This window comes from Leucobacter sp., assembly GCF_053528595.1.
The window spans coordinates 1-56,294 of record NZ_JAIVPF010000064.1 but is presented as its reverse complement, the minus strand read 5'-3'; the positions used below and the strand labels follow the sequence as shown (position 1 = coordinate 56,294).

Here is a 56,294-nt window from a genome sequence, read left to right as displayed (position 1 = left end):
CGTACACGTGCAGGTCGTTCACCTCCACCAGCGCCTCCGGTGCGGCCGCAACCGGCTCGCGCTCGGTGCGGTCGAGCCGGTCGGCGAGCTTGGGCGCGCGCAACCCCGGATCGAGCGTCTGGGCGAGGCCGTCGCCGATGAGCATCACGGTGATCCCCGCGTAGACCAGCATCGTCGCGGGGGCGATCGCCTGCCACGGCTGGGAGTAGATGCCGGTGAGCCCGTCGCTGAGCAGCTGACCGAAGTCGAACGCCGGACTCTGCACGCCGAGGCCGACGAAGGAGAGGCTGGCGATCTCGAGCAGCGCGAGGGCGAAGCTCGAGGTGATCAGCACGAGCAGCGGCCCTGAGATGTTCGGCAGCAGGTGCCGCGAGAACAGCCGGAACCCGGGCACTCCGAGCAGGCGCGCCGTGGTGACGAAGTCGCGCTGCGCGACGCCGGCGACCATGTTCGACGTGAGACGGGCGAAGCTCGGGATCCCGGCGACGCCGATCGCGATGACGGCCGAGAGGCTGCCCGGGCCGAGGATCGCCGCGACCACGAGCGCGAGCACGAGCGCGGGGAACGCCACGGAGGCGTCGATGATGCGCAGCACGAACTCGCGCAGCAGCCGCGGGGCGAGCCAGATGAGGCCGCCGATCAGCACGCCCACGATCACCGAGAGCGCGGTCGCGCCGGCGGCCATCAGCAGGGTGAGCCGGGTCGCGACCAGGGAGCGGGCGAGCACGTCGCGGCCGAGCGCGTCGGTGCCGAGCAGGTGCTCGGGGCTCGGCCCCTGCCGCGAACCGCCGCCGAGCGCCTCGGCCTCGGAGCCGAGCACGATCGGGGCGACGATCGCGACGAGCACCAGCGCGGCGCCCATGACGAGGCCGGCCGTGAGCGAGGGCGCGAAGCGCCGCCGGGTCGTGCCGGGTTCAGCCATGATGTCCTCCTCCGAGCGTGCGCGGATCGATGATGCCGAGCACGATGTCGACGAGCAGGTTGATGAGGATCGCGAGCGAGCCGATCACCAGGATGATCCCCTGGATCGTCGGGTAGTCCTTGTAGATGATCGACTGCACGACCTCGAGCCCGAGCCCCGGGTAGGAGAACACCGTCTCGATGACGACGGTGCCGCCGATGAGGCTGGCGAGGATGAGGCCGGTGAGGGTCAGGGTGCTCGCCATCAGATTCGGCAGCGCGTGCACGATGTAGAGGCGCAGGGCCCGCAGCCGGTGCCCCCTGGCGGTCCGCATGAAGTCCTGCTGCAGCACCGTGTAGGTCTCCTGCCGCACGACTCGCGCGACGGCGAAGGTGGGGCCGAGCGCGAGCGCCGCGACGGGGAGGATCGCGTAGCCCGGGCGGTCGACGCCGCCGGCCGGCAGCACGCCGAGCCAGATCGCGAAGACGATCACGAGCACGGTGCCGGCGACGTACGCGGGGAACGATGCGAGGAAGCCGGCGATCGTGCCGAACACGGTCGACAGGGTGCCCCGCTTGCCGCCGCGGGTGAGCACTCCTACGAGCATGCCGAGCGGGATCGCCACGAGCAGCACGACCACGATCGAGCCGACCGCCAGCGTCGCGGTGTACGGCAGCTTGGTGGAGATGATCTCGGACACCGGCACGCCGTAGCGGAAGGAGCGGCCGAACTCGCCCTGGAAGATCCCGCCGACGAAGCTCGCGAACTGGGCGAGCAGCGGCTGATCGAGCCCCATCCGCGCCCGCAGCGCGGCGACCGCCTCCGGGGTGGCCTGCGAGCCGAGCATCGCCACCGCGGGGTCGCCGGGGATGAGCGGGACGATGAGGAAGGTCACGACCACGAGCAGCGCGGCCGAGAGCGCGAGCCCTCCGAGGCGCCGGTAGGCGAAGAGGGCCCAGTCGGAGCGCAGCCAGGATCGCGAGCCGCCGCGCGCGGCGCGAACCGTGGCGATGTGCCCGGTGGAATCGCCGGGCAGGAGGGTCGGGGCCGCCATCACGGCGCTCCCACGGACGGGGCGATCCGCTTCGCCCAGTCGAAGACCGGCTCGAGCTGGGAAGCGACGCGGATCAGCTGCGCCTCGCCGAACGGAGCCCCGACGAGCTGGGCGCCGACGGGGAGACCGCGCTCGTCGGTGTGCACCGGGAGCGAGACGGCGGGGAGCCCGGCGATGTTGACCCAGGCGGTGAAGCTCACCTGGCGCGCCTCGGTGAGCCGGGGACCGTCGGGGGTGAGGTTCGCCTCGTCGTAGACCTCGCCGACGAGCGGGGTCGCGACCGCCATGGTCGGGGTGAGCAGCAGATCGAAGTCGCGGCCGAACTGGGCGTTGACCCGGCGCGTCTCCCACTGCAGCCGCCCGGCGAGCTCCGCGTACTCGCCCGAGTGGAAGCGCTTCGCCTGCTCGATGCGGTAGCGGATGTAGGGATCGACGAGCTCGACGTCCTCGTAGGGCGAGGCGAACACGCTCGCGCTGATCACGAGATCGACGAAGCCCTTGCCCGCCTCGGGCGAGAACAGGAAGGGGGCGACCGGTTCGACGATGTGCCCGAGCGCCTCGAGCGCGGAGGCCGCGGCGTGGGCCGCGTCGAGGTTGGCGCGGTCGACGGGGAGGCCGGTGGGCGGCTCGATCACGAGCCCGATGCGCAGCCGGCCGGGACCCGCGCCCACCTCCGCGGAGAACGGGCGCTCGGGCTGCGGCGCCGAGTACCAGGCCAGCGGATCGAACGGCGAGAGCACGTCGAGCGCCGCGGCCGAGTCGGCGACGGTGCGGGTGATCACCCCGGAGGTGGTGGAGTGCTCCCAGCCGCGCACCTCCGCCGGCACGCGCCCGCGGCTCGGCTTGAGACCGACGAGTCCGGTCACGCTCGAGGGGACCCGGATCGAGCCGCCGCCGTCGGAGGCGTGCGCGATGGGGGCGAATCCGCCGGCCACGGCGGCACTCGCGCCCCCGCTGGATCCGCCCGAGGTGTAATCGAGGTTCCAGGGGTTGCGGGTCTTGCCGTGGCGCGGATTCTCGGAGGCCGTGAGCGGCCCGAACTCGGGGCTGTTCGAACGGCCGAGCAGCACGAACCCGGCCTCCTCGAGCAGCCGCACGTCGATGTCGGTCTCCTCACGGGGAGCGTCCGAGACCGACAGCGACGACATCGTGTTCGGCTGGCCCGCGACGCTGCTGAGATCCTTGACGGGGATGGGCACGCCCTCGAAGGGGCGGCTCGTGTCGCCGGCGCGCACCCGCGCCTCGGACGCGCGCGCCCGGCGCAGCACGTCCTCGCGATCGAGCCACACGATCGCGTTGACCGCGTCGCCGCGGCTCTCGACCTGCTCGAGGTACATCTCTGCCACCTCGACGGGGCTCGCCTCGCCGGCCCGGATGGCCGCCGCGATGTCGAGCGCTGAGCTGGTTGGGGTGATCATGGAACCTGACTTTCGACGCTGGGAGGAGAACGGGGGTGCCGCCGGGACGGGCCCGGCGGCACCGGTGTCAGCCGACGATGCGGAAGATGTGATCGTCGAGCGAACCGCCCAGCATGTGGGCCTCGAAGCCCGGGCGCTGCGCGTAGAGGTAGTTCTCGGTGAGCAGCGGCGCGGTGTGCGCCTCCGAGATCAGGGCGTTCGCGGCCTCGTTCAGGGTGGCGCAGCGCGCGTCCTCATCGGCCTCGCCGCGGGCCTCCTCGAACAGCTCCTCGACGCCGTCGGCCTGGGTGGCTCCGATGTTGGCGCCGCCCTCGAGGATCTCCGGGCCGACGAAGGCCCCGATCGGGCTGGCGAGCGTGCCGAGGAAGTTGAGGTCGGCGAAGATCGTGAGATCCCAGTCGCCCGGCTGCGTGTACACCGTCGAGATCCACGTGCCCACGTCGACGTTCTGCAGTTCGACGGTGGCTCCCGCGGCCCGCAGCGCCTCCTGCACGTAGACGTTGCCCGCGCCGTTGGTACCGACGACCTGCGGTCCCACGAGCCGGATCGTCACGCCCTGCAGCGCGGAAGACGCCGCCTCGGGGTCGAAGTCGATGAGCGCCGGATTGGGCTCGCCCGTCACGCACGAGGCCGCGGAGGAGGCGAGCGTGGTCGACAGCTCTCCGCCGCCCAGCTGCACGACGTTGTTGAACTCCTCGCGGTCGATCGCCTGCACGACCGCCTTGCGCACCGCGGCGTCGGTGAAGGGGCTGCCCTCGCGCTCGTTGAAGATGAAGTAGAAGTCGCTGAACAGGAAGGGGGTGACGGTGTAGCCGTCGCGATCGGCGAAGCGATCGGTCGACTCCGGCTGGATCTTCGCGATGTCGAGCTGCCCGTCGAGCACGAGGTTCGTGGTCGCCGAGGTGTCGGGCGAGACGACGTACTCGAGGTGCTTCGCCGGTTCGCCGGCGATGTCCGTCGTCCACTCCGGCCACTGGTCGTAGTCGTCGCGGAGCTCGTAGCTGTAGCGCACGCCCGACTCGGCGCTGCTCAGGATGTAGGGGCCGGACTCCGCGCCCTCCACGTGCCCTGCGGCGAGCCCCTCGGGGTCGGCGAGCCCCGCGGGGCACACGATGCCGGTGGGCGATGCCGCGAGTGCCTGCACGAGGTAGGCCCAGGGACGCTCGAGATCGATCGTCACCGCACCGGCGGCGTCGTCGGCCGAGATGCTCGGCATCTGGCTGCCGAAGGTCTGCGGCACGATGGTGCCGGGCGAGTTGGCGTAGGCCTCGAGCGAGTCCTTCACGACGGTGGCGGTGATCGGCGTTCCGTCGGAGCAGGTGATCCCGTCTCGCAGCGTGAACGTCGTCGACTGCGGCGTCGACTCCCAGGAGGCCGCGAGACCGGGCACGGGGCCGCCCTCGTCCATGCGCACGAGGGTGTCGAAGCTGGCGCGGGCCAGCATGAAGTCGGGCAGGGACATGCCGACCGCGGGGTCGAAGGTCGCGGGGATGTCGATGGTGGCGCGGATCGTGTCGGTGTCGACGGGGGTCTCGCCTCCCCCTCCGCCGCCTCCGCCGCTGCAGGCGGTCAGCAGAAGCGCCGCTCCGATGGCGAGCGCCGCTGCGGGGCGCGCGATGCCGTGTGTCATGGTGTGTCCTTTCGACGTTGAAGGGGACTCGTTGGGTGGTGGTGCGTGGGGGGGTGATGCGTCGGATCGGAGCGCGGCCGGTCCGCATCGCTGCGAGCGGATGCGCAATTCAATTGAGATTAGAAATGATTGAACTATTCAATGATCTAAGAGCACGATGCCGGATCGGTCAAGCCCTCGCGATTCCCGAAACGAGATCGTTACCGCGCGGCATCATTCCCGGGCGAAGACCTGCCGGCCTCCGACGTACGTGCGCAGCACGCGGGCCTCGGCGATCCCGAGCGGATCGATCTCGAAGAGATCGCGATCGATCACGGCGAGGTCGGCGAGGAAGCCGGCCCGGAGGCGTCCCGTCTCGTGGGCGTGCCCGCTCACCCGGGCGGTGCCCGCGGTGTAGGCGGTCAGCGCGGTCGCGAGGCCGAGCTTCTGCCGGTCCCCGCCGAAGGGCAGCGATCCGTCGGCTCCCTCGACGCGGTTGACGCCGACGTGGATGGCCGCCAGCGGATCCGGGGTGCTCACGGGCCAGTCGCTGCCCGCCGCGAGCGCCGCGCCCGCCGCGTGGAGTTCGCCGAAGGGATAGAGCCGGTCCGCGTGCGCGGGCGAGACGAAGGGGATCGTGAGCTCGTCGTTCGCGGGCGCGTGCGCCGCCCACAGCATCTGCAGGTTGGCCACGGCGCCGAGCTGCGCGAAGCGGGGGACGTCCTCGGGCGCCACCAGCTGCAGGTGCGCGAGGTGATGCGGGCGGGCGGGATCGCCTCCCGCCGCGCGCGCCGCCGCCACCGCGTCGAGCGCCTCCGTCACGGCGCGGTCGCCCAGCGCGTGGAAGTGCACGGTGAATCCCTCCGCGTCGAGGGCGACGACGTGGCGCCGCAGCTCCTCCGGATCGAAGAACGAGATGCCGCGATTCTCGAGCACGTGTCCGCAGGCGTCGCGGTAGGGCTCGTGCACCGCGGCGGTGAAGGTCTCGGTGACCCCGTCGACCATGATCTTGATCGCCGTGCCGCGCCAGCGCTCGGGAGACATGTCGGCGGCCATGCGCGCTCGCGCCGCGAGCTTCTCGGGGATCTGCTCGACACCTCGACCGCGCTCCCACCACAGGCAGCCGGTCACGCGCATCGTGAGGTCGCCGTCGCGATCGGCGGCGAGGTAGGCGCCCATCGCGATCTCGGGCGCGAGATCGTAGCCGAGGATCGCGTCCTGCCAGGAGGTGACGCCGAGGCTGTGCAGGTACCGCTGCGAGGCCAGCAGTCCGCGGCGGGCGAGATCGAGCGTGAGCTCGGGCTGCAGAGCGCGCACCAGCAGCATCGCGCCCTCGTAGAGGTTGCCGTCGGGCTCGCCATCGGCGTCGCGGCCGATGCGGCCGTCGGCCGGATCGGGGGTGTCCCGGGTGATGCCGGCCAGTCGCAGCGCGGCGGTGTTGACCCAGCATCCGTGGTGGTCCCGATTGCCGAGCACGGCCGGCCGGTCGGGCACCACCGCGTCGAGCGCCGCCAGCGATGGCCGACCGGCCGGGAAGTGCTCCGACGACCAGCCCGAACCGATGACCCACTCCTCCTCCGGGTGCGCGGCGGCGTAGTCCGCGACCGCCGTCAGGCACTCCTCGGCGCTCCCCACCCCGGTGAGATCGCACTGCAGCATCTCGATGCCGCCCTGCACGGGGTGGATGTGCGCATCCTGGAATCCGGGGATCACGAGACGGCCCGAGACGTCGACGACCTCGGTGCCGGGTCCGCGCAGCGGCAGCAGCTCGGCGTCGCTCCCCACGGCGAGGATGCGCCCCTCCGAGATCGCCACGCCGCCGGGCACGGAGCGCTCGGCTCCGGGGTCGTAGGTGCTCCCGCCCAGCAGCAGCGTGTCGGCGAACCGTGTCATCGATGACCTCCAGAGCCCGTGCGGACCTCGTCGCCCACATCGTTGTCAACAATGATGACATCGGTGATGCGCATGGTCAACCCCTCGCCCGGAGAAGGGTGCGCGCGAGCGCGCCGGGTCGGTGAGCGCCGGGATCAATCCTCGGGGAGGAAGGCGAGCCGCTGCAGCAGCTCGGCGAGCGCGCCGCGCTCCGCGGCCGTCAACGACGCGTACAGCTCCGCCTCGGCGGCGAGCACCGCGGCGCGCGCCTCGCGCTCGAGCACGCGCCCCTCCGCGGTCGGCACGATCACCCGCGAGCGGCGATCCCGCGGGTCGGTCTCCCGGCGCACGAGAGCCCGCTCCTCCAGCCCGTCGACGATGGCGACGACCTGGCTGGGGTCGAGCCGCAGGAAGTCGGCGAGCTCCCGCTGCGACGGGCGCAGATCGTCGCACGCGAGCGACAGCACCGAGTAGGACCGCGACTTGAGCCCGAAGGCGCGCAACGCCCGGTGCCCGACGACGAGCGAGTTGGCGTTGGCCCTCGCGAGCAGGAAGCTGAGGTCCTCGGTCAGCGTGCTGCCGCGCCACCGCTCATCGAACTCGGGTACCCGCTCGCGCTTCTCGGCCATGCGACCACTGTAGCAATAACCTGATTTTCGCAATCATTGAATTTTTCAACTATCTATGGAAGCATGTGCTCAGATCCGATCGAAGGAGTTCGCATGTCGCTCGCAGGTACCGTCGCCATCGTCACCGGCTCGGGCCGAGGCCTCGGCCTCGCCTACGCCCGGGAGCTGGCGAGACAGGGCGCCTCCGTGGTCGTCAACGACGTCGACGCCGCCACCGCCGCGGCCGCGGTGGAGCGCATCGAGGCCGACGGCGGCACCGCCGTCGCGGTCGTCGCCCCGGTCGGTCCGACCGAGACCGCGAGGCGGCTCGTCGACGCGGCCTTCGATCGCTTCGGACGGCTCGACATCCTCGTCACGAACGCCGGTGTGCTGCGCGACACCGTGCTCTGGAAGATGAGCGACGACGACTTCGACCTGGTGACGAACGTGCACCTGCGCGGCACCTTCACCTGCGTGCGGGAGGCCGTCATCCGCATGCGCGAGCAGGGCGAGGGCGGGCGCATCATCTGCATCGGCTCCCCCACCGGCCAGCGCGGCAACTTCGGACAGACCAACTACGCGGCGGCGAAGGCGGGCATCGTGGGCATGGTGCGCACCTGGGCGCTCGAGCTCGAGCGGGCCGGGATCACCGCCAACGCCGTGATCCCCGTCGCGGCGACCGCGATGACCGCGACCGTGCCCTACTTCCACGCGGCCGTCGAGGCCGACGCCCAGGGCGAGCCGATGCCCGACTTCTTCCGCACGGGTCTCGGCTTCGGCACCGCTGCGGACGTCGCCCCCCTCATCGCCTATCTGGCCTCGGAGGCGGCCGCCGGAATCACCGGCCAGGCCATCGGGGTCGGCGGCGATCGCCTGCAGATCTGGTCGCACCCCGAGCCCGTCGAGAGCCTCTTCCACGAGGGCGGGTGGAGCGCGGACGCGCTCGCCGCGGAGGGCGGCCCCGCCATCGCAGCGGGGCAGCAGTCGGTCGGCGAGACGTTCCCGCCGCTGCCGGAGGCGCTGCAGCCGCCGGCCCCCGCGGCCTGATCCCGACGCCGAGGAGATCCACCATGACCCGATACGAACCCGCGCTCGACCTCGAGGACGTCGTCGCCATCGACATGCATGTGCACATCGAGATGGACGCGCACGGCCACAACTCCCTGCCCGACGACCTCGCGGAGGCGGCCGCCGCCTACTTCAGGAACGGCGGACTGCAGCCCGAGCTCGACGCGGTCGCGGACTACTACCGCGAGCGGAGGATGGCGGCCGTGGTCTTCACGGTCGACGCGACGACGCACCTCGGGCACTCGCCCGTCTCCAGCGCCGACATCGCCGAGGGCGCGGCGCGCAACAACGATGTGCTGATCCCGTTCGGATCCGTCGACCCGCATCTCGGCCGGGAGGCCGTCGACCTGGCCCGCCGTCTGATCGAGGACCACGGGGTGCGCGGCTTCAAGTTCCACCCGACGGTGCAGGGCTTCGACCCCGGTGACGAACGCTTCCACCCGCTGTTCGGGATGCTCGAGGAGGCGGGATCCATCGCCCTGTTCCACACCGGTCAGACCGGGATCGGCGCCGGGATGCCGGGCGGGCGGGGTCTGCGCCTCGCGCTCTCGAACCCGATGCTGCTCGACGGGCTCGCCGCCGACTTCGGCGAGCTGCAGATCATCATGGCGCACCCCTCGGTGCCGTGGCAGGACGAGGCGATCTCGGTTGCGACGCACAAGCGCAACACCTGGATCGACCTCTCCGGCTGGAGCCCCAAGTACTTCCCCGAGTCGCTCGTGCGCGCCGCCGGCACCTACCTCAAGGACCGGGTGCTCTTCGGCAGCGACTACCCGATGCTCAGCCCCGATCGCTGGATCGACGACATCGCGCAGACCGCACTCAAGCCCGAGGCTCTGCCCGGCATCATGCGGGACAACGCGATCCGCCTGCTCGGACTGGAGCGGTGAGCATGGCCACCGGCGTCGGCGAACCCTCGATCCCGGCGGCGAGCGCAATCGGGATCGACCCGCTCGGCTTCGCCCGCACCCACCTGAGCGAGCCCGCCCGCGCGGCCCTGTCCCGGCTGCAGCGGACGCTCGAGCGCGAGGTCGCACCCCTCCTGAACGACGCGTGGGAGACCGCGAGCCTGCCCCCGGACATCCTCGGCGCGCTCGTGCCCCTGAACCTCATGCGCCCCGACGGGGTCGCCGAGAGCGAGGCCGACTCGAGTCTCTTCTCCGGCTTCCGCAACTACGTGCTCGCCCGCACCGACGTCTCGGTCGCGACCCTCGTCAATGCGCAGTCCGGCCTCTTCCGCACCACCGTGCGCCTCGGCGGCTCGCCCGCGCAGGTCGCCGAGCTCGATCCGCGGGTGCGCGACTTCTCGCTCAGGGGCGTCTTCGCCCTCACCGAGCCCGAGCACGGCTCCGACATCGCCGGCGGCCTCGCCACCACCGCGACGCGCGACGGCGGCTCCTGGGTCCTCGACGGCGAGAAGCGCTGGATCGGCGGCGCCGACACGGCCGACGTGCTCGCCGTGTTCGCCCGCGACACCGCCGACGGGCAGGTCAAGGCGTTCCTGGTGCCGCGCGACGCCGAGGGCGTCTCACTCGAGCCGATCACCGGCAAGATCGCGCTGCGCCCCATGCAGAACGCGACGGTCGGCCTCGCCGGCGTCCGCGTGCCCGACGAGGACCGGCTGCAGAACGTCGACTCGTGGCGGGATGTCGCCCGCATCCTCGGCGCCATGCGCTCCGACGTCGCCTGGATCGCGACCGGGCTGCAGGCCGGGGCCCTCGACGCCGCACTCTCCTACGTGCGCGAGCGCGAGCAGTTCGGACGCCCCGTCGGCGGCTTCCAGCTCGTGCAGGAGAAACTCGCCCGCATGCTCGGCAACCTCACCGCCTCGCTCGGCCTCGTGACGCAGCTCTCGCTGGCGCAGGACGCGGGCACCCGCACCGACGCCAACTCGTCGCTCGCGAAGATGTGGACCGCGCTCCGCGCCCGCGAGACGGCCGCCCTCGGCCGCGAGATCGCCGGGGGCAACGGCCTGCTGCTCGAGCACGGCGTCGCCCGGTTCTTCGCCGACGCCGAGGCCGTCTACTCCTACGAGGGCACTCACGAGATCACCTCGCTGATCGTCGGCCGGGCCCTCACCGGAGCCTCCGCCTTCACCTGATCGCTCGGGATCCCGGGCGTTCGCCCGATCCCTCCGCCGACACCCGCCGCCGTGCCGGAGAGCGGCCCCCACCGCCATCGCGGGCACGCAACCCCACCTGCATCCAGCGGGCGCGAAGCCCCCACCCTCATCCTGCGGGCGCGCAGCGCATCGCAGGATCCACCGCCCACGACCCACCGCCCACCCACCACCCGAGGAGCATCCCATGACCACCACCGCCGCCTACACCGACGCCCCCTCCCTCGCCGGGACCGACCTCGGCTTCTCCGACTGGCTCGAGGTCACGCAGGACCGCGTGAACCTCTTCGCCGACGCGGTCGACGATCACCAGTGGATCCACGTGGACGCGGAGCGCGCCGAGCGGGAGAGCCCCTTCGGCGGGCCGATCGCGCACGGCTTCCTCTCGCTCTCGCTCGCCACGAAGTTCTGGTCGGAGCTGTTCGATCTCGAGGGTGTCACGACCCGGGTGAACTACGGCCTCGGCAAGGTGCGCTTCGTCTCACCGGTGCGGGTCGGCGCGCGCGTGCGCATGAGCGCCGTGATCGCCGAGGTGGCCGAGGTGCCGGGCGGCTACCAGTTCACCGTCGACCAGACCTTCGAGGTCGAGGGCGGCTCGAAGCCCGCGGTCGTCGCACGCAGCCTGTACCGTTTCTACGCGTAACCGGTTCCTCCGGGCTCGGCTCCTCCCGTCGTCCCGCGGTCACGGCCGCGCGCCGCCCGCAGGGCGACGGATCCTCCCCGCACACCCCTCGAAGAAGAGGCATCATGCAGCATCACGGACTCGGCGCCTGGCTCCCGAAGCGACGCCGGAGCACCCCCGACCAGGTCGCGCTCATCTACGACGACGGCCGGGAGATGACGTACCGCCGGCTCGCCGACCTCACCGACGCGATGTCGGCGCTGCTCGCGCAGCACGGCGTCGGCAAGGGGGATGCCGTCGCGTTCATCGGCGAGAACTGCCCCGAGTTCATCATGACGCTGTTCGGCTGCGCGCAGCTCGGCGCGGTCTTCGTGCCCGTCAACACGAGACTGGCCCCGCCGGAGATCGAGCACGTGCTCGCCGACAGCGGCACGCGGGTGCTCGTGCACGGACCCGACTTCGCCGACCGGGTGGCCGAGGTCGCCCACCGCGCCGGCGTCGTGCACCGCCTGCAGACGGGGGAGGCGGGATCCGACGGGCTGCCGGGCCTCCGGCCGCTGCTGCGGTCGGGATCCCGCGAGCGCCGCGATGCGCTCGTCGTCCCGGACGATCCCGCGATGATCATGTACACCTCCGGGACCACCGGACGGGCGAAGGGCGCGGTGCTGAGCCACGGCAACCTGACCTGGGTCAGCATCAACACGGTGCTCGACTACGATCTCGTCTCCAGCGACGTCGCGCTCATGATCTCGCCGCTCTTCCACGCCGCGGCGCTCGGCATGGGCGCGCTGCCGGCCATCCTGAAGGGCAGCACGCTCGTGCTCGAGCAGCGGTTCGATCCCGGCCGCGCGCTCGATCTCATCGAGCGCCACCGGGTCACGAGCCTCAGCGGCGTGCCGACGACCTACCAGCTCATGGCCGACCACGAGCGCTGGGAGCGCACCGATCTCTCGAGCCTCAGGAAACTCACCTGCGGAGGATCGGCCGTGCCGACGCGCATTCTGGACGCCTACGAGGCGCGGGGGCTCTCCTTCTCGCAGGGGTACGGCATGACCGAGACCTCCCCCGGCGCCACCTGCCTCTCGCCCGCGAAGACGCGGGAGAAGCAGGGCAGCGTGGGACTCGCGCACTTCTTCACGGAGGTGAGGGTCGCCGACGGATCGGGCGTCATCGCCCCGCCCGGAGCCGTCGGCGAGATCGAGGTGCGCGGCCCCAACGTCTTCCTCGGCTACCACGGGCTCCCGGAGGAGACGGCGCAGGTGTTCACCGACGACGGCTGGTTCCGCTCGGGCGACCTCGGCTTCCTCGACGAGGACGGATACCTCTTCATCTCGGACCGCCTCAAGGACATGATCATCTCGGGCGGCGAGAACATCTACCCCGCCGAGGTCGAGGACCGCCTCAACAGCATCGACGGGGTCACCGGAGCCGCGGTGATCGGCGTGCCGGACGAGCAGTGGGGCGAGGTGCCGTGGGCGGTGCTGACCATCGCGCCGGGAACGGATCCCGAGCGGGTGAGCACCGCGGCGGTGCGCGAAGCGCTCGACGGGAGGCTGGCCCGCTACAAGCTGCCGAAGCGCGTCGTCGTGGTCGACGAGCTGCCGCGCACGGCCTCGGGCAAGGTGCGCAAGGCCGAGCTGCGGGCGCGGTACGGGGGCGAGCCGCGGTAGCGGCGCGGCGACGGCAGCGGCGGCGGCAGCGGCGGCGGCAGCGGCGGCGGTTCGCCCTCCGGGGAGCGTGCACCCCGGAGGGCGAACCGGTCTCAGAGTGGATACTGCCCCGGCTCGCGACGCATCGTGATCCAGCGGGTCTCGGTGAATGCATCGATGTTTGCCGCCGCGCCGCCGTGTCGGGACCCCGTTCCCGACGATCCGACGCCGCCGAAAGGCGAGTTCGCCTCATCATTGACGGTCTGGTCGTTGATGTGCACGATCCCCGTGGGGATGCGTCGAGCGAGCTCGAGCGCACCGAGCGCATCGCGGCTCACGATGCCGAGCGACAGCCCGTACTCGGTGTCGGAAGCGAGTTCCACGGCTTCGTCGTCCGTGGAGTACGAGACGACCGACGCAACAGGACCGAAGACCTCGTCGCAATAGGCAGCCGCATCGCGCGGCGGGTGGGCCAGCACTGTCGGACGATAAAACAGCCTCTCGAAGCTGCCTCCCGCTGCCAGTGTCGCGCCTGCGGTGACGGCCTGCTCGACGAGGGCGTGTACGCGATCCCGCTGCGTCTCGTCGATCAGCGGGCCCAGGTGCACCTGCTCGGTGGCGGGATCGCCGACAATCATCGTGTCGGCCTTCGCGGCGAGCTTCGTCACGTACTCGTCGAAGAGCGACTCGTGCACGATATGGCGGCCGACCGTCATGCAGATCTGTCCTTGATGCAGGAAGGCGCCCCAGGTCGCGAGATTGACGGCCTGTTCGACATCCGCGTCCTCCCGCACGATGAAGGCCGAGTTCCCGCCCAGCTCGAGGTGCGCACGCTTCAGATGCCTGCCTGCGAGCTCACCCACACTCCGACCGGCGCGCGTCGATCCGGTGAACGCGATCACTCGCACAACCGGATCGGTCACAAACGCTTCTCCGACCGCGGCCCCGCCGGGAACGAGTTGCAGCAGTCCCGGAGGGAGACCGGCTTCCTCGAAGATCCGCACCATCGCGACTCCGCCCGTGATCACGGTGCGCGGATCAGGCTTCAGCAGTACCGCATTGCCCAGCGCGAGCGCCGGAGCAACGGCGCGGATCCCGAGGATCAAAGGCACGTTGAACGGCGAGATGACTCCCACGACTCCCACAGGCACCTGCTCGGCGAGCGAGATCCGCGGCTCCTCGCTCGCCAGGATCGATCCGAGCGGAGCCGACGGGAGAGCGGCTGCCTCGTAGCACTCCGAGGCGGAGACGTGCAGGGCGAATCCCGCGAGCGGAGGGATCGCCCCGACCTCGCGAATGTTCCAGCCGCAGATCTCATCGGCGTGCGCCTCCCAAAGCGCACCGGCTCGACGCAGGACCGCCGCGCGGGCCGAGTGTGGCAGGGCCGCCCACTCCCTCTGCGCAACGGATGCGCGCTGCGCAGCGCGATGCACGTCTTCGACATCGGCGAGTCCGATCGTCGCGAGCGTCTCACCAGTCGCTGGCGCGATGGACGGCACGCTCCCGCCCCCTCCCTCCACCCACTCGCCGTCGATGAAGATCCTGCCCTCGAATTCCGATACGTCGATGAGCCGAGGCGACACCGCTTCTGTTCCACCCATGTTCCGTTCCTTTCTCCATGATCTGCCTGCCGTGCGCGCGGACCTCGCGGCGCGGACGCGTCACCCCGCGAGCCGCAACTCGCGTGCGATGGCCTGCGCCGCTTCGCGGATCCGACGCGCGAAGGCCCCCTCATCCCAGCGCTCGGGCGAGAGCACGACTTCGACCGCCGCGTTCGGGTAGCCGTCGCCCACCGGGATCGGTGCCGCGATCGCCACGCTCCCCTCGCCGAACTGAACGAGGTAGCCGTGCTGGTTGCACGAGGCGAGAGTCCGGCGGATCTCATCGATGCCGCCGGCTACCGCAGACGCCTCCCGGGAGGGGATGCGGCGCAGGACACGGTTCCGCCAGCCGGCCGGTTGCGCCGCGGTGAGTGCCGCACCCATGGCGGTCGCGAGGAGCGGGAAGACCTTGCCCTCCTGTGCTCGCGTGGGAGCCGAGCGGGTGCCGCGCACATGTCCGACGTACATCGCCTCCGCCGTCTCGGGGGTGTCGGTAGTCAGCACTCCGAGGAACACGTTCTCACCACTCGCGTCGTAGAGACGAGTGAGATGCACCTGGGCCGCCTGCCTCAGCTTCAATTGCAGTTCCGAGTACTGTGCGAGTTCCCATACGAGCGAGCCGACGCAGTACCGTCCGCTCGCCGTTCGGCTGAGGAGGCCCAGCGCGACCAGATCACCGATGAGCCGGTGCACCGTCGAACGAGGGATGCCTGATCGCTCGACCAGTTCCTTCGCGGAGAGAGTGTTCTCTTCCTGCGTGAAGCAGCGGAGCAGCGACACAGCCCGCGAAAGCAGCGGGGGTACCGAGGGCGGGGACGCTCGTTCGACCCCGTGAACGCCGATGCCGCCGCGCGGGCGCAGAGCGGCGGAATCACCGCCGACGTCTTGGATCTGATTGTGCACGCGCCCTCTTCTCTGCGGTTCAGCGGGCCGCCCGCCGCTGCGCGGTTCGCCGTGAGGCGTGCAACTCACGTTAGCGTCGGCTGCCCCGACGACACTGACCTTCTCGAACACGGAAGTTGACCCTCCGCGCAGTCTTCCCACCCATCGGCCGCCGACCGGAGCGTCCCGACGACTAGGCCTGCGTCCGCATCTCTCGAGGGCTCACCCCGAACTGCTTCTTGAACGCACGGCTGAAGTGCGTCGGTTCCAGGAACCCCCACCGCGCTGCCAGAGCCGACACGGGTTCGTCGAGCAACGACGAGTCCTGCAGATCGCGGCGGCAGCGCTCGAGACGACGCTCACGTACCCAGGAACTCACGGTCAGACCGCTCCGTTGGAAGAGGACCTGCAGATACCGCGGAGATATGTAGTGCGCGGCAGCGATCGTGTTCGGCCCCAATGAGGGGTCGCCCAAGTGCTCCTCGACGTAGTTCATGATCCGACGCAACAGCGCGCCCGGCGAAGCTCCCGCCTGCTGCAGGTCGAGTTCCGATGCAAGCATCGTCCCGAGCAGATCCACGATGTTGTATGGGAGACGCGACCCCGAGGGGCGTGCGAATTGCTCGAGCTGCACCATGAGCTGGGTCATGAAGGGCGAGACGCTCGCAGCGAGTCCTCTCGATCGGTCGAATCGCACGGCCGTGAGCTGCGCGACGGCTTCGGGCGATAGCGAGAGGAACTCCCGCGGAAACATCACGATCGCCGTCCTGGCGCCGTCGCTCGACAGCAACGAGTACGGCCGGGAGGTGTCGTAGATGGCGAGATCCCCCTTGCGCAGCACGGCTTCTCGCGAATCCTGCGTCACCATGCTCTCGCCTTCGAGCATGAGGCTCAGCTTGTAGAAGTTGTTGCCCGTCCCCTCCTCGATCAGTTCGGGGGTGCGCTCGATCAGGTGTTCCGGTGCGGTGACCTCGAAGCAGAACATCTGGCCACGACCGGCCGTACGCAGGCGTCCGGCGAACCGACGGTGCTTGCTGCTCACCGCGAGCGGCATGACGGAGTGCCGCACGAGATCCGCGTACTCGTCGATCGTGTGCGTCATCGCGGTATGTACGCCGGTGTTCACCGTGTCGACAGCCGTTGCAGAGGGGTTCACGGAGACCTCGCTTTCTTCTGCGCCATTGCATGAATGCGTGTCACCAACGTTACGAAGCAATCGTCCCACGCGGTGAAAATGTCTCATGAGATGGGACGAGTTTCTCGAATCTTCTGAGTCCGCCGCATTTCCTCCGAGTAACGGCACGAGCCCGCACACCGGTGGTGTGCGGGCTCGTGCCGTGGAGTGACGACGGATCAGGGGAATGTCACCACGGTGCGTCCGATATGCTGCGCCATCTCGGAGTAGGCGTCGTTCACATCCTCCAGCGAGACCGTGCGGGAGACCAGCTCATCGAGTTTGAACCGGCCCTCGTTGTACAACTCCACGAATCGAGGGATGTCCCGACGGAAATTCGTGGACCCGTTGAAGATGGGTCGGATCCGCACCTGATTCCAGATGAAATCGGGGCCGATCCCGATCTCGAGTGTGGCTCCCGGCTTGTTGATGCCGACGACACCGAGTTCGCCGGCCCGCCCGACGGAGTCATACGCCTGCTTCGTCACCTCCGGCCGTCCGACGAAGTCGAACACGTAGTCCGCCCCGCCATCGGTCAGCGCCCGGATCGCCGCTACAGGATCTTCCTCCGCCGAGTTCACGACATCGCTCGCACCGAATCGACGCGCGTACTCGAGTTTCTCATCGGCCACGTCGACGGCGATGATGCGCGCCGCGCCGACCAACGTCGCCGCCTGGATTGCGGTCAACCCGAGACCGCCGCAGCCGAACACGGCGACAGTCGCCCCTACCGGCACCCGAGCGGCCGTCAGCACTGCCCCCGCACCCGCCAGCACGCCGCAGCCGAGGACGCTGGCCAGCTCGTGCGGGATCGGCTGATCGACGCGCACCAGATTGTTCTCATGCAGCAGCACCTGTTCCGCGAAGCCGCCGAGCTGGGCGACAGCGGTCACCGGAGCCCCGTCGAGCGAGAGTCGCGGGGCTTCGCCCTCGGACCTCGCCACGAAATCAGGCCGTTGGCACATGTTGATGTCATCCCGCAGACAGGCCGGGCAGCTGCCGCAGTGGGACTGCAACGAGGCGACGACGTGATCCCCCACCGCGAAACCGGACGTGTCGGGTCCGACCGCGGCGACGACACCGGAGATCTCGTGACCGAGGATCGCCGGCAACGGCCAGCCCCCCAGCGAACTCGCGGTCAGGTCGCTATGGCAGAGGCCGCTCGCCTTCACGTCGACGAGCACCTCCCGGCCGATGGGGGTATCAATATCTACGTCGGCGAGGCGGTAGATCGCTCCGATCTCGTCGAGCACGAGAGCCTTCATGCGAACTCGTGTCCTTTCTTCTCGTGTGACACGGGCGCGAGGCCGCACCCGCGGTGGCTGGGAGCAGATGCTAGAACCGGGTGATGACCGCGCGCGCGACCGCGCCGCCTGCGAGTAAGTCGTAGCCGCGGTCGACCTCATCGAGTCCGATTCGCTCGGAGACGAGAGCATCCAGATCGAACCTGCCCTGCAGATACAGATCCGCGAACATGGGAATGTCGAGGTGCGGATTCGTCGACCCCATCGAGACGCCGACGATCCGTCGCTGCGGCAGGATGATGTCTCCGAAGAGGTCAAGATCGAGTCGGTTCCCCGGCTTCTGCACGCCGATGAGCAGAGCGGTACCCCCGACGCGAAGCATTCGAACCGCCTGCTCGGCCGTGGGCTGCATCCCGATCACTTCGAAGGCATGCGTCACGCCGCCGCCGGTGAGGTCAAGCACCGCTTGCACAGCATCGCCCTCACCAGCGTTCACCACGTCGGTCGCGCCGAACTGCTGCGCAAGTTCGAGCTTCACCGGCTGCAGATCGATCGCGATCACCCGCGAGGCTCCGGCGAGCACCGCGCCTTGAATGGTGTTGAGCCCTACTCCGCCGCAGCCGATCACGGCGACGGTGTCGCCGGGACGTATTCGAGCGGTGTTGACCGCGGCTCCCGCACCGGTCACCACACCGCAGCCGAGCAGGCAGGCGACGTCGAATGAGATCTCTTCCGGAATCGGGATCGCCAGGTTCTGATGCACGAGCACCTGCTCCGCGAACCCGCCCACCCCCATGAATTGGGTGAGGCCTGCTCCCTCGAAGGAGAGTCTGGGCGTTTCGTCGGGTCCGCGCTCGAGCGTCGCCACGCGCTGACAGCGGTACGGGCGCGCGGCACGGCACTCCCCACAGCTGCCGCAGCCGGCGACCATGCAGAGCACCACGCGATCCCCGGGTTTCACGGTGGTCACCGCGTCCCCGATCTCGGCGACCACCCCCGCCACCTCGTGTCCGAGCAACGCCGGCATCGGAAAACCCATGCCGTGCTGAGCGATCGAGAGATCGCTGTGGCACAGTCCACTCGCCTGCACATCGACGACGATCTCGCGCGGCCCGGGCGCAGCCAGCGTCACATCGACGACCTCGAAACCGGCGCCGGGAGCGCGCACCACGGCGGCGCGCACTATGCGTCACCCCCGCGCTGCGCACCGTCGAGCAGTTCGCTCTGAGGGTCGTCGACTCCGCGGAAGGGAGCGGGAGGCCCGGAGAGGAAGAAGAAACCCGGTGTGCCGGTCCCCTCGTTCGGCGTGCCCGTGCACAGAAACAGCAGATCGTTCACCTTGCGGATCTCGTCGAAGAAGCCGATGCTGCCCGCCCCGTTGTCGAAATCACTGTACTTGAGGAAGAGCGTCTCCTTGCCGTCGATGGGCGAAGGTCCGCGATACACGCCGAAGCGGTCGCGGCGCGCGACTGTTCCGTCCACCTGCCGAATCCGGTTGTATCCCGCCGCGCCGTCGCCCTCGTTCCCCGGGAAGCCCTTCCCCAACCAGAACGATCCGTTGCCTGCCTTCACCCGGTCGAGCGCCGCGCCGAAGGTCTCATCGGTCAGCCCGAAATAGTCGATGCCCGCGTACTCGCCCTCGATCTCGCCAGGGGTCGGCGCGTCAAGCGAACGGAAGAGCTCGAGCAGCGCATCGTAGTCGAGCGCCGCGAGGTGCGGGATCTGCCAGTGCTCGCGCGGGTCTACTGCAGACATGGGATATCTCCTTCTGATCATTGGATGGATGACGTGATTCGTTGTGGCGACCGAGCCGACCTGGTCGTCACACGCGATCGCTGAGTTTGCGCCCGCGGCCGTAGATGACCATCGCGACGAGAATCACGATGCCGTAGAGGATCTGCTGGTCGCCGGTGGCCAGACCGTGCCCGATCAGCACCGTGGTGATCACTGTCAGCATGAGCGCACCGATCACGGTGCGCGAGTAGTCGCCCGGACCGCCGAACACCGTGCCGCCGATGATGACGGCCGCAAGGCTCTGGAACAGGTAGGGGCCGCCGATCGAAGTATTGACGGTGCCAGAGAACGAGGCCAGCACGACGCCTGCGAAGCCCGCGAATAGCGCGCCGAGCGCGAACACGATCACCCACATGCGGCGCACCTTGATGAGCGCCAGACCTGCGGCTCGGTCGTTCGCACCGGCCGCGAGCATGCGGCGTCCGACCGTGGTGCGGTGGATGAACACCGTGAGCACCCCGATCACGATCGCCCAGATGAGCAGCACCGGCGGGAACGGCAGCCCGAATGTGGTGGAGCGCAACGAGGTCAGTGCCATCAACCACTCGGGAGCACCGCCCGCGATGGTGCCCTCCGTCTGCACCTGCATGAGGCCGAGTGCGAACGTCCCCATCGCCAGGGTCACCACGAGCGGCTCGACCTTGTAGCGATGGCAGACCCACCCGACGATGCCTCCGAGGATGAGCGTGAACGGGATGAGGAGCAGCATCGCGGTCGCGAAGCTGATGCCGTGGATCGCGGTGATCTGCGTAGCGAACACCGCGCCGACGACGAGGAAGTTGGCGACGGACATGTCGACGCCCCCGAGCAGAATGGCGAGGGTCTGTCCGAGACCCGCAAGCCCCACGAGCGATGCAAGGATGAGCAGGGACTTGACGCTGTTCGCCGAGGCGAAGCCGTCGAGTGTGAGCGCACCGAGCAGGAAGGCGAGGAGCGTGATCCCGAGTTGCAGAATGGGAAACCGGCTCTGGGCCCGGGCCAGCACCTCGATCGCTCGAGGGCGCTGGTCCATGAGGCGTACGGCTTCGGTGGTGAGCGGAGAGCTCATGACTTCTTCTCCTTCCGCGGGGCGGCCATGACCGCTCCGGCGACCACGGCGAACAGCAGCAGTGCGCCGAAGACGAGGTTCAGCCAGACCTGCGAGACGTTGAACAGCGTGAGCATGTTCTGCACGAGGAAGATCACCGCGGCACCGGCGACCGCTCCGAGCAGCCCGCCCCGACCGCCCATCATGCTGATGCCGCCGAGTGCGATCGCGGTGATCGCACCGATGATGTACGAGGAGCTCGAAGACGCATCGACCGAACTCACCAGGGCGGTCAGTGCGATGCCGCCCACCGCGGCGATCATGCCGCCGACAGCGTACGACACGACACGGATCAGATTGACGTTGATGCCGGCCGAGAACGCCGTGGTGTCGTTGCCACCGACAGCGTAGAGGTTGCGACCGAAGGCGGTGCGCATCAACAACGACCATGCGATGAGCGGGATGCCGATGGTGAGGAGCGCCCCGGGCACGAACCAGATCTGCTTGGCCATATCGAGCACCCATCCGTCGAAGAGGATGACCGGCGTCGGGGCGAGCCGCAGATTGATACCCGTGAGAATGAACATCGAGGCGAGTGAGGCGACGATCGGAGGAAGCCGGAGCCCGACGGCGAGCAGGCCGTTCAGACCGCCGATGACTCCACCGATGACGAGCAGGATCGGAATCGCCTCGTAGCCGCCGAGCCCCGCAGGCGTGAGGTAGCCCGCGAGCAGGATCGACGAGAGGGTCATCTGCGCGCTGATCGAGAGGTCGATGCCGCCGCCGATGACGGCCGCCGCGGTGGCCATAGCCGCGAGTGCCAGCGGGGCGAACGCCGCGAGCTGCTGCACCGGGCCGAACTGCGGCTGCATGATGATGTTGAGCACCAGCATGGCCACGGCGAGTGCGGTGGCGAACGCCGCCGGTCGAGCGCGCAGGAACAACCGCAGTCGTTCCCCCGACGAGAGCTGCGGCAGGGATGCCGCGCGCCTCTGTTCAAGAACCCGGCTCATCCTGGGCCTCCTTTCCGAAGAAGCTCGCGACCAGGGTGTTCCTGGTCGTCTCGGAGTGGGCCAGCTCACGCGTGCACGCGAAGTCGTCGAAGACGAGCACCCGATCCATGAGTTCGACGTGCTCATCGACCTCCGTCGAGAGCATGACCACGGCGAGCCCCTCCGCGGTGAGTTCGCCCAGCAACCGGTAGAGATCGCGCTTCGCGTTGATGTCGATCCCGCGCGTCGGATCGTTGAGCAGCAGGATCTCGGGCCGAGTCGCGAGCCATCTCGCGATGATGACCTTCTGCTGGTTGCCGCCGGAGAGCGTAGTGATCGCGTTCGAGGGATTGCCCGCTTTGATGCTGAGACGCGCGATGTAGTCGGCAAAGCGTCTGACCGTCGCACGCGGGCTCAGGATGCCGATACGCGAGTCCTCCGAGATCGTCGCGATCGAGAAGTTGTCGAGGATCGACATCCACTCGAAGAGAGACTCGCCGCGGCGCTCGCGCGGCACGTAGGCGATGCCCTGGGTATGCGCCGCGTCGTGGGAGGCGATCTCGACCTCATCTCCGCCCCGGCTGTGGCGGATCACGTGACCGTTCCGCGCACCCAAGCCCGCGAGCGCTTTGATGAAGGCGTCCTGCCCCTGACCTTCGAGGCCTGCGAGCCCGACCAGTTCGCCAGCGCGGATGGTCACGTCGATCGGTGCACGGCCGGGCGCGAGTGTCAGGCCCCGGGTCTCGAGCACCACCTGCGCATTCCGGGGAAGCTCGCGAGACTCGGCTCTGGCTGCCGTCTGGGCGAGGTGCTCCCCACCCGTCATCATGACGACGAGTTCGTCCGTGGTCCAGTTCTCGTCATCGACCGTGCCGACGGTCACACCCGAGCGCAGCACCGTGATACGGTCGCCGATCTCCTCGATCTCATCCATGCGGTGGGTGATGAGCACGATCCCCGTGCCCTCCCCACGCAAGCGGTCGACCACGGTGAACAACCGTGAACGGCTGTCGTAGTCGAGAGCAGAGGTGGCCTCATCGAGGATGAGCACGCGAGGATCTCTCAGCAGAGCACGGGCGATGCTGCAGACCTGCCGTTCGCTGAGCGAGAGCTCCTCGAGCCTCGTGTCAAGGGCCGGAGGGTGCTCCAGGAGCTCCGCGAGCACCGCTCTGGCACGCTCACTCTTCTCCGCCTTCGAGACTCTGGTGGCGAATGAGCCGTCGACTCCCAGCCAGAGGTTCTCGAGCACCGTACAGCTGTCGACGGTGAGCACCTCCTGGAACACCGTCACGACCCCGGCCGATTGCGACATCCGAGGGGAGGCGAAACTCGCGTAGCTCTTACCCGCGACCTCGATCGCTCCGCCGTTCGGAGCATGGATGCCGCTCAGCATCTTGACCAGCGTCGACTTACCCGAGCCGTTCTCGCCCACCAGAGCGTGCACCTCGCCCGCACGGATATCGAACGAAGCATCGCGTACGGCGATCGTCGGCCCGAACCGCTTGCTCAGCGAGGTGACACGAAGCAGCACCTCGGTACTCGCCTCGGGTCGCACTCGCCTCTCGCGAGTACTGGTGTTCTCGTTCACCACCCGTCCTCCTCTATCTCAGTTCGAACTCCCCTGTCGCGGGAGTGGTCGGCGTCGCGGTGAAGCGGATGGTGTTCTCCGCCCCGCCGCGACGCCGCAGGATCTGCGACCCGGCGTCTACCGTCCCGGGTTCGCGAAGTAGCCGTCGAGGTAGTCCTCGGGCAGCAGGCTGCCGACTGTCGCGGTCTCTTCGGCCGACGTGATCGTGGCGCCGGGCACCGCGTACTCGCTCACGTTCTCGTCCGTAATGAACTGCGTCTCGAGGGCGATCTGGTTGATCTTCGGGCCTTCGCCCCGCATCGTGCGCATGGCGACCTCCCAGAGCGCCTCGCCGAACTGCGTGCCGGTACCCGGGATCGCAAGCCCCTGGTAGCCGTCGGGACGGAGTTGCTCCCACCACGCGAGCGACGCAGCGGTCGGCAGATTGTCGAGCACGAGCGGCATGTTGTCACGACCGGCATCGTCGAAACCGGCGAAGACGCCTGCTCCCATCGAAGCGACCTGATAGACCATGTCGATCTCGGTCGGGTACGAGGACAGGAAGCTCATCACCGCGGTCTTGGCACCCGGATCGTTGAAGTTACCTGCCGGCTTGCCGACGATCTCGATGCCCTCGCAGAAACCGAGCACCTGCTCGGCGGTCTCGATCGACGTCGTGTTGACGGTCATGCCCTCGATGCCCTGCACGAGCAGCACCTTGCCGTCGCCGCCGATCATCTCCGCACCGCGGGCCACGTGCTGGGCCACGGCGTCGAACCCGTTCGGGCTGATATTGAGCGCGTACGGGGAAGCCACATAGCCCGTGAAGGTCACCGTCGGGATCCCCTGCTCGCCTGCGGAGTTCACGGCGCCCACGAGCGCCTCACCGGAGAGGGGCTGCGCGATGATCACATCGGCGCCCTTGCGCACGAGCTGTTCGAAAGCGCGCACCTGATCCGCGGCGGTGACCTCGCCGCCCGCCCCGCCCGGGGTCTCGACCAGCAGCTCGGAAACCTCACCGGCCGCGATCGACTCATCGGCGAGCTTGCGAATTTCGGTGCTCAGCGCCGCCGCGACCGGGCTGCCCGAGTCCTGCTGCAAGTAGCCGACGGCGACCGGCCCCTCGGCGACCTTCGACGACAGCTCGGCGAAGGCGCTGGTCTCAACCTTGTCTGGCCAGCCGTTGAAGGCCGCACGCACGTTCTCGGGCAGCTCGGCGAGCAGGCCATCGGGATCGTTCGCGTCCTTGACCGGCACGTCGCCGCAGCTCACCGCTGCCGCGGGCTCGCCGCTGGCGTCGGCGGCGCCGGCGCTCGCACTCGAAGTGCCACCACCGCCGCAAGCCGAGAGGAACAGCGCTGCCGGAAGCGCCAGACCGAGGAGGGCACCGCTGCGCAGCTTGCCGAAGCGCCTGATGCCTCGAGGCTCACCATTCAGTTCGTTCATTTTGCTTACCATTCCTTCGTGAGTACTTCGCCATTGAAATTGGGGAATGCGTGGCTTGCGCCGTTGATCCTGGGGATCCTCCGGGGGTTCCTCCGGTCCCGTGCGGGGTACCCGCAGTGGCTACGATAGGTCGCCCTTCATCCGCTGCGAACGGGTTCGGAGCGACCATGCGCACCGGGGTCAATCCAGTGCGCATGAGAGCAATTCCGGGCTGCGGCGGCAGAACGTGCGTGTCTGCTGCGGCACTTCCGCGCGTTGCAGGGCGCGGCGCAATGCGCATGAATCAGGGGCGCGTCTGCTGCACGACCAGCGCAGCAGACGCGCCCCCAAACCGTGAAGAACGGTCGTGGTTCACACGGTGATGACCTTGGGTGCGGCGACCGCCTTCAGGCCGTGCGCGCCGAACTCGAGGCCGTACCCGGACGCCTTGACGCCGCCGAACGGCACCATCGGGTTGAGCGTGCCGTGCTGGTTCACCCACACCGTACCGGCCTCGATGCGCTCGGCCACCTCGCGCGCCTCCGCCGGGTCCCCCCACACCGACGCCCCAAGGCCCTGCTCCGACGCGTTGGCGCGCTCGATCGCGTCGTCGAGGTCGGTGTAGCGGATCACCGGGATCACCGGCCCGAACTGCTCCTCGTCGACCAGCGCCGCCCCGTCCTCGATGTCCGTCACGATCGTGGTGCGGTAGAACTGCGCCCCGAGCTCCGGGGCGGGCCCACCTCCCGTGACGATCCTCGCGCCGCGCGCGCGGGCGTCGTCCACGAGCCGGCTGACGATCTCGAACTGCTGCGGCGTCGTGAGCGGACCGAGCAGGTTCTCCTCCCCGGTGCCGGGACCCATCGGGATCGACTCGGCCAGCGCCTGCAGTTCGGCGACCACGTCGTCGTGCACCGAATCGTGCACGTACAGCCGCTTCAGTGCGGCACAGGTCTGCCCGGTGTTGATGAAGATCCCCCAGAACAGGCCCTCGGCGATCGCCTTCGGATCCGCGCCGGGCAGCACGATCCCCGGGTCGTTGCCGCCCAGCTCCAGGGTCAGCCGCGCCAGGTTCTCCGCCGAACCGCGCACGATCTCCCGCCCCGTCTCGGTCGATCCGGTGAACATCACCTTGTCTATCCCCGGGTGCTTCGCGATCCCCGCGCCCACCTCGCGGTTGCCCGAGACCACCGCGAGTACCCCCTCCGGCAGGTGCCGGTTCATCAGCTCGACCACCGCGAGCACGCTGAGCGGCGTGTAGCTGCTCGGCTTCACCACGACCGTGTTCCCCATCCGCAGCGAGGGTGCGATCTGCCAGATCCCGATCAGCGCCGGCCAGTTCCACGGCCCGATCGCCGCCACCACTCCCAAAGGCGCGTAGTGCAACTCGGACCGGGTGCCCTCCGCCTCGAACAGCACCTCGGGCTCGATCACCGTGTCGGCCGCGTTCCGCACCCACACCGCACACCCCGCCGCTTCGAACCGCGCGCCGGCGCCGTTCAGCGGTTTGCCCTGCTCCCGCGCGATGATCCGCGCGAGATCCTCGGCGTGCGCATCGATCTCGTCCGCCGCGAGCCGCAGCAGCCGCGATCGCTCCTCGTGCCCGAGGCCGGCCCACCCCTGCTGCGCCGCGCGGGCCGCGTCGACCGCCGCATCCAGATCCGCCACCGTGTGCACCGGCGCGTACCCGATCGTCTCGCCCGTCGCGGCATCCGGGATCGGCCGCCCGGCACCCGCACCCACCGTAATCGCCCCCAACAAGGCGTTTCCCGTCATGTGCTTCGTCATTCGATTCCTCCTCGAGTCGACCCGCAACGCGTCATCGCGACGGGACTATGAGGAAGTCTGAGGTCCCGCCGCGCGCCGGGACAGACATGAGACGCATGGAGTCTGAGCGTCCGCGCACTGTCACACGGATCCTCAGCTCAGCTCGACGACCACCCGGGAGGTCCGGCCGGCGGGCCGGTACGCGAGGGCCGCCTGAGCCGCTTCGCTCCCGGGGTGCGCGCCCGGCGTCGCCGGCGCCCCCTCGATCACCCGCGAAACGCAGCAGCACATCTTCGAGTTGGGCGCCTTCTGGCGCTCGGAGTAGAACACGTCGCGGTGATCCACCCGCCCGTCGAGTTCGAGAATGCGCGCCTCGCACAGCCCGCACTCGCCGCGCCGGCAGTCGTACATCGTGTCGACACCCGCGCGCTCGAGCGCCTCCAGCATCGATTCCTCCGGGCCCACCCGCACGGTGACGCCGTACTGCGGCACGCTCACCTCGAAGGCCTCCGGCGCGAACCAGCCGGAATTGCCGAAGGTCTCGTACCGCAGCGCCGTGATGTCCCGTCCGCCGCGCTCCCAGCCGCGCTTGATCTCCTCCATGAGCCGGATCGGCCCGCACATGTACGCCTCTGCCCCCGCCGGCAGCCCGTCGAGCAGCTCGGCCACGCTCATGCGCCCGTGCTCGTCGGTGATGTGCGGCACGAGGCGGTCCCCCAGCAGGCCGGACAGGTCGTCGAGATAGGCCATGCGCTCGCGAGAGCGTCCCACGTAGTGCAGCACGAGATCCGCGCCGAGTCGGTCGAGCAGTCTGGCCATGCCCGCGATCGCCGTGATTCCGACGCCACCGGCGATGAGGGCGTACGACCCCGCGCCGATCCTGAGCGGGAAGTCCTGCAGCGGCTGCGTCACGCGCACACGATCGCCCTCGGCGAGCCCGTGCATGAACCGGGATCCTCCGCGCGAGTTCTCGGTGAGGAAGACCGAGAGCGCCAAGCGGTCGCCGCTCTCGGAGGCGTCGACGATCGAGTAGGAGCGCTCGTCGCTGCGCGACTCGCCTCGATCCGGCGCGTTCGCGCCGATCTCGACCACCACGTCGATATGTTCACCGGGCCTGACCGGCACGGCGCGATCCGGAAGGAGTTCGATGCGGCGCACCCGCTCCGCCGCGTCGCTCACGCGCGCGACGGTGGCCCACTGCCACTCGACGCGCTTGTCGGCGGCCATCAGGCGGCCTCGGCGCCGGGCGTCGGGGATCCCGATCCCGCGCCCTGGCGCCCCGCCGGGCGGTAGACGCCCTTCGGGGGCTCCGCGCCGCCGCGGCCCTCGTCGGCGAGCGCCCGCTCCAGCAGGCGCCGCACCCACATGCCGCCGGCGTCGATGTTGAGGCTGGTGAACTCGTAGTCGGGGTTGGCGTCGATGGCATCCTGCTGCGCCTTCAGCATGCGCTCGTCCTCGCCGAACACCCCGTGCACGCCGTTGCGCAGCTGGGTCGTGATGAGCTGGCTCTCGAGCCGATAGTTGCGCATGAAGGCCCAGAAGTAGTGCGAGCTTCGATCGTGCTCGGGGCTGATCGTGTTCATGACGTAGCCGTTGACGCCCTGCGAGCGATCGCCCTCCGGCGCACCGGTACCCGCCTTCGCCACCCCCACATCGATGCAGATGGTGCCCGGGTAGGAGTAGTGGATGATCTGCCAGCGGTCGACCCTGCCCTCGAAGCCGGGGAACCGGTCGCGCATGTTCTTCAGCCAGAACGGCGGCGGGTCGATGTTCAGCATCCAGCGGGTCACCGTCACCGAGCGCTCGTCGTGCGCGACCACGAACTCCGACTCGCTGAGCTCCTCCTGCCCGATGGATGAGGAGTGCACGAACTCCTCGTGCGTGAGATCCATGAGGTTGTCGAGGATCAGCTGGTAGTTGCAGGGGGCGTAGATGGTCTCGCCGTCACCGGCCCACTCCGGGGAGTCGAGCTGCGTCATCGGAGGGATCAGTTCGGGATCGGCGAGGGTCTGATCCCCCAGCCACACCCAGAGGTAGCGATAGCGCTCGACGATGGGGAACGACGGCACCGTCGCAGAGGGGTTCAGCGTCTCCTGAGCGGGCATGCCGGTGCAGCGACCCGCCGGATTGAATCGCAGCCCGTGATAGGGGCACTGGATGTCGCCGTCGCCCATGAGCCTGCCCTGCGAGAGCGGCGCGAGCCGGTGCCAGCAGGCGTCGGCGAGCGCGACCGGAGCGCCTTCGGGGGTGCGGTAGATCGCGAGCGGGCGCCCCGCGATGGTGCGCGAGAGTATCCCCTTCGCGGTCGCCTCGTGATCCCACGCGGCGACGTACCAGCCGTTGAGCGGATAGGTCAGCAGTTTGGCGGTGGACGAGGGCAGCGCTTCGACGGTCACGGGGGCTCCTTTGCTCCGGGGTACAAATAACTATATAGATAGTTATTTGATAGTGCCAGCGCCGCCCCTCCTCTCCGGCGGATCGGCTCGCGTCGCGCCGGGATACGCTGGACGCAGCGATCCCTCCACTCGCGCCCGCCCGACCGCCCCGACCGGAAAGCCGCTCATGAGTCTTCGCGCCGCCCTGCTCGCCCTCATCTCGGGCGGGCCGCTCACCGGCTACGACGCGGCGAAGCACTTCCGCAGCTCGGTCGGACACCTGTGGCACGCCCCCGACTCGCAGATCTACCCCGAGTTGCGCAAGATGCAGCAGGCCGGGCTGCTCGCCGCGCGCGAGGTGCCCTGGGGCAGCAAACAGGCGACGAAGACGCAGTACGAGCTCACCGAGGCCGGGCGAGAAGCGCTGCGCGAGTGGCAGCGCACCCCGCTCGGCTACGCTCCCGAGCGGGACCAGGCGCACCTGCTGGCGGCCTACTTCGAGTGGGGATCTCCGACGACCGCCCGCGAGCGGCTGCGGGACCACATCGCCTTCTTCACCGCCGCGCGCGAGAGCGCCGAGCAGCAGGCGCGCGAGATCCGGGATCGCACCAGCGCGACCCTCGAGCGGCGTCTCGCCAACAGCGCGCCGGAGGATCACGCGCGGATCGCGGCGTTCAAGCTGTTCGCATACGAGGGCAAGGTCGCCCGTGCCGACGCCGAGATCGCGTGGGCGGAGCGAGGGCTCTCGCTGCTGGACGAACTCGACGCCTGAACCGGCTCTCCGGCTCCCCGGTTCTCCCGACCGCCCGCCTCCGGCGCCCGGCGCGAACGGGTGCGGAAATCAGAGGTCCCCGAGCTCCTCCAGCACCTCGCGCGCGAGCTTGAAGCCCTCGTTCGCCACCGGCACCCCGCAGTAGAGGCCGGCCTGCAGGATCACCTCCTCGATCTCGTCGACCGTGAGTCCGTTGCGACGGGCTGCGGCGACGTGCATCCGGAACTCGCCGCGGTGGCCCAGCGCGAGCATCGCGGTGAGCACGGCGACGGAGCGGGAGCGGCGGTCGAGACCGGGCCGCGACCAGATGTCGCCCCACGCCGTGCGCGTGATGAAATCCTGGAAGTCGGCCGTGAAGCCGGTGATGCCGGCGCTCGCGCGATCCACGTGCTCGTCCGAGAGCACCTCGCGGCGCACGACCATGCCCTGCGCATATCGCTCGGCGTCGCTCAGCCCCTCGCCGGCCGGTCGGCCCCCGGGCCCGCTCGCCCCGTCCGTCATCGTGCGGTCTCCGCGAAGAAGCCGAGCAGGGCCTCGGCCACCGCGTCGGGCTGCTCGGCCGGGGGCTGATGCGCAGCGCCGTCGATGCGCAGCTTGCGGCCGCGCTGCACTCCGGCCACGATCTGGTCCTGCTTCTCCTCCGGGCCCACGGTGTCGAACTCGCCGTAGACCGCGAGGATCGGCACCGCGATCTCGCCCAGGCGCGATCGCACGTCGTACCCCGCGAGCGCCTCCGCGCAGCGCGCGTACCCCTCGGGCGAGGTCTCCTGCAGCACGCGCAGGATCCGCCCGGTGAGCACCGGCTCGTTCGTGATCGAGTCGGGTGCGAACCACGTCTTCGAGGAGGGGCCGACGAGTGCGGCGGGCGACTGCTGCCGCACCATCTCGGCCCGGGCGGTCCAGTGCTCCGCTCCCCCCAGCTCGGCGCCCGAGGCGATGATCGCCGCTCCGAGCAGCGCCTCGGGGTGACCCAGCGCGAGTTCCAGCCCCAGCGCACCGCCGATGGAGACGCCGGCGTACAGGAAGCGTCCGCCCGCGTGCTCCTGCCCCGCCTCGGCGACCGCGTCGGCCAGCTCGGCGAGCGTGAACGGCTCGGCGGGCACGGGGGTCTGCTCGTGCCCGGGCAGGGAGAGCAGCGTCACGCGGTACTCGGCGGCGAGCGCCGGCACGACGTTCTCCCAGAGCAGGGTGCCCGTGCCGAGCGAGTGGCCGAGCACCACGAGCGGCGCTCCGGCGGGACCGACCGGGTCGGCGAGTCTGATCGGGGGGCGGGTCATGGTGTCTCCTCCGTGATCGGTTCGGGATCGTCGTCTAGGTCGTCGACGAGGTGCGCGGCGAGGCCCGTGTACTGCGCGGGATCGAGCAGCGCGTCGACGTCGACCCCGGCGAGCGCGGGCTCGGCGCGCAGCAGACCGGCGAGGTCCGCCCCCTCGCCCGCCGCGGCCACGAGTTCGCGCACGCGCGCGGAGCCCAGGATCGGGCCCAGCTCCAGGTTCAGGCGCTCGGCGACGATGAGGCCGCGGGTGAGCTCCAGGTTGCGCCGCACGGCGTCGCGATCGACCCGCAGGCCGGCCACGAGCCGGGCCGCGGTCGCGCTCGCGCCGAGCGCGAGGCGCAGCAGCTCCCGCAGTGCGGGCCACTCCGCGTGCCATGCGCCGTCGGGCCGCTCGTCGACCGCGAGAGCCGCGGCGGTGTGCAAGGTCGCCGCGAGGTGCGGCGCGCGGATCGCGGCGGAGCGGATCAGCACCGAGGCCGCCGGGTTCCGCTTCTGCGGCATCGCGGAGGATCCGCCCGCCGCCCCCTCGGCGAGCTCGCCGACCTCGGTGCGGCTGAGCGCGGCCACGTCGGCGGCGATCTTGCCGAGGGCGTCGATCGTCTGCACGAGGGCGTCGCCCAGTTCGGTGACGGGCCAGCGCTGCGTGTGCCAGGGGGCCTCGGGCGTCGCGAGGTCGAGCTCCTCGGCGAAGGCCTCCGGCAGCGCGCGGGCCGCCGCCTCGCCGCCGATCGCGACGAAGGACGCGAGCGTACCGCCCGCGCCTCCCAGCTGCACCGGGAGCTCGACCAGGACGTCGTCGAGCCTTGCTGCGGCGCGCTCGACCCCGCGGGCCCAGTTCGCAGCGCGTAGTCCGACCGTCGTGGGCACGGCGTGCTGCGTCAGCGTGCGCGCCGCGGCGGGCTCGTCGCGGTGCTCCGCCGCGAACCGCCGCAGCGCCTCGTCGGTCTCCACCAGGTGCGCCAGCACCTCGATGCCGGCGTCGAAGGCCGTCATCATGAGCGCGGTGTCCATGATGTCCTGGCTCGTCGCCCCGCGATGCACCCAGGCGCGGGCGTGCTCGGGCACGAGATCCCGCAGCATGCCGACGAGGGGGATCACCGGGTTGCCGCCGGCCACCGATCCCGCGATCAGGGCGTCGAGGTCGAATCGCGCGGGCGCCGTCGGCGCCGATCCCGCGCCTTGGCCCGCGTCATCGCCACCCGCGTCGCCATCCGTGATCCGCATCAGCGCCGCCGTGATCGCCTCCGCCGCCTCGCGAGGGGCCGCTCCGACCGCGGCCCAGGCGCGCGCGAGCGCCGCCTCGGCGGCGATGAGGCGCGCGGCGAAGGCCACGTCGGACGTGCTCTCGTCGAGACCGACGGTGACGGGCGAGAGCAGCCCCGCGTCGATCACGTGGCTCTCATCACTCGCGTCAGAATGCAAGGAAGACGGTCTCCTTCTCGCCCTGCAGGCGGATGTCCTGCTGCAGCCACCCCTCGGGCGTACGCTCCAGGACGAGCGTAGCGCGCTCCGCCTCGCCGAGCGAGGACAGCAGCGGATCCCGCGCGAGCAGCTCCTCGTGCTCGGGCAGGTAGAGGCGGGTGTGCAGCTTGTCCGGCAGGCCGCGCGCGTACACGATCACCGCGAAGAACGGCGCCTCGCCGCGCACGGATCCGGGCTCGCGCGTCCAGAACTCGAAGTGCCCGTCGTCATCGGTGAAGGCGCGGCCGAAGCCGGTGAAGGTGTGGTCATCGCGCGAGAGCGTGCCGCGGGCGCGCGGCACGCTGCCGTCGCTGTCGGCCTGCCAGATCTCGACCATCGAGTCGGGCACGGCGTTGCCCGCTCCGTCGAGCACCCGCCCGCCCAGCACGATCGCGCCCGGCGAGTGCGGGAACACGAGCTGGTGCTTCTTCTCGAAGTCGGTGCCGAAGGCGAAGAACGGCCCGACTGTCTGCCCCGGGGTCGGTTCGTGCGTCTTCGCGGGGACCTCCCGGGATGCGGCGAGGGCGATCGCCCCCGTGTCGACCGGGACCGTGCCGGCCATCGGAACCTGGCCGAAGGCAGTGGTGTCGTTCATCAGTGCTCGTCCTCCTCATCGAACCAGGTGGCGTTCTCGAACCAGGTCTGCTCGGGGCCGTCGACCACGATGTCGAAGCGGTACCCCATGGAGAACTCGGGCACCGTGAGGTCGTGATCGTAGACGCCGACGAGGCGATCGCGGTCCTTCTGGCTGCGGATGGTGTTGTAGATCGGGTCGAGCGGGAACAGCGGGTCGCCCGGGAAGTACATCTGGGTGACGATGCGCTGCGTGAAGGAGGTGCCGAACACCGAGAAGTGGATGTGGGCGGGACGCCAGGCGTTCACGTGATTGCGCCACGGGTAGGGCCCCGGCTTGATCGTGGTGAACTTGTACTCGCCGTCGTCGTCCGTGATCATGCGGCCGGCGCCGGTGAAGTTGGGGTCGATGGGGGCCGGGTGCTGATCCCGCTTGTGGATGTAGCGGCCGCCCGCGTTCGCCTGCCACACCTCGATCAACTGGTTGCGCACGGGGCGCCCCCACGAGTCGAGCAGGCGCCCCTGCACGGTGATGCGTTCGCCCTGGGGTTCTCCCGGGCCGCCGTTGAGCGTCAGATCCGACTCGACCGCCTTGACGTCGCGCTGCCCGAAGGCCGGCGACCACAGTTCGATCGTCTCGGGGTCCGTGTGCTTCGGGTCCTTGGTCGGCGAGCGCAGGATGCTCGACCGGTAGGGCGGGAAATCGAGGATGGTCTGCGGGAACCGCTCGCCCGCGGCCTCGCGGCGGTCGTAGTCGGCGTGCAGTTCGGCGGTCTCCCGATCGATCTGCGCCTGCGAGGCCTGATCGGGGGCCGCCAGCAGCGACTCGGGGGCCACCGAGGTGTTCTGCGCTTCGGACATCGTGCTCTCCTTCGAGGGACGGGATCTCTCCCAGGGTGACAGCAGCCGGCGCGGCAGCCCGTCGCCGTTCCCACTCACTGGGAGCGAGCGGAGCGGCGTCGGCCATCCGGGCCCCGCGGGTCATCACGGTTCCGCATCGAAACCGCCGCAGATCTCCGCGGCGGCGGCCGCGAGATCGGCGGGTTCCGCCCCGGACCGCGCGATCCGCCTATTTGCGGACACGGATCCGGGCCACGGTCCGCCGCGGGGAGGCGCGGTCATGACCGCACCGCGGCTCGAAGTGCACCGTCTCTCGAAGACCTTCGCCGGCGTCGCCGTGCAGGGCGAGCCGTTCCCGTTCCGCCGCCTCTTCACCCAGGACGTCGCGAGCGGGCTGGATCTGACGGCCGACGGGCAGTCCTCCGGCTCGTGGTTCCGCGAGGCCGACTACCGCGCCGGCTTCACCGATCTGTGGGGGGGAGTCACCGGATAGGCGCGGACGTGTTCCGTCGCGCACCGGGAGCCGGTGTGCGACGGAACGGAGCGGGGTCCGGCCGCAATACACTCGCGGCCGGACCCCGTCTCTGCTCGATGCGGTTGCGGCGAGGGCGCCTCACAACTGATCGCGAGGCACCTCTCCCAGGACCCCGAATCGAATCGGCTCTCCCCGGTCGACGGCAATCCCTATCTCTACGGACTCCTCCGCTCTCAGGCTCGGGCTGATCGCGATGACGTTCGGGACCTCCAGTAGGTACTCGGATCCGCTCTTCGGATCCGCCCGGTCAGGCAGCAGCCTGGCTTCGAGGTATTCTCCATTGTCGACGTCCTCGATCGCGACGGCGACTCCCTCCCGGTTGAACTGGGTGGCGGGCCCGCACGCGTGTCCCAGCACTCCAGCTGGAAGCCGGAAGAGCAGGCACACGTTCCCGCCGTTGTCGAGAGCCGCCCAGTAGCTCGCCCTCGCTCCCTTGCCGAGATACCGCGTTGCAGCCGTCTGGATGCCATCCTGTCCGACATCCTCTGCGGCATAGGCGAGGTCGGTCGGCAGCACATCCTCGCGGTTCTGCTCCGATTCGAGCACCGCCAGGTCCGGCCGGTTATCCGGTTTAGGGTCTGCGAAACCGGGACCGGACGAGACGAACGTCTGCCAGGCCAGCACGAGCGCCATAGCTGCCAAGGCAGCGAACACGAGAGAGCCGACGAGCCGGATCTTCACTGATGCATTCACGGTTGTCGCCTCTACCAGATCGTCCGACCAGAGATCGGGTACTTGCCAACCAGGGTCCCTGGATAGTTCCACCACGTCACGTTGTACGCGCTGCGCCTGGCGGTCGTCGATGACCCCCCTGCCCACTGCAGGCGAGCACCGGTCCAGTTCAGGTGCGTAACGGAGAGCGAGCCGTTCCCGGTCTTGAGCTGACCGTATGGTTTGGCGTTGATCCAGCTATCGTGGTCCATAAACCTCCTTGTTTTCGATGAGCTTGCTGCAGCGTCTCACGCAAAGGCCCCGCGCCGTATAGGTTGTCGATCTCTTGTCCCCCACAAAGGGGACAAGAGGCGGTTGCGCGGCTGGAGGACCTCTCCGAGGCAATGTCGCATAGCCTGATCCCGACGCGAGGAGCTCAAGGGGGAACAGCCCGGGACCCGGTCGCCCGCCTCCCCGGCGTTCCCCGCCTGCACTACGCTGAGGATCCGACCCTCATCCGTCACCCCGGGGAGCCGATGAACGCGGAACGCATCGCCGAGTACCACACCGGCCACCTGCTGCGCCGGGCGCAGCAGCTGCACCACGCGCTGTGGATGCGCGAGGTCTCCCGCGAGGTGTCGAGCGTGCAGTTCGCGGCACTCGCCGCGCTGCTGCGGCGGCCCGGGATCAGCCAGGCCGACCTGGGCACGGCGCTCGATCTCGACCGCTCGACGATCACCGACCTCACCGAGCGCATGGTGCGCAACGGCCTCGTGGCGCGCGCGCAGAGCACGGAGGACCGCCGCCGCAAGGTGCTCACCCCCACCGAGCTGGGTCGCACCACGCACGATGCGCTGCGACCGGCGGTCGATCGCGTCGAGCGACTGCTGACGGAGAGCCTGGGGGACGACGAGAGCGAGATCCTGCGAGGCGCGCTCCTCACGATGCTCGCGCACGGCGTCGAGCAGGGCGTGCTGCAGAGCGTCGCCGTGCGCACCCGGTAGCGCGCTCCGGCGCGCGGGATCGACCGGCTGAGGTGGAGGGTCTCCACATCCCGTCTGCATTCAGCCCCGCCGTCGAGAACAGTGCCGTCTGCTGAGAACAGCATCGATACCGTCGAAACGCGGCATGTTCTCGACGGAAGCACCCCTTCTCACGGCGAAGGCGGGCGGGTAGGCCGAGCGGGGCTACGCCCGGATCTCGGCGAGGATCTCGCGCGCCGACTGCTGGACGAGTCGCGACAGCAGGCGCTCATCGGCCCGGTCGATGTGCACGACCACACCCAGCGCGATGGGCGGCAGACCGGCGACCCGGGGCACGGCGGCCGCGACCGAGATGTTGCCCAGCGTCATCTCCTCGCGGGTGAGCGCGTACCCCCGCGCGCGCGTCAGGCGCAGGTCCTCGCGCAGCGCGCGCTCGTCCACGATGGAGTGCACGGTCTCCCGCTCGCGCGGGGTCGCGAAGTAGCGGGAGAGCCAGGCCTCGTCGCACCCCGCGAGCAGCGCCTTGCCCACGCCGGTCGTGTGCAGCGGACCCCGCCCGCCGGCGCGGGTCACGGTGGGGATCGAGCGGCGCCCGGTCACCCGGCCGACGTACAGCACCCGCGCGTCCTCGGGCTCGCCGTCGAGCACGCCGAGGTGCACGTTCTCGCCCGTCGCCTCGTAGAGGCGCATGAGGTGCGGGATCGCGCGCTCCCGCAGGCGCAGCGCGAGCGGCGAGAGCTCGCCGAACTCCCACAGCCGCGGCCCCACGGCGTAGCGGTGCTCGGGCATCCGCACCAGCAGCCCGCGCTCGAGCAGGGTGCCGAGCAGGCGGTGCAGCGTGGAGGAGGCGAGGCCGGTGCGGCGCCCGAGCTCCGCCGCCGTGAGCTCGGGCTCGTCCTCGCTGAAGCAGCCGAGCATCCCGAGGGCCCGATCGAGCACGCCCTGCGGGCTCGAGCCATCAGCGCCGCCGAGTGCCTGCTCGCTCATGCCGCCTCCTCGCCTCGAGTCCCGTCTCCCGACGAGCGTAGCGCCCGCGGGCGCGAAGACGGCGCCGGGCGCATGGACCCGGCCCCGGGCGCACGAACCCGATCCCGGCCGTGCAGCGCGACGGGGCGCCTACCGGCGGTGGATCGACTTGAAGGCGACGTACTGCTCGAGTCCCTCTACCCCGTACTCGACGCCGAGGCCCGAGTCATGCCGTCCGCCGAAGGGCGCGGCGTGGTTCGACGCGAAGAAGTTCACGCCCACCGAGCCGCTGTCGACCCGCTCCGCGACGGCGAAGGCGCGCGCCTCGTCGGCCGAGAACACGATGCCGCCCAGGCCGAACGGGGTGCTGTTGGCGATCTCGACCGCCTCCTCCACGGTCTCGTAGGGCTGGATCGTGACGACCGGCCCGAAGATCTCCTCGCGGGCCACCCGCATCCCGGGCGCGACGTCGGCGAGCACGGCCGGGGCGATGAAGAGGCCGGGGCCCGGCACGGGATCCCCGCCCGTCACGAAGCGGGCCCCCTCGGCGCGGGCGGAGGCGAGGTGGTCGAGCACCGACTCGTACTGCGGCCGGTTCGCGACGGGGCCGAAGACAGTCGCGGGATCCAGGGGATCGCCCTGCGGCGCGGCGGAGACGATGCCGCCGATGCGCGCCACGATCTCCTCGTAGCGCGAGCGCGGGGCGAGGATCCGGGTCGAGATGTAGCAGGTCTGGCCGGTGTTGCGCATGCAGGAGCGCACGAAGACTCCGGCGAAGGCGTCGAGGTCGACGTCGTCGAGCAGGATCGCCGCCGACTTGCCGCCGAGCTCCAGCGTGACGGGCCGCAGCAGCTCGCCGCACGCGGCGGCGATGCGGCGCCCCACCTCGGTCGAGCCGGTGAACGCGACCTTGTCGACGTGCGGATGCCGCACCATGGCGTCGCCCATCCGGCCGGGCCCGGTGACGAGGTTGATCACCCCGGCCGGAACGCCGGCCGCAGCGGCGGCCTCGACGATGTAGCGGATCGAGAGCGGCGTGGGCGAGGCCGGCTTGATGACGACCGCGTTGCCGGCGAGGAGGGCCGGCGCGAGCTTGATCACGACGAGGTTGATCGGGAAGTTCCAGGGCGCGATGAGCGCGCACACGCCGAGCGGGTCGCGCCGCACCACGCTGCGCCCGCCGCCGTGGGGGAAGGGCCGCACGTCCTCGCGCTCGAGGTGGCCGGCGAGCGACGCGAAGTAGCGCAGGATCCCCGCGGCGTTCGCGGCGGCGCCGCTCGTCTCGGCGACCGGCGAACCGTTCTCCAGCGTGTTCGTGAGGGAGAGCCCGTCGGCGCGCGTCTCGACCTCGTCCGCGAAGCGCAGCAGCACGTCGGCGCGCTCGTGCGGCGTCATGCGCGGCCACGGCCCCTCGTCGAAGGCGCGGCGGGCGGCAGCCATCGCGGCGTCGACGTCGTGCTGGTCGCCCGCGGGCACGCTCGCCCACACCTCGCCGGTGGCGGGGTCGACGACCTCGATCCGCTCGGCGCCGTGGGCCGCGACCCACGCGCCGTCGATGAAGTGGTCGTCGACGTGGGTCCAGCGTGGCGCGGCTTCGGTCCCGCTCATCGCAGCACCCCGGTCTTCAGCAGCGCCTGCGAGCGGTCGAGGTCGGCGTTCGCCATCGCGATCGCGGCCTCGCTCAGCAGTTCGGGGATGATCTCGGCCCGGAGCCGGTCGGAGTAGGCCGCCGGGTCGAGGCCGAACCAGCCCGAGGCGAGTGCGATCCCCGCGTGATCGAAGCGCCACAGCCGGTCGGCGTCGCGCACGAGCGCGTCCTCGAGCGAGCGAGCCTCGGGGCGCGTGTCGTGGCCGTCGATGATCGCGCAGACGGCCTCCACGAAGCCGCCGTCGTAGCCGAGACCGGGCAGCACCTCGCGGGCGATCTCGCAGCCCTGCTGCTCGTGCTGGAAGCGGATGTCGGCTTTGCGCCAGTCGCCGCCGAAGCCCTCGGAGATGATGCGCGACTCGTCGACGCGCCCCCACCCCGTGTCGTGCAGCAGGATCGTCACCCGCACGAGCTCGGCATCGGCCTCCGGATGCGCGGCGATGAGGCGCTCGGCGTAGGCGAGCGAGATCGGCAGGTGGATGTCGTTGGAGCGCGCCCGCGTCTCCGGCACCACCGCGGCCCAGATCGGATCGAGGTCGGCGCCCGCGGCGGGGGTGAGCTGGATCGGCGAGGTGTCGATGGGCCCGGTGGCCCCGATGGGCGTGGCGGCGGGGATGGGGTGGGTCGGCACGGTCATCACTTCCCGGTGGTGTCGATGGCGGATGCTGGAGTGAGGGCTTCGGCGGCTGCCAGCACGGACTTCAGGGGCACCGCGGGGTCGCCGACCGCCTCGGCGGGCAGGTTCACACCGCGGTTCAGGGCCTGCCGCACCATCATGAAGTCGAGCGGCGCGTTGACGCAGTCGGCGGCGATCAGCTGCTCCCCGCGGTAGTACAGCACGGAGAGCTTGCCCGGTTCCCCGGGACTGCGGTCGACCACGCGGTCGTAGCCCGACGACAGGCCGGCGATCTGCAGCTTGAGCTCGCCCTGGTTCGACCAGAACCAGGGGATCCCGCCGTACTCCTCCTGCCGTCCCGTGAGGGCGTACGCCGCGACCTTCGCCTGCTCGATCGCGTGGTTGACGCTCTCGAAGCGCACCCGCTCGCCGGCCGGCGAGTTCGGGATCGGATTCGGCAGGTTCGAGCAGTCTCCGATGGCGAGCGTGACGCCGTCGGAGGCCGTCGCGTAGCGGTCCACGACGATGCCGTTGTCGACCTGGAGTTCGAGCTGCTCGGCGAGTGCGGTGTTGGGGATCACGCCGATGCCCACGAGCACGATGTCGGCGGGGATGACCTCCTCCCCCACGACCACGCCGGTGACGCGCGCGACGCCGTCACCCCGATCCTCGCCGACGATCCGGTCGGCTGCTGCGGCGAGCCGCACGTCGATGCCCTGCGCGACGTGGTGCGCTCGGAGGAACTCGGAGGTCTGCTCGCCCACGGCGCGGCCCACGAGGCGCGGGCCGAACTCGAGGATCGTGACCCGCTTGCCCATGGCGTGCAGGCTCGCGGCGGCCTCGATGCCGATGAAGCCGCCGCCGATGACGACGACGTTCTCGACCTCGGGCGCGCGCGCCTTGAGGTCGAGCGCGTCGTCGGCGGTGCGGAGGTAGAGCACGCCGTCGAGATCGGATCCGGGGATGGAGAGGCGCCGCGCCCGGGCGCCGACCGTGAGCGCCAGACGGTCGAAGGCGAACTCGCGGCCGGTCGCCGAGCGGGCGACGCCCGAGCCGTCGGCCGCGGTCTCGACCTCGGCGATCCACTCGCCCTTGACGACCGCGATCCCGTGCTCGTCCCAGTAGTCCTGGCTGCGATAGATCAGCGACTCCTTCGTGATCCTGTCCTGCAGGAACTCCTTGGACAGCGCCGGGCGCTGGTAGGGGCGGTGATCCTCGTCGCCCAGCAGCGTGATGGCCGGTTCGTAGCCGAGGGCCCGGAGCGACACCGCGAGCTGCACGCCGGCCTGGGAGGAGCCGATGATGAGGAGGCCGGCCATGATCAGACCTGCGTCTCAGGGGTCGCGACGTGCAGTTCGGCGCCCTCGCAGACGCGCAGCTGGCAGCTGAGGCGGGAGTTCTCGCGGCGGTCCACGGCGGTGCCCCACAGCATCTCGTCCTCCATCTCCTCCATCGCCGGGAGCTCGGAGAGATCGGCCTCGTCGACGAAGACGTGGCACGTGGCGCACGACAGCGATCCGCCGCACTCGGCGACGATGCCGGGCACCCCGTTGCGCACCGCGGTCTCCATGACCGAGTCGCCGGGGGTGGCGTCGACCTCGGTGACGACGCCTTCGGAGCTCGTGAAGATGATCTTCGACACTGGCTTCTCCTTTCCTGGTGCGTATTGCGGTGCTGCGGCTAGATGAACTGGCGGCCGCCGTCGACCACGAGCGTCTGCCCGCTCACGAAGGCGGCGTCGGGGCCGGCGAGGAAGAGGGCCGCACCCACGATGTCCTCGGGCTGCGAGGCGCGCCGCAGAGCGCCGCGCTCGACGCCGTAGTGCTCGGCGCCCTCGATGAGGCCGTAGCTCGCCTCCGTGAGCGTGAAGCCGGGGGCGATCGCGTTGACGGCGATCCCGCGGCGGCCGAGCTCCTTCGCCATCACGCGGGTGAGGCCGATGACCGCCCCCTTCGACGAGACGTAGTGCGCCCAGTGCTCCGAGCCCGAGTAGACGGTCGCCGACGCGATGTTGACGACGCGGGACCCCTCACCCAGGTACGGCGACGCGGCCCGGGTCATGAGCCACGGCCCCTTCGCGTTGACCGCCATGACGCGGTCCCACTCGTCGGGGTCGAGCTCCTCGATCGGTGCTCGGGTTATGCCCGCGTAGAGGCCGGCGTTGTTCACCAGGGCGCGGATCCGGCCCCCTCCGAGCTCGGCGACCGCCGCTGCGACCTCCTCCGTGGACGTCACGGAGGTGACATCGAGGCGGCCGTGCCAGGCGCGGGAGCCGCACTCCTCGACGAGGCGGGCCGTCTCGGCCGCGCCGTCGGCGTCGATGTCGGCCACCGCCACGGCGTAGCCGCGGTCGGCGAAGCCGAGGGCGAAGGCGCGGCCGAGACCGCCGCCGGCGCCCGTCACCAGGACGACGGCGGGCTCTGCCGGGGGAGCGGGATCGTGCGTCACGGGATCAGCCCTCCAGGATCTCGACGCGGCCGGTGTTGCCGTCGACGCGGATCAGCTGCCCGGTCGAGATCGTGGTCGAGGCGTTGCCCGTGCCGGTGACGGCGGGAAGGCCGTACTCCCGGCACACGATCGCGGCGTGGCTCATCATGCCGCCGATGTCGGTTACGGTGGCCTTGATCTTGCCGAACACCGGGCCCCAGGAGGGAGCGGTGATCGTGGCGACGAGGATCTCCCCGTCCTGCACCTGCCCGAGCTCGTCGGCGTGGTACACGACGCGCGCGCGGCCCTCGACCGCGCCGGGCGAGGCGGCCATGCCCGTGATGGTGCCGTCGTCGCCCTCGTCGTCGCTGAGCCACTGCTGCACCTGCTCGGTGGTGATGCCCCAGAGCATCTGCGTGAAGGGCTCGGTGATCTCCGCGGGAGGCGTGTTCAACGCGGGCTGCGGGCGCTGCGTCTGCAGGGCCGCGACGATCCGCGCGCGCCGCTCGATCTCGGCGGGCCAGTACCGGGGCCCGACCGCGTCGCTGCCGACCGCCCAGCCCGTGACGTAGTCGAAGAGCGCGTCGCGCACTTCGCCGCGGGTGAGATAGAGGATGTCGCTCTCATCGGCCCAGAAGCCGGCGGCCGCGAACACCCGGCCGAGCTCCCGCACCTTGCGCCAGAACACCCCCATCGTCCAGTGCTCGATGTAGAAGTTGTGGTTCTCGACGTAGGGGTAGGCCGTGGCCGCGAGCCCGAGCTTCGCGTTGAAGGCGGCCAGGTCGTTGCCCTCGAGCAGGCTCCGGTACTCGCTCACGATACGGTCGCGCTCGGCGATCAGCTCGTCCTTGGGGCGCAGGATCGTCTGACCGGCGTCGACCCGGCGGATGTAGTCCTTGATGTAGCCGAGGGGGATCTCCTGGTGCTCGTTCCAGTACTTGTCGTGCCCGTAGAAGCCGTTGCCGACGGTGAAGTTGAACCACGGATCCTGCGCATCGCTGTAGCGCGAGAGCCACAGCTCGCCGCCGTCGCGCCGCCCGATCTCGGCGAGGGTGCCCGCAACGTCGTCGGTGTTCGCGAAGGCGGACTGCAGCCCGAGCTCGACCGCCAGCACGGCCAGCTCCTTGAGCTCGTCGTCGGGCCGGAACAGCTCCATGTCGACGCCCTGCACCATCTTCGCGATCGCCTGATCGGGGATGCCCGGGAACCGCTCCTTCGCGAAGGTGAAGAAGTCGAGGTAGGCGAGGTACCCGAGGTTGAGGAACTCGAAGTGGTACTGCCAGTTCTGGTAGGCGAGCTGGATCAACCGGTCGTAGTTCTCCATGAGCACCTCGGAGCCGTCCTTGGCCTTGCCGCTCTCGATGTCCTCGAAGGGCACCATCTCGGGCAGCGGCTCGAAGCGCAGCTCCTCCATCTCGGCGATGGTGCCGCGCACCTTCTCCTTCCAGTCGTCGAGCAGGCGCTCCCAGTTGCCGAAGTAGTGGCCGACGCGGCGCTCGAACTCCGGCACGCGGGCCGGGATGTCCTCGGGGGCGACCGCGATGGGGCTCATGTAGAGATAGCCGAGGTGGATCTTGAACTCGATGCCGTTGGCCGGCGGGATGAGCAGGTGCCGGGTGTTGTACTGCCCGAGGCACTTCACCGCGAACTCGCCGCCGATCGTCTCGAAGGGCTTGAAGACCGTGGGCCAGTGCTGGCTGTCGCAGAACCAGAACTTGTTCTCCGAGCCGTCGCCCTCGCGGAAGGGCAGGTAGTAGGGGTAGAGCGACTCCCAGTCCTCGGCGCCCGCCGGCACGGGGATGTCCGCGGCGCTCGGGAAGGACTTCAGGGCGGTTGCGCTGGAATCTAACGTCATTGTCGTGTTCCTGTTCTCGTGTCTGGTGGTCTCAGGGAAGCTTGATCGAGCCCGTGAGCATGGAGGTGAGGCTCGACACCCCCGTGGCCGCGGTGGCCGGCCCCGGCTCCTGCGGCTTCGAGGAGTGCACGGTCTCGGGGCGCGCCTGGAGCAGCAGCAGGTTCTCGCCGTCGGGGAGGTCGCGGTCGATCGCCCACTCGACGTCCTGCGGCGTGCCGTAGTGGCGTTCGGCGCGCTTCGCGAGCTCGGCGACGGCGAGCAGCTGCGCGTCGTCCAGGCAGCGAATGGTTCGGCGTGCGGACTCGACCTCGCGTTCGACGAGGCCCCGCTGCGCCGCGTCGGGTACGAGCTCGATGTGCTTGTCGCCGATGTGCTCGCTCACCACCGAGAGCAGCACCTTGTCGAGCATGATGTTGTCGGGGGTCACGTGGCCCGAGACCACCGATTCGCCGATCCCCCACGACGCGTCGATGACGATCTTGGAGCGGTCGCCGGTGCTCGGGTTGAGCGTCATGGCGACACCGGCGGTCTTCGCGGAGACCATCTTCTGCACCGCCACCGCCATCGACAGCCCCTCCTCGGGGATGCCGTTCTTGAGCCGGTAGATGATCGCGCGGCTCGTGTAGAGCGATGCCCAGCACTTGCGGATGTGCTCGCGCACCTCACTCGTCTCCGTGAGCCAGAGATAGGTGTCCTGCTGGCCCGCGAAGCTCGCGTCGGGGAGATCCTCGGCGGTGGCCGATGAGCGCACGGCGACCGGCACCGGCTCGGCGAAGCGGCTCTGCAGCCGGTGCCACGCCTCGTCGAAGGAGTCCCGCAGTCGTGCGGAGACCTCGACCCGGCAGATGGCGTCGCGGATCCGCTGCGAGACCCGGTCCACGTCCATCACGTCGTCGGGGTCGAGCGCGGCGAGCGCCTCGGCGATCTTCGCGGCGAGCCCCGAGTCCGCGACGAACTCGTCGTAGGTCGCGGTCGTCACCGCGAAGCCGGGCGGCACCGGCATGCCCGCCGCGGTCATCGTCGCGAGCGAGGCGCACTTCCCGCCGAGCAGGTCGTGGTCGGCGGGCAGTCCCTCGTCGAAGAACTGGATCAGAGGCCGGCTCTGCGCGGTCATGCTGCGGCCCCCTTCCAGGTCACGGGCACCTCGAGCGGCACGCGGAAGGAGAGATTCTCGCGGAAGTCGATGTCGGCGCCGTCCTGCAGGCGCACATCGGGCATCAGCCGCGCGATCTCCTCGAGGGCGATCTTCGTCTGCAGCTTCGCGAGCATGTTGCCGAGGCAGTAGTGGATGCCGAAGCCGAAGCTCAGATGCTCGCGCGCGTTGGGCCGGGTGCTGTCGAACACCTCGCCGTCCTCGAAGCGGCTCTCGTCGCGGTTCGCGGATCCCATCACGAGCAGCAGCTCGGCGCCGGCCGGGATCGCGACCCCGCCGACCTCCGCGTCCTGCAGCGCCTTGCGGCGCCACGCGACGATGGAGCCGCTGTAGCGCAGCACCTCGTCGATCGCGGGGCCGATCCGCTGCGGATCGGCGACCGCCTCGGCCCACTGCTCCGGGTGCGCGAGCAGCACCCGCATCGCGTTGGAGATGAGGGTCGTGGTGGTCTCGTGACCGGCGAAGAGCAGGCTGTAGACCACCGAGGCGATCTCGTGGTCGCTGATCTCATCACCCTCCCGCTGGGCGCGCACCAGGTCGCCCACGAGCGTATCGCGATCGTGCTCGTGCGCGTCCCGCACCAGCCGCAGGCACTCCTGCCAGTAGTCGACGAGGTTGTGCGCGTGCGGGATCTGCTCCTCGTCGCTGAGGTCGCCCCAGGTCATCGCGGCGCGGGAGTCGCTCCAGGCCTTGAACAGATCGACCTGGTCGGTGTCGGCGCCGATGAGGGTGAGGATCGTGACCGTCGGCACGTCGTAGGCGAGGTCGGCGAAGAAGTCGCCCGTCGCCTCGGGGCGGGCGAGCATCGCCTCGATCCGGCGCACGACGTGAGCGCGGATCGACGGCTCGAGGGCGCGGTAGCGGCGCGGCGTGAAGGCCTTCTGCGCCACCCTGCGGATGCGGGTGTGCTCGGGCGGGCGGCGCGCCGAGAGGCCGGAGTAAGCGGTGAAGCCGCCCTCCTCCATGATGCGCTTGGCCTCCGCGCCGCGCTGACGCACCGGCGCCTGGGCGTTCTCGCTCGAGAAGGTCTCCCAGTCGTCGAAGACGGCCTTCACGTCGTCGTAGCGGGTGACGACCCAGTACCCGACGCGCTCGTCGAACATCACCGGCTCCTCGCGCCGCAGCTCGGCGTAGGCGGGGAAGGGGTTCTTCTGCGCGAACGGCTCGTAGCCGTGGTGCCCGTGCGCGACGGGGCAGCCGCCGGCTGTGCTCTCCGGTGCGGTCATTGCCGACTCCTTCACGATTTCTCCGTTGAATGCTGGGCCTGTCGAAAGTATGGGCGGGATTCCTCGCGAAGCTCCGGGCGCTTTCCGGCCAGTGGAAACGAGTTCCTCGGGGCGAGTCGCCGAGCCGCGGCGGACGCCCCCGCGTCTCAGCGCGGCGGGGCCGGCCGGTGCTGGCTCGCGGCCTCGATCCGGCGTGCGATCCCCTGCAGCGCCGGCAGGTGGCGGGTGAGGGTGGGGAACTGCGAGGCGAAGGCGACGAGGCCGATCGCGGCCCCGGCGGCGCGTGGCCCCGAGCCCCGGTCGATCGCCACCGGCACCGCGATCGAGCACGCGCCGGCGCGCGCCTCCTCCCCCGTCACCGCGTATCCCCGCTGCGCGATCTCCGCGAGCTCGTCGGCGAGTTCGGCCGGGTCGGTGTGGGTGTAGGGCGTCAGGGAGCGCAGCTTGCCCGCGAGGTAGGCCTCCCGGAACCACGACTCCTCGCCCGCGAGCAGCACCTTGCCGACGGCGGTCGCGTGCAGCGGCAGCCGGCCGCCGATCCGCGACGCCCGGGGCACCCGTTTCGACCCGTAGACCCGATCGACGTACAGCGCCTCGTTGCCCTCGCGCACGGCCAGGTGCGCGGTCTCGCCCGTGAGCGAGAAGAGATCCTGCAGGAAGGGCCTCGCCGTGTCCCTGAGCCGACGGCTCGCGTTCTGCGCGAGCTCCCAGAGCCGCAGGCCCACCTGGTACCGTCCCTGGGAGTCGCGCGCGAGCGCGCCCCACTCGTGCAGCTCCGCGACGATGCGGTGCGCCGTCGAGACGGGAAGGCCGGCGTGCTCGGCGATCTCGGAGAGCGAGAGCAGCGGGCCGTGCTCCTCGAAGACCTCGAGCACCGCGAGGATGCGGGACGCGACCGTGCGCCCCGCATCGCTACTGCGCACGGCCCCTCACCCCAGCGCCACCCGCTCGGGGAGCGCGTCGATCGAGGCGAGCGCAGAGAGCCCGCGGGCCATCTGCCGCGCGGCGTCCGTGTGCAGATGGTCGTGCACGCGCCAGGAGCAGAGGCGGTTCGCCTCCTCGCGGTCGAGACCGAACCAGTCCATCACCGTGTCGATCCCGTGCGGGCTCACCCGCCACAGCTTGTCGGCGTCCTTCACGAGCGCGTCGTTCAGCGACCGGGCCTCCCGCACGCTGTCGTGCTGGGAGACGATGTCGGCGACCTCGGCCGCGATCCCGGGCGGCGCGGAGAGGGCGGTGAGGATCTCGATCGCGATCCGCGTCCCCTCCCGCTCGTGCCACCGCACGAGCTCGGGATCGCCGCCGCGCGGGCTGATCGCGCGCAGTACGAGCTCCTCCGGCACGCACGACCATCCGGTGTCGTGCAGCAGGATCGCGGGCAGCACCACGGCCGGATCGGCCTCGGGCTCGGCCGCGCACAGCGCGCGGGCCAGACCGTAGGCGTAGAGCGTGTGCGCGTCGTTGTCCCGCACCCGGAGGTGCGGGCGGGCGAGCTCCCAGATCTCACGGTGCTCGGCGTCGAGGCCGATCACCCCGGCGACGCGGGCGGGAATGGCGTCGCCCACCGGCTCACCGTAGTGGTTGTCGTTCGGCGCGAGCTTCGGCAGCATGGCTCGATCACACACCCCCTCGTGCGCGGAAAGCGAGCGGTTCTTCCGCTCAGTGGAAACGATAGCGCACCGGCGGACCCGCGGCCGAGGAACGCCGGGTCCGCCCCTACCCGCGGTCGAGGAGCGGCAGGTCGAGGTCGAAGGCGAGCACGAGCGCCCTGGCCAGCTGATGCTCCTGCGCCTGCGAGAGGAAGCCCACGGTGCGACCGAGCGCACTGACCGGAACGGTGACGATGTTGTCCATCGCGATGGCGCCGGCGCGATCGAGTCCGTTCTGCGGCCCCACCGGCACCTCGCTGCTCAGTCCCTTCACCGTCGAAGTGATCGGCGCGACCGTCACCTTGCTCATGGCCGAACGCGCGCGCTCGCGCGTCAGCACCACCGCCGGTCGCGTCTTGTCGAGCCGGGCCAGGCAGATCTCGCGCACGTCAGTCCTCGATGGCGACGACGTTGGAGAAGGTCCAGTCCACGAGCCCGTCGAGGTCGTCGGCGGCGCCCTCGCGCCGCAGGATCTCCGCATCGCGCTCCGCCATGATGCGACGCATCTCCCGCTCGCGCTGCGCATCCGTGGCATGCTGTCGGCATGGCGAATTCGCGCAGCGGGGACTCGATGATCACCCGCGTCGTGCGGATCCTCGACACCTTCTCCGCGGATCGCACCGTGCAGACCGCGAGCGAGGTCGGCCGGCGGGCCGGGCTGCCCGGGTCGACGGCGCACCGGCTCATCGAAGAGCTGGTGTCGGCCGGCCTTCTCGAGCGCGACGACGAGCACCGGGTGCGCCTCGGCATGCGGCTCTGGGAACTCGCACTCCGCGGCTCGACCGCGCTCCGGCTGCGCCAGGCCGCCCTGCCCCACATGGAGGCGGTGCAGGCGGAGATCCGCCAGCACACCCAGCTCGCCGTGCTCGAGCGGGAGGAGGCGCTCTTCCTCGAGCGCCTCTCGCACGCCGACGCCGGGGCGAACATCACCCGGGTGGCGGGCAGGCTCCCCCTGCACGCCTCCTCCTCGGGCCTCGTGCTGCTCGCCCACGCCGACCCCGCACTCCGGGAGCGGGTGCTCGCGGAGCCGCTGCGCGCCGTCGGCCCCGGCACGATCACCGATCCCGCGCGCCTGCGGCGAGCGCTCGCCGAGATCCGCCGCGCGGGTTTCGTAGCGGCACCGGGCTCGATCGAGGCCGTGTCGACCGGCGTCGCGGTGCCGATCCGCGACGCCGGCTCCGTGATCGCCGCACTCTCGGCGGTGCTGCCGCGCGAGGCGCCCCCGGAACCCGCGGTGCGCGCTCTGCGCGAGGCGGCGAGGAAGATCGAGGCCGAGCTGCGCGCGAACCGGCCGTAAGACCCACACCCCCGCCTTCCCCCCTTCCCCTCCCCTTCGCGCGTCAGTAGTTGTCACCAAAACTCACGGGAGGCCTCAACTACTGACGCGCGAAGGGCAGGCGGCCGGGTTCGACTCGCTCCGACCGCTCGAACGGCGGGAGAACACCCGCGCCATAATCCCATTCAACGGGAATCTACGGGAGGATCGCCCCTCGATCCCGCACACTGTCGACAGCGGCTCCGCGCGGCCCGACCGGCCACCGGCCGGAGCGCGCATCGCAGACGACGTCGAAGGAGACACCATGACCGCAGAGCGCACCCGCGTCGCCATCGTCGGGACCGGGCCCGCGGGCCTCGTCCTCTCCCACCTGCTCGAGCAGGCCGGCATCGAGAGCATCGTGCTCGACCGGCGCAGCCGCGAGGAGATCGAGGGCACCATCCGCGCCGGCATCCTGGAGCAGGGCGCCGTCGATCTGCTCGCCTCGATCGGCACGACGAGCCGCGTGCACACGGTCGGCCACCGGCACGACGGCATCGAGCTGCACTTCTCGGGACCCGACGGCGCCCAGGAGCGGCACCGCGTCGACTTCCCCGGCCTCACCGGGCGCAGCGTCTGGCTCTACCCCCAGCACGAGGTGCTGATCGATCTCATCGCCGCCCGCCTGGAAGCCGGGCAGGACCTGCGATTCGGCGCCACCGTCGATCGGGTCGAGGGGGTCGAGAGCGAGCGTCCGCGCGTCATCGGCAGTGACGCCGAGGGTCGGCCGTTCGAGATCGAGGCCGAGTTCCTGGTCGGCGCCGACGGCTCGCGCAGCGTGGTGCGCCCCGCCGTCACCGGGCCCTCGCGCGAGGGCGGCTACTTCCGCGAGTACCCCTTCGCCTGGTTCGGGATCCTGTGCGAGGCGCCGCCCAGCTCCGAGGAGCTCATCTACAGCAACTCGCCCCACGGCTTCGCGCTCATCAGCCAGCGCTCGCCGACCGTGCAGCGCATGTACTTCCAGTGCGACCCCGGGGCCGACCCGGACGCGATGAGCGAGGCCGAGATCTGGGACACCCTGCAGGCCCGCACGCCGGGCACCGAGCTGCGGGAGGGGCGGATCTTCCAGCGCGACGTGCTGCGCTTCCGCAGCTTCGTGTCGCACGAGCTGCGGCACGGACGGGCCGCCCTCGTCGGCGACGCCGCGCACACCGTGCCGCCGACCGGCGCCAAGGGAATGAACCTCGCGATCGGCGACGTCATCCTGCTGAACGAGGCGCTGCAGGAGCTGCTGCTGCGCGGCGGCGAGCGCGGGATCGCGGCGTACGCCGCCGCCGCCTCGAAGCGCATCTGGAAGGCGCAGCACTTCTCGTGGTGGATGACGAGCATGCTGCACCTCTCGCCCGAGGCGAGCGACTTCGACCGGCTGCGGCAGCTCGGCGAGCTGCGCTCGGTGGTCGAGTCCGAGGCGGGGCGGCGATACCTCGCCGAGGCCTACACGGGATGGCCGTACGAGACGGCGCTGTGATCGCGGGTCGGATTTCGACTCGGCTCCGCTTCGCTCAATCGGCGGAGGAGGGGGCCCGACCTCCCCTCATCCTGCGCGGAGGGCGGAGCCCGGAGTCGCAGGATCCACCGGTCCACCATGGATACTGCGACTCCGGAGCGGAGCTCCGGCAGCGAGTCCGGGAAACGCTGGCGCGTTTCTCCTGCATGATTCGCTGCACTCGCGCAGCAGGACCGGTATCTCGCGCTGCCTACGCCTGCGAGGCCAGGCGCGCCGCGCCGATGATCCCGGCGTTGTTCCGGAAGCTCGCGGGGGCCACCGGGGCCGCGACGCCGGGGAACGGCAGATACCGGTCAGACGCCTTGCTGATGCTGCCGCCCAGCACGAAGCGGTCCGGGTTCATCACCTGCTCGAGGTGGCGCAGGTAGCGCGCCGCCCGGGCCGCCCACTCCTCGAGCGAGATTCCCTCGCGCTCGATCACCTTGGCCGAGGCGTGGCGCTCGACGGGGATGTGCCCGTCGAGCTCGAGGTGCCCGAGCTCGAAGTTCGGCACGAGCACGCCGTCGCTGATGAGCGCCGAGCCGATCCCGGTGCCGAAGGTCAGCACCAGGGTCACCCCGGGCAGCCCGCGCACCTCGCCGAACGCCGTCTCCGCGATCCCGGCGGCGTCCGCATCGTTCACCACCGTGCACGGCGCGCCGACGGCGGCCGACAGCAGCGCCCGTGCGTCGGTGCCGATCCAGCTCGGGTCGACGTTCGCGGCGGTGCGCATCACACCCTCGCGGATCACCCCGGGCAGGGTCACGCCGACGGGGGCCTGCTCCACGGCCTCGAAGCCGAGACCCGCGAGCTCCTCGCGGATCGCGGCGACCATAGCGCCGACCTCGCGGGCGATCCCGTCCGGGTGCCCGCCCGGGGGCGTCGGCACCTTGTGCCGCGAGGTGAGCTTCTCGCCCGTCTCCGGATCGATCGCGGCGCCCTTGATGCCGGTGCCGCCGACGTCGATCCCGATCGCGGCTGGTTGCTGCTCCATAGCAGACGAGTGTAGCGACCTCGCGGCCCCGGCTACAGTGCCCGGAGCACCACGGCGCTGCCCTGGCCGCCGCCGCCGCAGATGCCGACGGCGCCGAGCGATCCCTCGCCGAGCTCGGCGAGCTGCCGCGCCAGCGTGCCCACGATGCGCGCCCCGGAGGCGCCGATCGGGTGGCCGAGCGCGATCGCGCCGCCGTGCGGGTTGACGATCGCCGGATCGAGGCCGAGCTCGCGGGCCGACTGCACGCCGACGGCGGCGAAGGCCTCGTTGATCTCGACTGCGGCGAGGTCGGCCGCGGAGGCGTCCGGCACCTTCGCGAGCGCCGCGGCGATGGCGCGGGCCGGCTGGGAGTGCAGGTGCGTGTCGGGGCCGGCGACGAGGGCCGTCGCCTCGACCCGGGCGATGGGCTGGAGCCCGAGCCGAGACGCGGCGGCATCGGAGACCAGCACGAGCGCCGCGGCGCCGTCGGTGATCTGCGAGGCGTTGCCCGCGGTGATCGTGCCGTCCTTCGTGAACGCCGGGCGCAGGCCCCCGAGCGTCTCGGCGGTGGTCTCGGGGCGGACGCCGTCGTCGGCGTCGACCACGGTGTCGCCGCGGCGCGAGGACACGGTGAACGGCGCGATCTCGCCGGCGAGGAAATCGGCCGAGGCGGCCGCCCGCTGGTGCGACTGCACGGCGAAGGCGTCCTGCTCCTCGCGGCTCAGACCGAGCGGCGCATTGCCCTCCTCGGTGAGCGCGCCCATCGCGGTGCGGTCGAAGGCGTCGGTGAGCCCGTCGTGATCGACGGTGTCGACCAGCTGCGCCGATCCGTACTTCGTGCCGGCGCGCAGCGGGAGCACGTGGGGTGCGAGCGACATCGACTCCTGGCCCACCGCGACGACCACGTCGGCCTCGCCGGCGTTGATGAGGCGCGCGGCCTGCGACACGGCCTCGGTGCCCGAGAGGCACACCGCGTTGAGCGTCATCGCGGGCACGGTCAGCGGGATCCCCGCCCCCACCGCGGCCTGCCGCGCGGGATTCTGCCCCGCGCCGGCCTGCAGCACCTGGCCGCCGATCACGGTGTCGACCTGGTCCGGCGCCACGCCGGCGCGCTGCAGCGCCGCGGCGATCGCGTGCGCACCGAGCGCCGTGGCGGGCTGCGCGGCGAGCTGACCGGTGAAGCGGGTGAACGGGGTGCGGGCGTAACCCGCGATCAGTGCGGTCATGTGCGGCCTCCTCGGGGGCTGTGGGTGCGGAGCCGCGAGGCGCCGCTCTTCCTACTCATGCATCTTGCCGGAATCTGCGGGGAGGGCAACCGTTGCCCTGGCACACCCGCGGGCGGCCGGACTGTGCAGTCCGGTCCGTGCGGCCCGATCCCTCGCGGTCGTTCCGCGCGCGGACGGGGCGGTCACCGCTGCGCCTCCTCCGGTTCGAGCTCGACGGTGAAATCGGCGCCGGTGCAGGCGCGGATCTCGGCCTCGTCGTGGCCCGGCGCGATCCTCCGCAGCACCAGTGCGCCGTCGACCACGTCGAAGACCGCCCGATCGGAGATGATGCGGTCCACGACGCCGACGCCGGTGAGCGGCAGATCGCACTCGGCCACGATCTTCGGAGCGCCGTCCTTCGCGACGTGGTCGGTGATGACGATCACCCGCGGGGTGCCCGCCACCAGATCCATCGCCCCGCCCATGCCCTTCACGAGCTTGCCCGGGATCGTCCAGTTCGCGAGGTCGCCGTTGCCCGCGACCTGCAGCGCGCCCAGCACCGCCGTCTGCACGTGCCCGCCGCGGATCATGCCGAACGAGGTCGCCGAGTCGAAGATCGAGGCGCCCGGCACCAGCGTGACCGTCTGCTTGCCGGCGTTGATGAGGTCGGGATCCTCCTCGCCCTCGTACGGGAACTGACCCATGCCGAGGATCCCGTTCTCGCTCTGCAGCATCACGTGCACCCCCTCGGGCAGGTGATTGGCGACGAGGGTCGGGATCCCGATCCCCAGGTTCACATACTGCCCGTCCTCGAGTTCCGCGGCGGCGATCGCCGCCATCTCATCACGTGTCCACATGGCTATGCCGCCTCCCTCGCACGAACCGCCGCAGTGGCGGCGCCACGGCTCGCAGCCGAACGCTCCGCGTCCGGCCTCGAGCGAACCGTGCGTTGCTCGATGTCCTTGACCGGGTCCTCGACGCGCACGATCCGCTGCACGAACACCCCAGGGGTGTCGATGCGCTCGGGATCGAGGTACTCGTCGCTCAAGTGCTCGATCTCGGCGAGCGTGACCCGCCCCGACATCGCCACCAGCGGGTTGAAGTTGCGGGCCGTGAGCCGGTAGCGCAGATTGCCCTCGGCGTCGCCCGTGTGGGCGCGCACGAGCGCCAGGTCGGCGACGATGCCGCGCTCGAGGATCACCCGCTTGCCGTCGAACTCGGCCTCGGGCTTACCCTCCGCGACGGGGGTGCCCACGCCGGTCGGGGTGTAGAAGGCGGGGATGCCGGCGCCGCCGGCGCGCAGGCGCTCGGCGAGCGTGCCCTGCGGCACGAACTCGACCTCCAGCTCGCCGCTCAGGTACTGCTGCGCGAACAGCCTGTTCTCGCCCACGTACGAGCCGAGCACCCGGCGCACCTGCCGGTTCTCGAGCAGCAGCCCGAGCCCCTTCCCGTCGACGCCCATGTTGTTGGAGACGATCGTGAGATCCTTCGCGCCGCTCTCGCGCAGAGCGACGATCAGATTGTGGGGGATCCCGCACAGCCCGAACCCGCCCACCGCGACCGTCATGCCGTCCCGCACGACGCCGGCGAGCGCCGCTGCCGCGCTGTCGCAGGTCTTCGACGCCATCATCGCCTCCCATTCGTCCACGATGCGGCCAACCTCGCCGCTGATGTCAGAGCGTAAGACTTCCCCTGTTTCTCAGACAACATCGACGGGGATCAATCCCGCGAATTGCTCGCATCACGATCGCCCGAGAAGGTAATGTTCACATTATGGACATGCAGCACACGACGCCCGGCGCTCAGGTGGTCGGCCGGATCGCCGCGGTGCTGCGCGCGGTCAGCACCACCATGCCCGAGGGGGCCGGCACCAGCGCGATCGCGCGCGCCGCCCACGTCGAGCGGCCCACCGCGCACCGCCTGCTCACGGCGCTCGCGGCGGAGGGGTTCGTCGACCGGGATCAGCGGAGCGGCCGATGGCTGCTCGGTCCCGAGCTCTACCTCCTGGGGGCGGTCGCCGCAGACCGCTACGACGTCACCGAGGTCGCCGGGGAGCACGTCGACGCGCTGGCCGCCGCGACCGGCGAGAGCGCCTTCTTCTCGGTGCGGCGCGGCGAGGAGACGGTCTGCCTGCTGCGGTCGGAGGGCAGCTTCCCGATCAGGTCGTTCGTGCTCTACGAGGGCAAGCGCTTCCCCCTCGGCGTGGCCTCGGCGGGGCTCGCGATCCTCTCGTTCCTGCCGGCCGACGCTGTGGACCGCTACCTCGCCGGGGCCGGACTCGAGCGGGACTTCGGCGAGACGCACTCGGATGCCGCCGTGCGCGAGCGCATCGCCGAGACCCGCCGAACGGGATACGCGGTCAACCCGGGTCTCATCGTGGAGGGCAGCTGGGGCATGGGCGCGGCCGTCTTCGGCCCCTCGGGTCAGCCGGCGTGGGCGCTGAGCCTCACCGGCATCGAGCCGCGCTTCGCGCCGGAGCGCCGGCCCGAGCTCGGCCGGCTGCTGCTCGAGCACGCGCACCGGCTCACGGAGCGCCTGGCCGGCCGGTGAGTCGGGCGGCTGCAGCAGCCTGGCCGCCGCGGGTCCACAGCCGCAGCCCCCGAGACCCGGAGTCGCAATGGCCGCTTCCGCGCCCCGCGAAGCAGCCGATTGCGACTCCGCTCCCGATTCGGCGCGCGCCAGCGACGGCTAGGCTGGATCCGTGAGCAGCCCGGCCGACCCGCACCCGCGCCGCCGCATGTCCCGGCGCCGGGCCCGCCGGCTCACCACGACGCTGACCGCGCTCGTGATCCTCCTCGCGGGCGGGTACACCGCGGCCGCCGCGCTGACGCCCCTCCCCGCGCCGGTCATCGAGGCGGACGCGGAGCCGCAGCAGACCTTCGAGGCCGACCCCGCCGTGCCGCAGGCCGCGGTCGACGCCGAGGCGCTGCCCACCGCCGTCGGCTGGCTGCACGACGACGAGGTCTGGACCAACACCCGGCAGGCGCACCCCATCGCGAGCATCTCGAAGCTCGTGACGGTGCTCGTGGGCCTCGAGCAGCAACCCCTGGAGGGCGGCGAGGACGGCCCGGTGCACGTCTGGAGCGCCGAGGATCGGGCCCGCAGCGACGCGTACCTCGCGCAGCAGGGCGTCGCGTTCCCGATCCCCGTCGGCACGGAGGTCACCACCCGCCAGATGCTGACGCTCGCCCTCGTCCCCTCCGCCAACGACTTCGCCGCCGCCTACGCCTACTCGATCTTCGGCGACAACGACGGCTTCGTCGCAGCCGTCGAGGACTGGAAGACGCGCAACGGCCTCGACTCCCTCGTGCTCGCCGAGCCGACGGGCATGGACGAGCGCAACGCCGCCACCCCCTCGGACGTGCTGCGCATCACCCGCCTCGCCCTGCAGCAGCCCGCGATCGCCGAGATCACCCGGCTCCCCCGGGCGGAGCTGCCGTGGGGCATCGGGCTCGTCGAGAGCACCAACCCGCTGTTCGGCGTGCTGCCCGACGTGCTCGGGGCGAAGACCGGCCGCACCAGCGCGGCCGGCTACAACCTCGCCGCCGCGCAGGCGGGCACCGCCTCGGATCGCGGCATCGTGAAGCTCTCGGTCGTGCTGGGGCGCCCGAGTGAGGAGGATCGCGTGGCGTCGAGCGTCGCCGCGCTCACCGCCCTCGACGCGGCCCCGCAGACCGTCGATCTCGTCGAGGCGGGCGAGCGGATCGGCACCGCCGTGACCATCGACGGCGCGCAGGTGCCGCTCATCACCGCCGGCGCCGCGAGCGCGGTGCTGCTGCCCGGCGAGACCGCGACGCGGATCGCGGAGCTCGACCCGCTCGGCGAGGGCGAGGCCGGGCGCGCCGCCGGCGTCGTGCACGTGGAGACCCCCGTCGGGATCGAGGAGATCCCGGTCGTCACCACCGAGGCCATCCTC

The 56,294-nt window shown here is 70.6% G+C and carries 53 protein-coding genes (1 of these 53 running past the window's edge); 12 read left to right on the top strand and 41 right to left on the bottom strand.

Annotated elements, in window-relative coordinates; genetic code table 11:
* The 6 genes from ACWKZU_RS13205 to ACWKZU_RS13180 form a co-directional block, all read right to left on the bottom strand.
* Positions 1 to 922 carry the 5' portion of a dipeptide/oligopeptide/nickel ABC transporter permease/ATP-binding protein gene (locus ACWKZU_RS13205; protein ID WP_449282790.1) on the bottom strand. The gene continues 869 nt to the left of window position 1, outside the view, so only the first 922 of its 1,791 coding nucleotides appear in the window; it begins with the start codon at positions 920 to 922; its stop codon lies beyond the left edge, outside the window.
* Entirely contained in the window at positions 915 to 1,955 is a 1,041-nt protein-coding gene (locus tag ACWKZU_RS13200; protein WP_449282789.1) for an ABC transporter permease, read from the bottom strand. The genes ACWKZU_RS13205 and ACWKZU_RS13200 overlap by 8 nt, the downstream gene beginning before the upstream one ends.
* Positions 1,955 to 3,373, bottom strand: a complete 1,419-nt coding sequence (locus tag ACWKZU_RS13195; RefSeq protein ID WP_449282788.1) for an amidase — start codon at positions 3,371 to 3,373, stop codon at positions 1,955 to 1,957. The genes ACWKZU_RS13200 and ACWKZU_RS13195 overlap by 1 nt, the downstream gene beginning before the upstream one ends.
* A gap of 67 nt (positions 3,374 to 3,440) precedes the next feature.
* Positions 3,441 to 5,003 carry an ABC transporter substrate-binding protein gene (locus tag ACWKZU_RS13190; RefSeq protein ID WP_449282787.1) on the bottom strand — a complete coding sequence of 521 codons (1,563 nt, stop codon included), beginning with the start codon at positions 5,001 to 5,003 and terminating at the stop codon, positions 3,441 to 3,443.
* A 213-nt stretch (positions 5,004 to 5,216) separates the two neighbouring features.
* Positions 5,217 to 6,875 (bottom strand): amidohydrolase, encoded by a 1,659-nt coding sequence (locus tag ACWKZU_RS13185; protein ID WP_449282786.1) that lies wholly within the window; start codon positions 6,873 to 6,875, stop codon positions 5,217 to 5,219.
* 134 nt (positions 6,876 to 7,009) lie between these two features.
* Positions 7,010 to 7,483 (bottom strand): MarR family winged helix-turn-helix transcriptional regulator, encoded by a 474-nt coding sequence (locus ACWKZU_RS13180; RefSeq protein WP_449282785.1) that lies wholly within the window; start codon positions 7,481 to 7,483, stop codon positions 7,010 to 7,012.
* Positions 7,484 to 7,576: 93 nt separating this feature from the next.
* On the opposite strand from ACWKZU_RS13180, the gene ACWKZU_RS13175 reads away from it, so the two are divergent.
* The 5 genes from ACWKZU_RS13175 (at position 7,577) to ACWKZU_RS13155 (ending at position 12,941) form a co-directional block, all read left to right on the top strand.
* On the top strand, positions 7,577 to 8,509 hold the full coding sequence (locus tag ACWKZU_RS13175; protein ID WP_449282784.1) for an SDR family NAD(P)-dependent oxidoreductase: 933 nt from the start codon (positions 7,577 to 7,579) through the stop codon (positions 8,507 to 8,509).
* 23 nt (positions 8,510 to 8,532) lie between these two features.
* Entirely contained in the window at positions 8,533 to 9,420 is an 888-nt protein-coding gene (locus ACWKZU_RS13170; protein ID WP_449282783.1) for an amidohydrolase family protein, read from the top strand.
* Positions 9,421 to 9,422: 2 nt separating this feature from the next.
* The gene (locus ACWKZU_RS13165; RefSeq protein ID WP_449282830.1) at positions 9,423 to 10,631 is read left to right on the top strand and encodes an acyl-CoA dehydrogenase family protein; all 1,209 of its coding nucleotides are present in this window, start codon (positions 9,423 to 9,425) and stop codon (positions 10,629 to 10,631) included.
* 205 nt (positions 10,632 to 10,836) lie between these two features.
* Positions 10,837 to 11,292, top strand: coding sequence for a MaoC family dehydratase (locus ACWKZU_RS13160; RefSeq protein WP_449282782.1), 456 nt, complete (start codon positions 10,837 to 10,839; stop codon positions 11,290 to 11,292).
* Positions 11,293 to 11,396: 104 nt separating this feature from the next.
* Complete coding sequence (locus ACWKZU_RS13155; RefSeq protein ID WP_449282781.1) at positions 11,397 to 12,941, top strand: acyl-CoA synthetase; 1,545 nt, start codon at positions 11,397 to 11,399, stop codon at positions 12,939 to 12,941.
* 92 nt (positions 12,942 to 13,033) lie between these two features.
* Here the strand turns inward: ACWKZU_RS13155 and ACWKZU_RS13150 are convergent, their stop codons facing one another.
* The 13 genes from ACWKZU_RS13150 to ACWKZU_RS13090 form a co-directional block, all read right to left on the bottom strand.
* Positions 13,034 to 14,521 carry an aldehyde dehydrogenase family protein gene (locus ACWKZU_RS13150; RefSeq protein WP_449282780.1) on the bottom strand — a complete coding sequence of 496 codons (1,488 nt, stop codon included), beginning with the start codon at positions 14,519 to 14,521 and terminating at the stop codon, positions 13,034 to 13,036.
* Between the two features lie 60 nt (positions 14,522 to 14,581).
* On the bottom strand, positions 14,582 to 15,535 hold the full coding sequence (locus tag ACWKZU_RS13145) for an IclR family transcriptional regulator (protein ID WP_449282779.1): 954 nt from the start codon (positions 15,533 to 15,535) through the stop codon (positions 14,582 to 14,584).
* Positions 15,536 to 15,596: 61 nt separating this feature from the next.
* Positions 15,597 to 16,559: an AraC-like ligand-binding domain-containing protein gene (locus ACWKZU_RS13140; RefSeq protein ID WP_449282778.1), complete on the bottom strand. Its 963-nt coding sequence runs from the start codon at positions 16,557 to 16,559 to the stop codon at positions 15,597 to 15,599.
* 197 nt (positions 16,560 to 16,756) lie between these two features.
* Positions 16,757 to 17,830, bottom strand: a complete 1,074-nt coding sequence (locus ACWKZU_RS13135; RefSeq protein WP_449282777.1) for a zinc-binding dehydrogenase — start codon at positions 17,828 to 17,830, stop codon at positions 16,757 to 16,759.
* Between the two features lie 82 nt (positions 17,831 to 17,912).
* Positions 17,913 to 18,992, bottom strand: a complete 1,080-nt coding sequence (locus ACWKZU_RS13130) for a zinc-binding dehydrogenase (RefSeq protein WP_449282776.1) — start codon at positions 18,990 to 18,992, stop codon at positions 17,913 to 17,915.
* Between the two features lie 11 nt (positions 18,993 to 19,003).
* Positions 19,004 to 19,576, bottom strand: coding sequence for a hypothetical protein (locus ACWKZU_RS13125; RefSeq protein WP_449282775.1), 573 nt, complete (start codon positions 19,574 to 19,576; stop codon positions 19,004 to 19,006).
* Positions 19,577 to 19,643: 67 nt separating this feature from the next.
* Positions 19,644 to 20,663, bottom strand: coding sequence for an ABC transporter permease (locus ACWKZU_RS13120; protein ID WP_449282774.1), 1,020 nt, complete (start codon positions 20,661 to 20,663; stop codon positions 19,644 to 19,646).
* Positions 20,660 to 21,655, bottom strand: coding sequence for an ABC transporter permease (locus ACWKZU_RS13115; RefSeq protein ID WP_449282773.1), 996 nt, complete (start codon positions 21,653 to 21,655; stop codon positions 20,660 to 20,662). The genes ACWKZU_RS13120 and ACWKZU_RS13115 overlap by 4 nt, the downstream gene beginning before the upstream one ends.
* Entirely contained in the window at positions 21,639 to 23,222 is a 1,584-nt protein-coding gene (locus ACWKZU_RS13110) for a sugar ABC transporter ATP-binding protein (RefSeq protein ID WP_449282772.1), read from the bottom strand. The genes ACWKZU_RS13115 and ACWKZU_RS13110 overlap by 17 nt, the downstream gene beginning before the upstream one ends.
* A 117-nt stretch (positions 23,223 to 23,339) precedes the next feature.
* Positions 23,340 to 24,647, bottom strand: a complete 1,308-nt coding sequence (locus ACWKZU_RS13105; protein ID WP_449282771.1) for a substrate-binding domain-containing protein — start codon at positions 24,645 to 24,647, stop codon at positions 23,340 to 23,342.
* Positions 24,648 to 24,998: 351 nt separating this feature from the next.
* Positions 24,999 to 26,414, bottom strand: coding sequence for an aldehyde dehydrogenase family protein (locus tag ACWKZU_RS13100; protein ID WP_449282770.1), 1,416 nt, complete (start codon positions 26,412 to 26,414; stop codon positions 24,999 to 25,001).
* 132 nt (positions 26,415 to 26,546) lie between these two features.
* The gene (locus tag ACWKZU_RS13095; protein ID WP_449282769.1) at positions 26,547 to 27,620 is read right to left on the bottom strand and encodes a PDR/VanB family oxidoreductase; all 1,074 of its coding nucleotides are present in this window, start codon (positions 27,618 to 27,620) and stop codon (positions 26,547 to 26,549) included.
* On the bottom strand, positions 27,620 to 28,789 hold the full coding sequence (locus ACWKZU_RS13090; protein ID WP_449282768.1) for an aromatic ring-hydroxylating dioxygenase subunit alpha: 1,170 nt from the start codon (positions 28,787 to 28,789) through the stop codon (positions 27,620 to 27,622). Before ACWKZU_RS13090 ends, ACWKZU_RS13095 begins: the two co-directional genes overlap by 1 nt.
* A 166-nt stretch (positions 28,790 to 28,955) precedes the next feature.
* On the opposite strand from ACWKZU_RS13090, the gene ACWKZU_RS13085 reads away from it, so the two are divergent.
* Entirely contained in the window at positions 28,956 to 29,540 is a 585-nt protein-coding gene (locus tag ACWKZU_RS13085; protein ID WP_449282767.1) for a PadR family transcriptional regulator, read from the top strand.
* Between the two features lie 69 nt (positions 29,541 to 29,609).
* Here ACWKZU_RS13085 and pcaC read toward each other — a convergent pair whose 3' ends face one another.
* The 5 genes from pcaC to pcaH are packed head-to-tail and all read right to left on the bottom strand — an operon-like array spanning position 29,610 to position 33,711.
* Positions 29,610 to 30,041 (bottom strand): 4-carboxymuconolactone decarboxylase, encoded by a 432-nt coding sequence (gene pcaC / locus ACWKZU_RS13080; RefSeq protein ID WP_449282766.1) that lies wholly within the window; start codon positions 30,039 to 30,041, stop codon positions 29,610 to 29,612.
* Positions 30,038 to 30,817 carry an alpha/beta fold hydrolase gene (locus ACWKZU_RS13075; protein WP_449282765.1) on the bottom strand — a complete coding sequence of 260 codons (780 nt, stop codon included), beginning with the start codon at positions 30,815 to 30,817 and terminating at the stop codon, positions 30,038 to 30,040. The genes pcaC and ACWKZU_RS13075 overlap by 4 nt, the downstream gene beginning before the upstream one ends.
* Positions 30,814 to 32,238 carry a lyase family protein gene (locus ACWKZU_RS13070; RefSeq protein WP_449282764.1) on the bottom strand — a complete coding sequence of 475 codons (1,425 nt, stop codon included), beginning with the start codon at positions 32,236 to 32,238 and terminating at the stop codon, positions 30,814 to 30,816. The genes ACWKZU_RS13075 and ACWKZU_RS13070 overlap by 4 nt, the downstream gene beginning before the upstream one ends.
* Positions 32,228 to 32,839, bottom strand: coding sequence for a protocatechuate 3,4-dioxygenase subunit alpha (gene pcaG, locus ACWKZU_RS13065; RefSeq protein ID WP_449282829.1), 612 nt, complete (start codon positions 32,837 to 32,839; stop codon positions 32,228 to 32,230). The genes ACWKZU_RS13070 and pcaG overlap by 11 nt, the downstream gene beginning before the upstream one ends.
* Before the next feature lie 32 nt (positions 32,840 to 32,871).
* Entirely contained in the window at positions 32,872 to 33,711 is an 840-nt protein-coding gene (pcaH, locus tag ACWKZU_RS13060; protein WP_449282763.1) for a protocatechuate 3,4-dioxygenase subunit beta, read from the bottom strand.
* 259 nt (positions 33,712 to 33,970) lie between these two features.
* Here pcaH and ACWKZU_RS13055 point away from each other — a divergent pair, with 259 nt between their 5' ends.
* Complete coding sequence (locus ACWKZU_RS13055; RefSeq protein ID WP_449282762.1) at positions 33,971 to 34,183, top strand: hypothetical protein; 213 nt, start codon at positions 33,971 to 33,973, stop codon at positions 34,181 to 34,183.
* Between the two features lie 120 nt (positions 34,184 to 34,303).
* Here the strand turns inward: ACWKZU_RS13055 and ACWKZU_RS13050 are convergent, their stop codons facing one another.
* Entirely contained in the window at positions 34,304 to 34,918 is a 615-nt protein-coding gene (locus ACWKZU_RS13050) for a hypothetical protein (RefSeq protein WP_449282761.1), read from the bottom strand.
* Positions 34,919 to 35,412: 494 nt separating this feature from the next.
* On the opposite strand from ACWKZU_RS13050, the gene ACWKZU_RS13045 reads away from it, so the two are divergent.
* Positions 35,413 to 35,880 carry a MarR family winged helix-turn-helix transcriptional regulator gene (locus tag ACWKZU_RS13045; protein ID WP_449282760.1) on the top strand — a complete coding sequence of 156 codons (468 nt, stop codon included), beginning with the start codon at positions 35,413 to 35,415 and terminating at the stop codon, positions 35,878 to 35,880.
* 183 nt (positions 35,881 to 36,063) lie between these two features.
* On the opposite strand, the gene ACWKZU_RS13040 is transcribed toward ACWKZU_RS13045, so the two are convergent.
* The 12 genes from ACWKZU_RS13040 to ACWKZU_RS12985 form a co-directional block, all read right to left on the bottom strand.
* Positions 36,064 to 36,846 (bottom strand): IclR family transcriptional regulator, encoded by a 783-nt coding sequence (locus tag ACWKZU_RS13040; protein WP_449282759.1) that lies wholly within the window; start codon positions 36,844 to 36,846, stop codon positions 36,064 to 36,066.
* Between the two features lie 129 nt (positions 36,847 to 36,975).
* A complete protein-coding gene (locus tag ACWKZU_RS13035; protein ID WP_449282758.1) occupies positions 36,976 to 38,433 on the bottom strand; it encodes an aldehyde dehydrogenase family protein in 1,458 nt (485 codons plus the stop codon).
* A complete protein-coding gene (locus ACWKZU_RS13030) occupies positions 38,430 to 39,110 on the bottom strand; it encodes an HD domain-containing protein (RefSeq protein ID WP_449282757.1) in 681 nt (226 codons plus the stop codon). Before ACWKZU_RS13030 ends, ACWKZU_RS13035 begins: the two co-directional genes overlap by 4 nt.
* Positions 39,110 to 40,408 (bottom strand): NAD(P)/FAD-dependent oxidoreductase, encoded by a 1,299-nt coding sequence (locus tag ACWKZU_RS13025; protein WP_449282756.1) that lies wholly within the window; start codon positions 40,406 to 40,408, stop codon positions 39,110 to 39,112. The genes ACWKZU_RS13030 and ACWKZU_RS13025 overlap by 1 nt, the downstream gene beginning before the upstream one ends.
* Before the next feature lie 2 nt (positions 40,409 to 40,410).
* A complete protein-coding gene (locus ACWKZU_RS13020) occupies positions 40,411 to 40,731 on the bottom strand; it encodes a 2Fe-2S iron-sulfur cluster-binding protein (protein WP_449282755.1) in 321 nt (106 codons plus the stop codon).
* 38 nt (positions 40,732 to 40,769) lie between these two features.
* Positions 40,770 to 41,537 (bottom strand): SDR family NAD(P)-dependent oxidoreductase, encoded by a 768-nt coding sequence (locus tag ACWKZU_RS13015; protein ID WP_449282754.1) that lies wholly within the window; start codon positions 41,535 to 41,537, stop codon positions 40,770 to 40,772.
* 4 nt (positions 41,538 to 41,541) lie between these two features.
* A complete protein-coding gene (locus ACWKZU_RS13010) occupies positions 41,542 to 43,371 on the bottom strand; it encodes a PEP-utilizing enzyme (protein ID WP_449282753.1) in 1,830 nt (609 codons plus the stop codon).
* A 31-nt stretch (positions 43,372 to 43,402) separates the two neighbouring features.
* The gene (locus ACWKZU_RS13005; RefSeq protein ID WP_449282752.1) at positions 43,403 to 44,485 is read right to left on the bottom strand and encodes a PEP/pyruvate-binding domain-containing protein; all 1,083 of its coding nucleotides are present in this window, start codon (positions 44,483 to 44,485) and stop codon (positions 43,403 to 43,405) included.
* On the bottom strand, positions 44,482 to 45,750 hold the full coding sequence (locus ACWKZU_RS13000) for a cytochrome P450 (protein ID WP_449282751.1): 1,269 nt from the start codon (positions 45,748 to 45,750) through the stop codon (positions 44,482 to 44,484). Before ACWKZU_RS13000 ends, ACWKZU_RS13005 begins: the two co-directional genes overlap by 4 nt.
* Positions 45,751 to 45,896: 146 nt before the next feature.
* The gene (locus ACWKZU_RS12995) at positions 45,897 to 46,673 is read right to left on the bottom strand and encodes an IclR family transcriptional regulator (protein ID WP_449282750.1); all 777 of its coding nucleotides are present in this window, start codon (positions 46,671 to 46,673) and stop codon (positions 45,897 to 45,899) included.
* 6 nt (positions 46,674 to 46,679) lie between these two features.
* Positions 46,680 to 47,360, bottom strand: coding sequence for an HD domain-containing protein (locus ACWKZU_RS12990; protein WP_449282749.1), 681 nt, complete (start codon positions 47,358 to 47,360; stop codon positions 46,680 to 46,682).
* A gap of 106 nt (positions 47,361 to 47,466) precedes the next feature.
* Complete coding sequence (locus tag ACWKZU_RS12985; RefSeq protein WP_449282748.1) at positions 47,467 to 47,787, bottom strand: type II toxin-antitoxin system PemK/MazF family toxin; 321 nt, start codon at positions 47,785 to 47,787, stop codon at positions 47,467 to 47,469.
* Between the two features lie 156 nt (positions 47,788 to 47,943).
* Between ACWKZU_RS12985 and ACWKZU_RS12980 the strand changes: the two genes are divergently transcribed.
* Together ACWKZU_RS12980 and ACWKZU_RS12975 are read left to right on the top strand one after the other, a co-directional pair.
* Positions 47,944 to 48,696 (top strand): IclR family transcriptional regulator, encoded by a 753-nt coding sequence (locus ACWKZU_RS12980; protein WP_449282747.1) that lies wholly within the window; start codon positions 47,944 to 47,946, stop codon positions 48,694 to 48,696.
* 283 nt (positions 48,697 to 48,979) lie between these two features.
* A complete protein-coding gene (locus tag ACWKZU_RS12975; protein WP_449282746.1) occupies positions 48,980 to 50,182 on the top strand; it encodes a 4-hydroxybenzoate 3-monooxygenase in 1,203 nt (400 codons plus the stop codon).
* Positions 50,183 to 50,411: 229 nt separating this feature from the next.
* Here the strand turns inward: ACWKZU_RS12975 and ppgK are convergent, their stop codons facing one another.
* The 4 genes from ppgK to ACWKZU_RS12955 all read right to left on the bottom strand — a co-directional run bounded on the left by ppgK (position 50,412) and on the right by ACWKZU_RS12955 (position 54,005).
* Positions 50,412 to 51,194 (bottom strand): polyphosphate--glucose phosphotransferase, encoded by a 783-nt coding sequence (gene ppgK, locus ACWKZU_RS12970; RefSeq protein WP_449282745.1) that lies wholly within the window; start codon positions 51,192 to 51,194, stop codon positions 50,412 to 50,414.
* Positions 51,195 to 51,226: 32 nt separating this feature from the next.
* Entirely contained in the window at positions 51,227 to 52,399 is a 1,173-nt protein-coding gene (locus ACWKZU_RS12965; RefSeq protein ID WP_449282744.1) for an acetyl-CoA C-acyltransferase, read from the bottom strand.
* A gap of 182 nt (positions 52,400 to 52,581) precedes the next feature.
* On the bottom strand, positions 52,582 to 53,235 hold the full coding sequence (locus tag ACWKZU_RS12960) for a CoA transferase subunit B (protein WP_449282743.1): 654 nt from the start codon (positions 53,233 to 53,235) through the stop codon (positions 52,582 to 52,584).
* Positions 53,236 to 53,237: 2 nt separating this feature from the next.
* Positions 53,238 to 54,005 carry a CoA transferase subunit A gene (locus ACWKZU_RS12955; RefSeq protein ID WP_449282828.1) on the bottom strand — a complete coding sequence of 256 codons (768 nt, stop codon included), beginning with the start codon at positions 54,003 to 54,005 and terminating at the stop codon, positions 53,238 to 53,240.
* 152 nt (positions 54,006 to 54,157) lie between these two features.
* Between ACWKZU_RS12955 and ACWKZU_RS12950 the strand changes: the two genes are divergently transcribed.
* Positions 54,158 to 54,928, top strand: coding sequence for an IclR family transcriptional regulator (locus ACWKZU_RS12950; RefSeq protein ID WP_449282742.1), 771 nt, complete (start codon positions 54,158 to 54,160; stop codon positions 54,926 to 54,928).
* Positions 54,929 to 55,079: 151 nt separating this feature from the next.
* Positions 55,080 to 56,294: D-alanyl-D-alanine carboxypeptidase family protein (locus ACWKZU_RS12945; protein ID WP_449282741.1), on the top strand; the 1,215-nt coding region annotated here is incomplete at its 3' end.

Bases quoted from the DNA above. Each gene is read 5' to 3' on its own strand.
- ACWKZU_RS12955 (WP_449282828.1), bottom strand. From the start codon at position 54,005: ATGGCGTCGAAGACCTGCGACAGCGCGGCAGCGGCGCTCGCCGGCGTC.
- ACWKZU_RS13040 (WP_449282759.1), bottom strand. From the start codon at position 36,846: ATGAGCGAGCAGGCACTCGGCGGCGCTGATGGCTCGAGCCCGCAGGGC.
- ACWKZU_RS12980 (WP_449282747.1), top strand. From the start codon at position 47,944: ATGGCGAATTCGCGCAGCGGGGACTCGATGATCACCCGCGTCGTGCGG.
- ACWKZU_RS13010 (WP_449282753.1), bottom strand. From the start codon at position 43,371: ATGACGTTAGATTCCAGCGCAACCGCCCTGAAGTCCTTCCCGAGCGCC.
- ACWKZU_RS13095 (WP_449282769.1), bottom strand. From the start codon at position 27,620: ATGGCCGCCGACAAGCGCGTCGAGTGGCAGTGGGCCACCGTCGCGCGC.
- ACWKZU_RS13030 (WP_449282757.1), bottom strand. From the start codon at position 39,110: ATGACCGTGCCGACCCACCCCATCCCCGCCGCCACGCCCATCGGGGCC.
- ACWKZU_RS13190 (WP_449282787.1), bottom strand. From the start codon at position 5,003: ATGACACACGGCATCGCGCGCCCCGCAGCGGCGCTCGCCATCGGAGCG.
- pcaG (WP_449282829.1), bottom strand. From the start codon at position 32,839: ATGGCCGGCACGGTCCCGGTCGACACGGGGGCGATCGCCCTCGCCGCA.
- ACWKZU_RS13100 (WP_449282770.1), bottom strand. From the start codon at position 26,414: ATGACGAAGCACATGACGGGAAACGCCTTGTTGGGGGCGATTACGGTG.
- ACWKZU_RS13165 (WP_449282830.1), top strand. From the start codon at position 9,423: ATGGCCACCGGCGTCGGCGAACCCTCGATCCCGGCGGCGAGCGCAATC.
- ACWKZU_RS13005 (WP_449282752.1), bottom strand. From the start codon at position 44,485: ATGACCGCGCAGAGCCGGCCTCTGATCCAGTTCTTCGACGAGGGACTG.
- ACWKZU_RS13045 (WP_449282760.1), top strand. From the start codon at position 35,413: ATGAACGCGGAACGCATCGCCGAGTACCACACCGGCCACCTGCTGCGC.
- ACWKZU_RS13025 (WP_449282756.1), bottom strand. From the start codon at position 40,408: ATGGCCGGCCTCCTCATCATCGGCTCCTCCCAGGCCGGCGTGCAGCTC.
- ACWKZU_RS12975 (WP_449282746.1), top strand. From the start codon at position 48,980: ATGACCGCAGAGCGCACCCGCGTCGCCATCGTCGGGACCGGGCCCGCG.
- ACWKZU_RS13185 (WP_449282786.1), bottom strand. From the start codon at position 6,875: ATGACACGGTTCGCCGACACGCTGCTGCTGGGCGGGAGCACCTACGAC.
- ACWKZU_RS13180 (WP_449282785.1), bottom strand. From the start codon at position 7,483: ATGGCCGAGAAGCGCGAGCGGGTACCCGAGTTCGATGAGCGGTGGCGC.
- ppgK (WP_449282745.1), bottom strand. From the start codon at position 51,194: ATGGAGCAGCAACCAGCCGCGATCGGGATCGACGTCGGCGGCACCGGC.
- ACWKZU_RS12960 (WP_449282743.1), bottom strand. From the start codon at position 53,235: ATGTGGACACGTGATGAGATGGCGGCGATCGCCGCCGCGGAACTCGAG.
- pcaC (WP_449282766.1), bottom strand. From the start codon at position 30,041: ATGACGGACGGGGCGAGCGGGCCCGGGGGCCGACCGGCCGGCGAGGGG.
- ACWKZU_RS13085 (WP_449282767.1), top strand. From the start codon at position 28,956: ATGAGTCTTCGCGCCGCCCTGCTCGCCCTCATCTCGGGCGGGCCGCTC.
- pcaH (WP_449282763.1), bottom strand. From the start codon at position 33,711: ATGTCCGAAGCGCAGAACACCTCGGTGGCCCCCGAGTCGCTGCTGGCG.
- ACWKZU_RS13115 (WP_449282773.1), bottom strand. From the start codon at position 21,655: ATGAGCCGGGTTCTTGAACAGAGGCGCGCGGCATCCCTGCCGCAGCTC.
- ACWKZU_RS13150 (WP_449282780.1), bottom strand. From the start codon at position 14,521: ATGGGTGGAACAGAAGCGGTGTCGCCTCGGCTCATCGACGTATCGGAA.
- ACWKZU_RS13075 (WP_449282765.1), bottom strand. From the start codon at position 30,817: ATGACCCGCCCCCCGATCAGACTCGCCGACCCGGTCGGTCCCGCCGGA.
- ACWKZU_RS13175 (WP_449282784.1), top strand. From the start codon at position 7,577: ATGTCGCTCGCAGGTACCGTCGCCATCGTCACCGGCTCGGGCCGAGGC.
- ACWKZU_RS13120 (WP_449282774.1), bottom strand. From the start codon at position 20,663: ATGAGCTCTCCGCTCACCACCGAAGCCGTACGCCTCATGGACCAGCGC.
- ACWKZU_RS13195 (WP_449282788.1), bottom strand. From the start codon at position 3,373: ATGATCACCCCAACCAGCTCAGCGCTCGACATCGCGGCGGCCATCCGG.
- ACWKZU_RS13125 (WP_449282775.1), bottom strand. From the start codon at position 19,576: ATGTCTGCAGTAGACCCGCGCGAGCACTGGCAGATCCCGCACCTCGCG.
- ACWKZU_RS12990 (WP_449282749.1), bottom strand. From the start codon at position 47,360: ATGCTGCCGAAGCTCGCGCCGAACGACAACCACTACGGTGAGCCGGTG.
- ACWKZU_RS13155 (WP_449282781.1), top strand. From the start codon at position 11,397: ATGCAGCATCACGGACTCGGCGCCTGGCTCCCGAAGCGACGCCGGAGC.
- ACWKZU_RS13055 (WP_449282762.1), top strand. From the start codon at position 33,971: ATGACCGCACCGCGGCTCGAAGTGCACCGTCTCTCGAAGACCTTCGCC.
- ACWKZU_RS13035 (WP_449282758.1), bottom strand. From the start codon at position 38,433: ATGAGCGGGACCGAAGCCGCGCCACGCTGGACCCACGTCGACGACCAC.
- ACWKZU_RS12950 (WP_449282742.1), top strand. From the start codon at position 54,158: ATGCAGCACACGACGCCCGGCGCTCAGGTGGTCGGCCGGATCGCCGCG.
- ACWKZU_RS13160 (WP_449282782.1), top strand. From the start codon at position 10,837: ATGACCACCACCGCCGCCTACACCGACGCCCCCTCCCTCGCCGGGACC.
- ACWKZU_RS13200 (WP_449282789.1), bottom strand. From the start codon at position 1,955: ATGGCGGCCCCGACCCTCCTGCCCGGCGATTCCACCGGGCACATCGCC.
- ACWKZU_RS13000 (WP_449282751.1), bottom strand. From the start codon at position 45,750: ATGACCGCACCGGAGAGCACAGCCGGCGGCTGCCCCGTCGCGCACGGG.
- ACWKZU_RS13105 (WP_449282771.1), bottom strand. From the start codon at position 24,647: ATGAACGAACTGAATGGTGAGCCTCGAGGCATCAGGCGCTTCGGCAAG.
- ACWKZU_RS13170 (WP_449282783.1), top strand. From the start codon at position 8,533: ATGACCCGATACGAACCCGCGCTCGACCTCGAGGACGTCGTCGCCATC.
- ACWKZU_RS12965 (WP_449282744.1), bottom strand. From the start codon at position 52,399: ATGACCGCACTGATCGCGGGTTACGCCCGCACCCCGTTCACCCGCTTC.